General features: G+C 68.0%; 57 protein-coding genes (1 of these 57 cut by a window edge). 26 read left to right on the top strand and 31 right to left on the bottom strand.

Annotated features, from left to right (window positions below):
* From G6N56_RS18285 to G6N56_RS18275, 3 genes are all read left to right on the top strand, one after another.
* On the top strand, nt 1-1,493 hold the 3' portion of the coding sequence (locus G6N56_RS18285; protein ID WP_085254442.1) for a PE family protein. 247 nt of this gene lie to the left of the window's left edge; only the last 1,493 of its 1,740 coding nucleotides appear in the window; its start codon lies beyond the left edge, outside the window; the stop codon is at nt 1,491-1,493.
* 148 nt (nt 1,494-1,641) lie between these two features.
* Nucleotides 1,642-3,366 (top strand): PE family protein, encoded by a 1,725-nt coding sequence (locus tag G6N56_RS18280; RefSeq protein WP_085254356.1) that lies wholly within the window; start codon nt 1,642-1,644, stop codon nt 3,364-3,366.
* A gap of 67 nt (nt 3,367-3,433) precedes the next feature.
* Nucleotides 3,434-5,224, top strand: a complete 1,791-nt coding sequence (locus tag G6N56_RS18275; protein WP_085254355.1) for a PE family protein — start codon at nt 3,434-3,436, stop codon at nt 5,222-5,224.
* Nucleotides 5,225-5,233: 9 nt separating this feature from the next.
* Here G6N56_RS18275 and G6N56_RS18270 read toward each other — a convergent pair whose 3' ends face one another.
* From G6N56_RS18270 to G6N56_RS18235, 8 genes are all read right to left on the bottom strand, one after another.
* Nucleotides 5,234-6,202, bottom strand: a complete 969-nt coding sequence (locus G6N56_RS18270) for an NADPH:quinone oxidoreductase family protein (RefSeq protein ID WP_085254354.1) — start codon at nt 6,200-6,202, stop codon at nt 5,234-5,236.
* Nucleotides 6,203-6,207: 5 nt separating this feature from the next.
* Nucleotides 6,208-7,068: an SDR family oxidoreductase gene (locus G6N56_RS18265; protein ID WP_085254353.1), complete on the bottom strand. Its 861-nt coding sequence runs from the start codon at nt 7,066-7,068 to the stop codon at nt 6,208-6,210.
* 50 nt (nt 7,069-7,118) lie between these two features.
* Nucleotides 7,119-8,552 (bottom strand): aldehyde dehydrogenase family protein, encoded by a 1,434-nt coding sequence (locus G6N56_RS18260; protein ID WP_085254352.1) that lies wholly within the window; start codon nt 8,550-8,552, stop codon nt 7,119-7,121.
* Nucleotides 8,553-8,638: 86 nt separating this feature from the next.
* A complete protein-coding gene (locus G6N56_RS18255; protein ID WP_085254351.1) occupies nt 8,639-9,562 on the bottom strand; it encodes a class I SAM-dependent methyltransferase in 924 nt (307 codons plus the stop codon).
* Nucleotides 9,563-10,495, bottom strand: a complete 933-nt coding sequence (locus G6N56_RS18250) for a class I SAM-dependent methyltransferase (protein WP_142280464.1) — start codon at nt 10,493-10,495, stop codon at nt 9,563-9,565.
* Nucleotides 10,496-10,527: 32 nt separating this feature from the next.
* Nucleotides 10,528-11,469, bottom strand: a complete 942-nt coding sequence (locus G6N56_RS18245; protein ID WP_085254349.1) for a class I SAM-dependent methyltransferase — start codon at nt 11,467-11,469, stop codon at nt 10,528-10,530.
* Nucleotides 11,470-11,538: 69 nt separating this feature from the next.
* Nucleotides 11,539-12,174, bottom strand: a complete 636-nt coding sequence (locus G6N56_RS18240; protein ID WP_085254348.1) for a TetR/AcrR family transcriptional regulator — start codon at nt 12,172-12,174, stop codon at nt 11,539-11,541.
* Nucleotides 12,175-12,176: 2 nt separating this feature from the next.
* The gene (locus G6N56_RS18235) at nt 12,177-13,160 is read right to left on the bottom strand and encodes a pirin family protein (protein ID WP_085254441.1); all 984 of its coding nucleotides are present in this window, start codon (nt 13,158-13,160) and stop codon (nt 12,177-12,179) included.
* A gap of 111 nt (nt 13,161-13,271) precedes the next feature.
* Between G6N56_RS18235 and G6N56_RS18230 the strand changes: the two genes are divergently transcribed.
* Entirely contained in the window at nt 13,272-14,738 is a 1,467-nt protein-coding gene (locus G6N56_RS18230; protein WP_085254347.1) for a chloride channel protein, read from the top strand.
* A 22-nt stretch (nt 14,739-14,760) separates the two neighbouring features.
* On the opposite strand, the gene G6N56_RS18225 is transcribed toward G6N56_RS18230, so the two are convergent.
* Together G6N56_RS18225 and G6N56_RS18220 are read right to left on the bottom strand one after the other, a co-directional pair.
* Nucleotides 14,761-15,312 carry a Dps family protein gene (locus G6N56_RS18225; protein ID WP_085254346.1) on the bottom strand — a complete coding sequence of 184 codons (552 nt, stop codon included), beginning with the start codon at nt 15,310-15,312 and terminating at the stop codon, nt 14,761-14,763.
* 78 nt (nt 15,313-15,390) lie between these two features.
* Nucleotides 15,391-16,305: a DNA-3-methyladenine glycosylase family protein gene (locus G6N56_RS18220; RefSeq protein WP_085254345.1), complete on the bottom strand. Its 915-nt coding sequence runs from the start codon at nt 16,303-16,305 to the stop codon at nt 15,391-15,393.
* 58 nt (nt 16,306-16,363) lie between these two features.
* Between G6N56_RS18220 and G6N56_RS18215 the strand changes: the two genes are divergently transcribed.
* Entirely contained in the window at nt 16,364-16,765 is a 402-nt protein-coding gene (locus G6N56_RS18215; protein ID WP_085254344.1) for a nuclear transport factor 2 family protein, read from the top strand.
* On the opposite strand, the gene G6N56_RS18210 is transcribed toward G6N56_RS18215, so the two are convergent.
* The 3 genes from G6N56_RS18210 to G6N56_RS18200 form a co-directional block, all read right to left on the bottom strand.
* Nucleotides 16,759-17,139, bottom strand: a complete 381-nt coding sequence (locus tag G6N56_RS18210; RefSeq protein WP_085254343.1) for a DUF427 domain-containing protein — start codon at nt 17,137-17,139, stop codon at nt 16,759-16,761. The genes G6N56_RS18215 and G6N56_RS18210 overlap by 7 nt on opposite strands.
* 69 nt (nt 17,140-17,208) lie before the next feature.
* The gene (locus G6N56_RS18205) at nt 17,209-18,261 is read right to left on the bottom strand and encodes an NAD-dependent epimerase/dehydratase family protein (protein WP_085254342.1); all 1,053 of its coding nucleotides are present in this window, start codon (nt 18,259-18,261) and stop codon (nt 17,209-17,211) included.
* Nucleotides 18,258-18,764: a nuclear transport factor 2 family protein gene (locus G6N56_RS18200; protein WP_085254341.1), complete on the bottom strand. Its 507-nt coding sequence runs from the start codon at nt 18,762-18,764 to the stop codon at nt 18,258-18,260. Before G6N56_RS18200 ends, G6N56_RS18205 begins: the two co-directional genes overlap by 4 nt.
* A 91-nt stretch (nt 18,765-18,855) precedes the next feature.
* Between G6N56_RS18200 and msrA the strand changes: the two genes are divergently transcribed.
* A complete protein-coding gene (msrA, locus tag G6N56_RS18195) occupies nt 18,856-19,365 on the top strand; it encodes a peptide-methionine (S)-S-oxide reductase MsrA (protein WP_085254340.1) in 510 nt (169 codons plus the stop codon).
* Nucleotides 19,366-19,383: 18 nt separating this feature from the next.
* Here the strand turns inward: msrA and G6N56_RS18190 are convergent, their stop codons facing one another.
* Nucleotides 19,384-20,706 carry a cytochrome P450 gene (locus G6N56_RS18190; RefSeq protein ID WP_085254440.1) on the bottom strand — a complete coding sequence of 441 codons (1,323 nt, stop codon included), beginning with the start codon at nt 20,704-20,706 and terminating at the stop codon, nt 19,384-19,386.
* A 139-nt stretch (nt 20,707-20,845) separates the two neighbouring features.
* Here G6N56_RS18190 and G6N56_RS18185 point away from each other — a divergent pair, with 139 nt between their 5' ends.
* Genes G6N56_RS18185 through G6N56_RS18175 form a run of 3 tightly spaced genes read left to right on the top strand, consistent with a single transcriptional unit; the run spans nt 20,846 to nt 22,738 of the window.
* A complete protein-coding gene (locus tag G6N56_RS18185) occupies nt 20,846-21,442 on the top strand; it encodes a TetR/AcrR family transcriptional regulator (RefSeq protein WP_085254439.1) in 597 nt (198 codons plus the stop codon).
* Nucleotides 21,443-21,479: 37 nt separating this feature from the next.
* On the top strand, nt 21,480-21,692 hold the full coding sequence (locus G6N56_RS18180; protein ID WP_085254438.1) for a TOBE domain-containing protein: 213 nt from the start codon (nt 21,480-21,482) through the stop codon (nt 21,690-21,692).
* Nucleotides 21,693-21,694: 2 nt separating this feature from the next.
* Nucleotides 21,695-22,738: a zinc-binding dehydrogenase gene (locus G6N56_RS18175; protein ID WP_085254339.1), complete on the top strand. Its 1,044-nt coding sequence runs from the start codon at nt 21,695-21,697 to the stop codon at nt 22,736-22,738.
* Between the two features lie 129 nt (nt 22,739-22,867).
* Here G6N56_RS18175 and G6N56_RS18170 read toward each other — a convergent pair whose 3' ends face one another.
* Together G6N56_RS18170 and G6N56_RS18165 are read right to left on the bottom strand one after the other, a co-directional pair.
* Entirely contained in the window at nt 22,868-23,758 is an 891-nt protein-coding gene (locus G6N56_RS18170; protein WP_085254338.1) for an alpha/beta fold hydrolase, read from the bottom strand.
* 10 nt (nt 23,759-23,768) lie between these two features.
* Nucleotides 23,769-24,935 carry a sulfotransferase family protein gene (locus G6N56_RS18165; protein ID WP_232069358.1) on the bottom strand — a complete coding sequence of 389 codons (1,167 nt, stop codon included), beginning with the start codon at nt 24,933-24,935 and terminating at the stop codon, nt 23,769-23,771.
* A 99-nt stretch (nt 24,936-25,034) separates the two neighbouring features.
* Here G6N56_RS18165 and G6N56_RS18160 point away from each other — a divergent pair, with 99 nt between their 5' ends.
* Nucleotides 25,035-25,610: a TetR/AcrR family transcriptional regulator gene (locus tag G6N56_RS18160; RefSeq protein ID WP_085254437.1), complete on the top strand. Its 576-nt coding sequence runs from the start codon at nt 25,035-25,037 to the stop codon at nt 25,608-25,610.
* Entirely contained in the window at nt 25,607-26,719 is a 1,113-nt protein-coding gene (locus G6N56_RS18155; RefSeq protein WP_085254337.1) for a DUF1214 domain-containing protein, read from the top strand. Before G6N56_RS18160 ends, G6N56_RS18155 begins: the two co-directional genes overlap by 4 nt.
* 38 nt (nt 26,720-26,757) lie before the next feature.
* On the opposite strand, the gene G6N56_RS18150 is transcribed toward G6N56_RS18155, so the two are convergent.
* Genes G6N56_RS18150 through G6N56_RS18140 form a run of 3 tightly spaced genes read right to left on the bottom strand, consistent with a single transcriptional unit; the run spans nt 26,758 to nt 29,514 of the window.
* Nucleotides 26,758-27,273 carry an SRPBCC family protein gene (locus G6N56_RS18150; protein ID WP_085254336.1) on the bottom strand — a complete coding sequence of 172 codons (516 nt, stop codon included), beginning with the start codon at nt 27,271-27,273 and terminating at the stop codon, nt 26,758-26,760.
* A gap of 35 nt (nt 27,274-27,308) precedes the next feature.
* Complete coding sequence (locus G6N56_RS18145) at nt 27,309-28,412, bottom strand: fatty acid desaturase family protein (RefSeq protein WP_085254335.1); 1,104 nt, start codon at nt 28,410-28,412, stop codon at nt 27,309-27,311.
* Nucleotides 28,413-28,443: 31 nt separating this feature from the next.
* A complete protein-coding gene (locus G6N56_RS18140) occupies nt 28,444-29,514 on the bottom strand; it encodes a ferredoxin reductase (protein WP_085254334.1) in 1,071 nt (356 codons plus the stop codon).
* A 70-nt stretch (nt 29,515-29,584) separates the two neighbouring features.
* Here G6N56_RS18140 and G6N56_RS18135 point away from each other — a divergent pair, with 70 nt between their 5' ends.
* Nucleotides 29,585-30,259: a TetR family transcriptional regulator gene (locus tag G6N56_RS18135; protein WP_085254333.1), complete on the top strand. Its 675-nt coding sequence runs from the start codon at nt 29,585-29,587 to the stop codon at nt 30,257-30,259.
* Nucleotides 30,260-30,334: 75 nt separating this feature from the next.
* Here the strand turns inward: G6N56_RS18135 and G6N56_RS18130 are convergent, their stop codons facing one another.
* Nucleotides 30,335-30,700 carry a hypothetical protein gene (locus G6N56_RS18130; protein WP_085254332.1) on the bottom strand — a complete coding sequence of 122 codons (366 nt, stop codon included), beginning with the start codon at nt 30,698-30,700 and terminating at the stop codon, nt 30,335-30,337.
* A 46-nt stretch (nt 30,701-30,746) separates the two neighbouring features.
* Nucleotides 30,747-31,352, bottom strand: a complete 606-nt coding sequence (locus G6N56_RS18125) for a GNAT family N-acetyltransferase (protein WP_085254331.1) — start codon at nt 31,350-31,352, stop codon at nt 30,747-30,749.
* 52 nt (nt 31,353-31,404) lie between these two features.
* On the opposite strand from G6N56_RS18125, the gene G6N56_RS18120 reads away from it, so the two are divergent.
* Together G6N56_RS18120 and G6N56_RS18115 are read left to right on the top strand one after the other, a co-directional pair.
* Nucleotides 31,405-32,496, top strand: coding sequence for a F420-dependent hydroxymycolic acid dehydrogenase (locus G6N56_RS18120; RefSeq protein WP_085254330.1), 1,092 nt, complete (start codon nt 31,405-31,407; stop codon nt 32,494-32,496).
* Between the two features lie 112 nt (nt 32,497-32,608).
* Nucleotides 32,609-33,187, top strand: coding sequence for a hemerythrin domain-containing protein (locus G6N56_RS18115; RefSeq protein WP_085254329.1), 579 nt, complete (start codon nt 32,609-32,611; stop codon nt 33,185-33,187).
* A 49-nt stretch (nt 33,188-33,236) separates the two neighbouring features.
* Here the strand turns inward: G6N56_RS18115 and G6N56_RS18110 are convergent, their stop codons facing one another.
* Nucleotides 33,237-34,133 carry a manganese catalase family protein gene (locus G6N56_RS18110; RefSeq protein WP_085254328.1) on the bottom strand — a complete coding sequence of 299 codons (897 nt, stop codon included), beginning with the start codon at nt 34,131-34,133 and terminating at the stop codon, nt 33,237-33,239.
* Between the two features lie 133 nt (nt 34,134-34,266).
* Between G6N56_RS18110 and G6N56_RS18105 the strand changes: the two genes are divergently transcribed.
* Entirely contained in the window at nt 34,267-34,968 is a 702-nt protein-coding gene (locus G6N56_RS18105) for a GAF and ANTAR domain-containing protein (protein ID WP_085254327.1), read from the top strand.
* Nucleotides 34,969-35,062: 94 nt separating this feature from the next.
* Nucleotides 35,063-36,358, top strand: coding sequence for an acyl-CoA dehydrogenase family protein (locus tag G6N56_RS18100; protein WP_085254435.1), 1,296 nt, complete (start codon nt 35,063-35,065; stop codon nt 36,356-36,358).
* 78 nt (nt 36,359-36,436) lie between these two features.
* Here the strand turns inward: G6N56_RS18100 and G6N56_RS18095 are convergent, their stop codons facing one another.
* Nucleotides 36,437-36,892 (bottom strand): MaoC family dehydratase, encoded by a 456-nt coding sequence (locus tag G6N56_RS18095; RefSeq protein ID WP_085254326.1) that lies wholly within the window; start codon nt 36,890-36,892, stop codon nt 36,437-36,439.
* Nucleotides 36,893-37,013: 121 nt separating this feature from the next.
* Between G6N56_RS18095 and G6N56_RS28460 the strand changes: the two genes are divergently transcribed.
* The 6 genes from G6N56_RS28460 to ag85C all read left to right on the top strand — a co-directional run bounded on the left by G6N56_RS28460 (nt 37,014) and on the right by ag85C (nt 41,049).
* Entirely contained in the window at nt 37,014-37,187 is a 174-nt protein-coding gene (locus G6N56_RS28460) for a hypothetical protein (protein WP_169717514.1), read from the top strand.
* A gap of 39 nt (nt 37,188-37,226) precedes the next feature.
* Nucleotides 37,227-37,724 (top strand): metallophosphoesterase family protein, encoded by a 498-nt coding sequence (locus G6N56_RS18090; RefSeq protein ID WP_085254434.1) that lies wholly within the window; start codon nt 37,227-37,229, stop codon nt 37,722-37,724.
* Between the two features lie 66 nt (nt 37,725-37,790).
* The gene (locus tag G6N56_RS18085) at nt 37,791-38,243 is read left to right on the top strand and encodes a MarR family winged helix-turn-helix transcriptional regulator (RefSeq protein ID WP_180150359.1); all 453 of its coding nucleotides are present in this window, start codon (nt 37,791-37,793) and stop codon (nt 38,241-38,243) included.
* Complete coding sequence (locus G6N56_RS18080; protein WP_085254324.1) at nt 38,240-39,067, top strand: ATP-binding cassette domain-containing protein; 828 nt, start codon at nt 38,240-38,242, stop codon at nt 39,065-39,067. Before G6N56_RS18085 ends, G6N56_RS18080 begins: the two co-directional genes overlap by 4 nt.
* A gap of 70 nt (nt 39,068-39,137) precedes the next feature.
* The gene (locus tag G6N56_RS18075) at nt 39,138-39,884 is read left to right on the top strand and encodes an ABC transporter permease (protein WP_232069357.1); all 747 of its coding nucleotides are present in this window, start codon (nt 39,138-39,140) and stop codon (nt 39,882-39,884) included.
* Nucleotides 39,885-40,047: 163 nt separating this feature from the next.
* Entirely contained in the window at nt 40,048-41,049 is a 1,002-nt protein-coding gene (ag85C, locus tag G6N56_RS18070; protein ID WP_085254432.1) for a diacylglycerol acyltransferase/mycolyltransferase Ag85C, read from the top strand.
* Nucleotides 41,050-41,109: 60 nt separating this feature from the next.
* Here ag85C and G6N56_RS18065 read toward each other — a convergent pair whose 3' ends face one another.
* The 5 genes from G6N56_RS18065 to G6N56_RS18045 all read right to left on the bottom strand — a co-directional run bounded on the left by G6N56_RS18065 (nt 41,110) and on the right by G6N56_RS18045 (nt 46,813).
* Nucleotides 41,110-41,805: a YoaK family protein gene (locus tag G6N56_RS18065; protein WP_085254323.1), complete on the bottom strand. Its 696-nt coding sequence runs from the start codon at nt 41,803-41,805 to the stop codon at nt 41,110-41,112.
* A gap of 74 nt (nt 41,806-41,879) precedes the next feature.
* Complete coding sequence (locus tag G6N56_RS18060) at nt 41,880-43,232, bottom strand: maltokinase N-terminal cap-like domain-containing protein (RefSeq protein ID WP_085254322.1); 1,353 nt, start codon at nt 43,230-43,232, stop codon at nt 41,880-41,882.
* Nucleotides 43,229-45,004: a maltose alpha-D-glucosyltransferase gene (treS, locus tag G6N56_RS18055; RefSeq protein WP_085254431.1), complete on the bottom strand. Its 1,776-nt coding sequence runs from the start codon at nt 45,002-45,004 to the stop codon at nt 43,229-43,231. The genes G6N56_RS18060 and treS overlap by 4 nt, the downstream gene beginning before the upstream one ends.
* A 121-nt stretch (nt 45,005-45,125) precedes the next feature.
* Nucleotides 45,126-46,199: a S1C family serine protease gene (locus G6N56_RS18050; RefSeq protein WP_085254430.1), complete on the bottom strand. Its 1,074-nt coding sequence runs from the start codon at nt 46,197-46,199 to the stop codon at nt 45,126-45,128.
* A 146-nt stretch (nt 46,200-46,345) separates the two neighbouring features.
* Nucleotides 46,346-46,813 (bottom strand): nuclear transport factor 2 family protein, encoded by a 468-nt coding sequence (locus tag G6N56_RS18045; protein WP_085254321.1) that lies wholly within the window; start codon nt 46,811-46,813, stop codon nt 46,346-46,348.
* 145 nt (nt 46,814-46,958) lie between these two features.
* On the opposite strand from G6N56_RS18045, the gene G6N56_RS18040 reads away from it, so the two are divergent.
* Both G6N56_RS18040 and G6N56_RS18035 read left to right on the top strand, forming a co-directional pair.
* Nucleotides 46,959-47,366 carry a TIGR03668 family PPOX class F420-dependent oxidoreductase gene (locus G6N56_RS18040; protein WP_085254320.1) on the top strand — a complete coding sequence of 136 codons (408 nt, stop codon included), beginning with the start codon at nt 46,959-46,961 and terminating at the stop codon, nt 47,364-47,366.
* A 140-nt stretch (nt 47,367-47,506) separates the two neighbouring features.
* Nucleotides 47,507-49,666: an elongation factor G-like protein EF-G2 gene (locus tag G6N56_RS18035; RefSeq protein ID WP_085254319.1), complete on the top strand. Its 2,160-nt coding sequence runs from the start codon at nt 47,507-47,509 to the stop codon at nt 49,664-49,666.
* A 5-nt stretch (nt 49,667-49,671) separates the two neighbouring features.
* On the opposite strand, the gene G6N56_RS18030 is transcribed toward G6N56_RS18035, so the two are convergent.
* Nucleotides 49,672-51,258, bottom strand: coding sequence for a FadD7 family fatty acid--CoA ligase (locus G6N56_RS18030; RefSeq protein ID WP_085254318.1), 1,587 nt, complete (start codon nt 51,256-51,258; stop codon nt 49,672-49,674).
* A 203-nt stretch (nt 51,259-51,461) separates the two neighbouring features.
* Here G6N56_RS18030 and oxc point away from each other — a divergent pair, with 203 nt between their 5' ends.
* Nucleotides 51,462-53,171: an oxalyl-CoA decarboxylase gene (oxc, locus tag G6N56_RS18025; protein WP_085254317.1), complete on the top strand. Its 1,710-nt coding sequence runs from the start codon at nt 51,462-51,464 to the stop codon at nt 53,169-53,171.
* A gap of 11 nt (nt 53,172-53,182) precedes the next feature.
* Here the strand turns inward: oxc and G6N56_RS18020 are convergent, their stop codons facing one another.
* Complete coding sequence (locus G6N56_RS18020; protein WP_085254429.1) at nt 53,183-54,115, bottom strand: LysR family transcriptional regulator; 933 nt, start codon at nt 54,113-54,115, stop codon at nt 53,183-53,185.
* 76 nt (nt 54,116-54,191) lie between these two features.
* Nucleotides 54,192-54,839 carry a cysteine hydrolase family protein gene (locus G6N56_RS18015; RefSeq protein WP_085254316.1) on the bottom strand — a complete coding sequence of 216 codons (648 nt, stop codon included), beginning with the start codon at nt 54,837-54,839 and terminating at the stop codon, nt 54,192-54,194.
* Between the two features lie 166 nt (nt 54,840-55,005).
* Between G6N56_RS18015 and G6N56_RS18010 the strand changes: the two genes are divergently transcribed.
* Nucleotides 55,006-55,788 carry a L,D-transpeptidase gene (locus tag G6N56_RS18010; RefSeq protein ID WP_085254315.1) on the top strand — a complete coding sequence of 261 codons (783 nt, stop codon included), beginning with the start codon at nt 55,006-55,008 and terminating at the stop codon, nt 55,786-55,788.
* Nucleotides 55,789-55,796: the final 8 nt, after the last annotated feature.

Below are 55,796 nucleotides of genomic sequence, written 5' to 3'. Positions count from 1 at the left end.
CCGGGACCGCGTACACCCAGGCCGAGAACGAGATCGCGGCCATGCTCGGGCTCAACTACACCAGCCCCGTTTTCGGGCAGGCGCTTCAGGCGGCCGACCCGGCTGTGGCCGTCAACCTGATCATGACGGGCAGCGGCACCGCCACCCCGTCGACGACGTACCTGAACAACGTCTTCACCCGATACCTGTCCGCCCTCAATCCCTTCGGGCCCTTCCTCAATGGCCCGCTCCAGGCCGTCTCCACGCCGGAGGGGCTGTATCCGTTCACCGGCGTCAAGGACCTGACGCTGGACATCTCGCTGGCCCGCGGGGTCACCGAACTGAACAATGCCATCAACCAGGCACTGGCCACCGCCGCAGGACAACCCGTGTCGGTCCTGGGTTACTCGCAGAGTGCGATCATCGCCTCGCTGGAGATGCCGAACCTCGCCGCCGCGGGCGTCCACGCAAACCAGATGTTCTTCACCCTGCTGGGTGACCCGGCCAACCCCAACGGCGGCCTCCTCGCGCGCTTTCCCGGCCTGAGCTTCCCGAGCCTCGGCGTCACGTTTGGCACCTCGACGCCGAGCAACCTCTTCCCGACCAGCATCTACTCCCTCGAATACGACGGATTCGCCGACTTCCCGCGCTACCCGATCGACATCTTCTCCGACCTCAACGCACTGGCGGGCATCGTGTTCGTGCACGGCACTTACCCGACCCTCGACCCGGCACATATTGCGCAGGCCTTCTTGCTGCCCGGTTCGGAGAACCTGGGCACCCCGAACAGCATGACGAACTACTACATGATCCCCACCGAGAACCTGCCGCTGCTGACGCCGCTGCGCGCGATCCCGTTCCTCGGGAACCCGTTGGCGGACCTGATCCAGCCGGACCTGAAGGCGATCGTCAACTGGGGCTACGGCGACCCGAACTTCGGGTTCTCCACCAGTCCCGCCAACGTGCAGACCCCGTTCGGATTCCTGCCGCCGCTGAGCGCGACCGCACAGCTGGGACCGCTCCTGGCCAGCGGCACCCAGCAGGGGATCACCGCGTTCGCGAACGACATCTCCGCCATGGTCCCGACGTCGCTACCCAGCCTGTCGAGCCTGACGAGCCTCATCCCGGGAGCCGGAGCCACGGGCGGAGCCGTGCTGGCCGCCCCGGCGATCCCGTCGTTCAACGACGTCATCGCCGGCATCCAGTCGGCCAACACCACGGTGGTCAACACCCTGACGGCCGACTTCTCGACTGCCTACGCGACGCTGCTGCCGACCGCGGACATCGGGACCGCCATCGCCGTCACCCTGCCGTCCTACGACTTCAACCTGTTCCTCGACGGCATCTCGGAAGCGGTCGACGGCAACGTGATTGGGGGGCTGATGGACGCCTTCGGCCGACCGATCGCCGCCAACATCGGGCTGACGACGCTGGCGGGCGGATTCGAACTCATCAACTTCGTCAACGCCGGCGAAACGATCTTCACGGGCGTCCCGAACCCCGGCCCGCAGTGAGTGCTTGGCGCTCGCCGATAAGCACTGCACCACACCGCGTTTCGCCCTGCCCCCAGGGCTGAGCGCAAAACTCGGACAAAACGGCCCGGCCCCTCTACGCTGACCACGTGTTTACGTGGTGAATGATCCAGCGGAAGGGCTCGCGTCCATGAGTTTCGTCCTCGCTCAGCCAGCGTTCATGGCGACCGCGGCCGCCGATGTGACGGCGATCGGCTCGACGATCGGCGCGGCCAACGCCGCGGCGGCCGGCGCGACGACCGGTGTGGTAGCCGCGGCGGGCGACGAGGTATCCGCGGCAACCGCGGCCCTGTTCGACGAATACGCGCGGGGCTACCAGGAACTCGTCCGGCAGGCGGGGGCATTCCACGACCAGTTCGCGGCGGCCCTGGCCGCAGCCGGGACCGCCTACGCCGAGGTCGAGACCGAGGCGTCGACCGCCCTCCAGTCACTGATCGCACCGGCACAGACCGGTGCCGCGTCGGCGCTGGCCGCCGCCCCCGCCGCGGCGACACCCGTTGACGTGTCACTGATCCTGGGCGCCAGCGGCGTGCCGATCCCGAGCGCGCAATACATCGCCTCGGCCTACGCCAAGTACATCTCGCCGTTCTTCACCACCAACAACATCCAGGGCCTGTTCACGCCCGAGGGCCTCTACCCGATCACCGGGATCAAGGACCTGACCCTCAACATCTCGGTGGACCGCGGCCTCACGATCCTCAACAACGCGATCATGGGCCAGCTCGCGGCGGGTAACCACAGCGTCAACGTCTTCGGCTACTCGCAGGGTGCCATCCTGGCCGCGCTCGAGCTTCCGATCCTGCAGGCCGCCCATGTGGATCCGACCTCGGTGAGCTTTGTCCTCGTCGGCAACGAGATGACCCCCAACGGCGGTCTGCTAGCCCGCTTCCCGGGCCTGAACATCCCCAGCCTCGGCCTGCCGTTCTACGGCGGGATGAACGCGAACACGGGGTTCACCGTCATCAACAACACGCTCGAATACGACGGGTTCGCCGACTTCCCCCAATACCCGATCAACTTCCTGTCCGACCTCAACGCCCTGATGGGCATCATCTACGTGCACGGCACCTACCTGCAGATCCCGGACGCTCAGCTGGCCACGGCCATCACCCTGCCGACCACCCCCGGCTACGCCGGCGGGACCACCTACAACATGATCCCCAGCCCCCACCTGCCCCTGGTCGAGCCGCTGCGCGCCATTCCCTATATCGGCAACCCGCTCGCCGAGCTGCTCCAGCCGGATCTGCGCTACATCGTCAACTGGGGCTACGGCGACCCGGCCTACGGCTGGTCGACCGGCCCGGCCAATGTGACCACCCCGTTCGGCCTGTTCCCGCCGCTCAGCGCGACCACCTCGCTGCCCGGCTATCTGGTCAGCGGGGCGCACGAAGGAATGGTCAACGCGTTCAACGCATTACAGGCCGAGGGACCGCCGGTGCTGCCACACCTGTCGCTGCCCGACCTCGGCGGGGGCGGACAGTTCTCTTTGCCGTCGCCCGGAACGTTGCTGTCCCCCGCGTCCATCGACGGGTTCATCCACGGCCTTCAGACGGCCAACACAAACCTCGTCGACACGTTCGCCTCGGACGTGTCGACGGCCTACGCGACGCTGCTGCCGACGGCCGACATCGCGACCGCCGTGGCCGTCACGCTGCCGTCGTACGACGCGAACCTGTTCCTCAACGGGATCTCGCAGGCCGTCGCCGGCCAGCCGATCGAGGGGCTCATGCATGCGTTCGGCGACCCGATCGCCGCCGACGTCGGACTCGGCACCGTCGCGGGGGGCGTGAACTTCCTGGTGTTCGCCAGCGCGCTCGGCACGATCTTCAACGGCACGCCGCATCCGACGCCGTAACGGCCTCACGGAAATGGGCAGGTGGCTCTAAGCTGTCTGATGCGGGGGGTCGTGAAGGGAAAACCGTATGGCGGGCTTAGCCATTCAACCGCAATTACTGGCCGCTGCCGCTGCTGACGCCGCGGGAATTAACTCGGCGATCGGCGCTGCCGGGGCCGCGGCCGCGGCACCGACGACGGCCATTACGGCCGCGGCCGCCGACGAGGTCTCGGCGGTCACCGCGGCTATCTTCGGCGCGTACGGCCAGGAATATCAGGCGCTGCTCGGGCGCGCGGTCGCCTTCCACGACCAGTTCGTAGCGGCGCTGTCCGCCGCGGGAAGCGCCTACGAGGGAGCCGAGATTGCGGCGTCAAACGCGTTGCACACTCTCGCGGCCGACGCGCTGGCGCTGCTGAGCGGCAACGCCGGGCCCACCATGTCGACCGTGACGGGGACGATATCGGCGACGCAGAGTTTCGCCGCAGGCGACCCGATTTATACCTTGGTCCTCGGTGCCAGTGGCTACCCCATTCCGTCGCAGGAGTACATCGACGGGATTCCGCCCCTGTTCACCAACCCGTTCTGGGGTGCCGGCACCAACATCGGGATCAGCACGCCCGAGGGTTTGTACCCGCTCACCGGAATCAAGGACCTGACCCTGGACGTGTCATTGGCCCGCGGGCTCACGATCCTCAACGACGCGATCCAGCAGTACGCGATCCTGGGCGGCACCGCGAACACCGTCAACGTCTTCGGCTACTCGCAGAGCGCCATCATCTCTTCCCTGGAAATGCACCTGCTCAACCCCACCAACACGCCGGGGATGAGCCTGCTACCTCCCGGCGTGAACCTGAACTTCACGCTGGTCGGCGATCCCGCCAACCCGAACGGCGGTGTGTTCGCCCGCTTTCCGGGCCTGACCTTGCCGAGCCTCGGCCTGACGTTCGGCACTGCCACGCCGGACAACTCCTTCCCGACCCACATCTACACGATCGAGTACGACGGCTTCGCGGACTTCCCGCAGTACCCCCTCAACTTCCTCTCCGACCTCAACGCCTTCTTGGGCATCATCGAGCTGCACGGCGGCTACCCATTCCTGACACCCGACCAGATCGCGAACGCCATTCACCTGACCAACACGGTGGGCCATCCGCTCACGGACTACTACATCGTTCCCACCAAGGACCTGCCGCTGCTGGCCCCGGTGCGGGCGATACCGGTCATCGGCCACCCGATCGCCGATCTTCTGCAACCGGATCTGCGCGTGATCGTCGACCTGGGTTACGGCAGCACCACGCAGGGTTGGTCGCCCGATCCGCCGAACGTCCCGACGGCCTTCGGCGTGATCCCGCCGGTCAGCCCCGGCGGCGTCCTTTCCGCTCTCGGGACCGGGGCCCAGCAAGGCGTCACCGCCTTCGTGAACGACATTCGAGCGGATCTGGCTACGCCACCGAGCTTTTCGCTGCCCGACCTGACGTCGCTGGGGACCGGCGGGTCCGGCCTGATTCCCGCACTGACGTCGGCGTTGTCCTCGCCGAACAGTTTCATCGCATCGCTCGAGTCGGCGAACACGAACGTCAGCGACGCCATCGCGACCTCCGCCTCGGCGGCGTACTCGACCCTGCTCCCGACTGCCGACGTGGCAACCTCGCTCGTGGCCTCGGTCCCGTCCTACGACGCGAACCTTTTCCTGGACGGGGTGGAACAAATAGCCAGCGGCGATCCGGCGGGAGGGCTGCTCTACGCGTTGGGCGCTCCGCTTGCCGCCGACACGGCCTTGGCCACCCTGTTCGGCGGCTTCGAGGTGCGGGTCTTTCAGCACGCGGCATCCACGATCCTGGATGCCTGGACGGGCACGGTTCCCCCAACGCCCGGTTAGCCGGCGCACTCAGGGCTCGAGCACGACCTTACCGAGCACTCCGCCGTCGGCCAGGCTCTGCAGCGCGGCCTGACCCTCGGACAACGGATAGCGTTGTGGCGGCGGCGGCTTGAGCCCGAGGAACACCAACTGGCTCAGGCCCCAGGCGAACAACGCCGCCGAGCCGGGAACCTTGTTGAGGTATTCGCCCCACGCGACGCCCACGACGCTGACGTTGCGCAGCAGCAGCCGATTGACCTTGACGGTCGGGATGCTCCCCGCGGCGAAGCCGATCACCAGCAGCTTGCCGTCGATCGCGAGCACGCGGACCGCGTCGTCGAACGCCGGACCGCCGATGGGGTCGACGACGATGTCCACGCCGCGGCCCCCGGTGTAGTCGCGCACCCGCTGGGCCCAGTCCTCGGCCAGCGGCACTACCAGATCCGCGCCGACCGACGACACGAAGTCCGCCGCGGCCTCCCGGTGCACCACACCGATCACCTTGCGCGCGCCCATCGCCTTCGCGACCTGTATCGCCGCGGTGCCCACCCCGCCGGCGGCCCCGAGCACCAGCACCGTGTCGCCCGTCCGCATGGCGGCGCGACGCGCCAGGGCGAAATACATGGTGTTGTAGTTCACCAACAGCGACACCGCTTCGGCGTCGTCGAGTTCGGCGGGACTGCGGATCACGTTGGGTACCGGAACGGCCACCTGCTCGGCGTAGGCGCCCAAAATCCCGAACGCCGAAACCCGCTCGCCCTCTTTGAATCCCGAGCCCGCGGGCGCCGAAAGTACCACCCCGGCCGCCTCCATTCCCGGGACGAACGGCGGGGGGAGCTTGAGCTGATACTCGCCCTTGCTCAGCAGCAGGTCCGGGAAGCAGACCCCCGCGGCCCGTACGTCGATGACGACGTTGTTTCCGTCGCCGCTGACGTCCTCGATGTCGGTGTACACCATGCCGTCCGGGCCGGACAGCCGCTGTACGACGCAGGCTTTCATGGCCCCTACAGCTTGAACGCGGCCCGCTGTGCGTGGGAGAGGTCGGTGATCTCGCCCCAGTGCTCGCCGATGTCCTGCACCGACGGCGGGTTGTCGAAGGTCGTCCCGTCGTTCTGGAACAGGGCGACCCGCTGGACCTTGCCGCCGCCGACCACGAAAACCGATGCGGTGTCTGGGCATTCCTCGGTGCACAGGTAGGCCACCACCGGCGCGACGTACTCGGGCGTCAGCTTCTCGAACACCTCCTTGGGGAGGATGTCCTCGGTCATCCGGGTGGCCGCGATCGGCGCGACGGCGTTGGCGTGGATGTTGTACTTCGCGCCTTCCTGCGCCAGCGTGTTGATCATGCCGACCAGGCCGAGCTTGGCCGCGCCGTAGTTGGTCTGCCCGAAGTTGCCGAAGAGGCCGCTGGTGGAGGTGGCGACGACGACCCGCCCGTAGCTCTGCTCGCGGAAATGCGGCCAGGCGGCGCGCAGCACGTTGTAGCCGCCGTACAGGTGCACCTTGAGCACGGCGTCCCAGTTCTCGAACGTCATCTTGTGGAAGGTGCCGTCGCGCAGGATCCCGGCGTTGCTCACCACGCCGTGCACGGCGCCGAACTCGTCGACCGCCGTCTTGATGATGTTGGCCGCGCCCTCCGGCTCGGCGACGCTGTCGTAGTTGGCGACGGCTCGGCCACCCGCGTCCTTGATCTCGGCGACGACGTGGTCGGCCATGTTGTGGCCGGCTCCGGTGCCGTCGCGGGCGCCGCCCAGGTCGTTCACGACGACGCTGGCGCCCTCGCGGGCGAGGGTCAGGGCGTATTCACGCCCCAGGCCGCCGCCGGCTCCGGTGACGACGATGACGCGATCCTGCACTCCTGGCATCAGGTTCCTCTCTAAGGTGAAAAACGTGTCCCGGCAAGCATTTCGGGCAATCAGAACATCCTGCGCGCCATCTTGAACGCGCGCTGGGTGTAGGGCGGGTAGATGAAGCTCGACAGGTCGGGCCGTGTCGGTTTGGTCAGCACCGACTTGCGGTGGCTGAACTCCTCGAATCCGTACTTTCCGTGGTAGGCGCCCATGCCCGACGCGCCGACGCCGCCGAACGGCAGCTTGGCCGTCGACACCTGAAAGGCGATGTGGTTGACGAGCATGCCCCCCGCCGGCACCTCTTTGATCACCCGTTCGCGCGTCTCACGCGCTTTGGTGAACAGGTACGCCGCCAACGGCTTTGCGCGCGAATTGACGAAACGTATTGCCTCGTCCAGGGATCGGACGGTGATGACCGGCAGGACCGGGCCGAATATCTCGTTCTGCATCAAGGGGCCGTCGGGATCGGGGTCGACCACCACCGCCGGTTGGATGCGCAGGCTGGCACGATCGCAACTACCGCCGACGGCGACCCTGCCGTCCCCACCGGACAGGTAACCGCTGATCCGGTCGAACTGGCGCTGGTTGACGATCCGCACACCGTTGGGCCTGTCGGACGTGAACTTGTTGATGGCGGCGGCAATCTTGTCCACGAGCTCGTCGCGGATCTGTGCGTCCGCAATCACGTAATCCGGTGCCACACAGGTCTGTCCGTTGTTGAGCAGTTTCATCCAGGCGATCCGCTTGGCGGCGACGTCGATGTCGGCGTCGGCCGCCACGATCACCGGGCTCTTACCGCCCAACTCCAGCGTGCACGGGGTGAGGTGCGGCGCGGCGCCCTCGTAGACCTTGCGGCCGATCTCGGTGCCGCCGGTGAACATCACGCGGTCCAGGCCCTGCGCGATCAGCTCCTGGCTGACCGATCCGTCCCCCTCGACCACCGCGATCGCATCACTGTCGAGGTAGCGCGGCACCAGCTCGGCCATGAGGCGTGACGACGCGGGGGCGATCTCCGAGGGCTTGAGAATGACCGCGTTCCCCGCGGCGATCGCGCCCACCGCCGGGCCCAGCGTCAGGTAGAAGGGGTAGTTCCAGGCGCCGATGATCAGCACGGTGCCGTACGGCTCGTATTCCACCCAACCCCGCCCGGGCAGCTGCGGGATTTCCAGCAGTTTGTAGCGGCGGCGCGTCCACCTGCGCACGCGCTTGGCCGCATACTTCGCTTCCCCGGCGGTCGTGGCGACATCGGCGATGTAGGCCTCGAACGGGTGCCGGTCCAGATCCTCGACGAGCGCGGCGCCGATCGCGTCCTCGTTCTCCTCCATCAGCTTCTGCAACTGCAGAAGCTGCCTCCTGCGCCATTCGATGTCGCGGGTGCGTCCGGTGGCGAACGTCTTGCGAAGCCGGGCGACCGTGGCGGGGATGTCGACCGGCGGGGGTGTCGGCGCTCCGTTGGCGGATCCGGATGTCTTGGGTGCAACCGATTCGGTGGTCATCATTGTCCTTCCGTGCTCGGGTCATCCCGGAGGGTGATAACCGCGATCCTAACCATCCGGTTGGGAGAGCAGTAGAAAGGATCCGCCCGTCAGGGCTTGGTTGCCGTCACGAAGCTGTTGGCGAACGGCCGGTCCTCGGACCGCGGCGGGCGTCCCAGCCGCAGCGCCTCCTCGCGCGCGCCGACCGTGCGGGTGGCCCAGCCGTGCGCGCCGAACCACTCGGCCGAGTCGGGGCGACCTTCGTCGTCGAACCAGAGATCGAACGGGTTGAACGAGGTGTCCTGGCCGCGCGCTTCGCGCTTGGCCTTCAACTCGGCCCACCTCTCCTCGGCTTCGCGACGCTTCTCGGGGTCGATCCCGAAGATCTCGACCGCCACCCGGCTGCCCGGCCCGCTCAGCTCGTCGATCGAGGCGAACATGGCCTCCTGCGCCGCCGCCGGCAGAAAGGGAAGTAGCCCCTCGGCCAGCCAGGCGGTGGCGCGACCGGCGTCGAATCCCGCGTCGCGCAACGCCTGCGGCCAGTCGTGGCGCAGATCGACGGGCACGGGCCGCCGGTCGGCGGCGGGAGTAGCGCCGTGGTCGGCGAGGACGGTCGCCTTGTACTCGAGCACCTTGGGCAGGTCGATCTCGTAGACGACGGTGCCGGCGGGCCACGCCAACCGGTACGCGCGCGAATCCAGGCCGGCGGCGAGGATCACGACCTGCCGGATTCCGGCGTCGACGGCGTTCCCGAAGTACTCGTCGAAGAAGTGGGTGCGTACCGCCTGGTAGTCGATCATGGCCTGGGCGTCGACGGCGGACTCCGGGTCGTCATCGTCAGACCCGGCCCACCAGGCGGCCACCTGCTCGCGCACCCCCTCGAGCTCGGGCGTGGAGACCAGCGGTTCGGCGAACTGGTCGCGTATCAGCGGGTCGGCGGCGGCCGTCTCGCGGGCACGGGCCAGCGCGACCATCACCGCGGTCGCCCCAACGCTGGTGGCGATGTCCCAGGAATCGTCCAGGGTGCGCGCCATCTACAGACGCTCCGCGATCACGAAGTCGGAGAACGCGTCTTTGTCGTCGGCCATCGGGACGCTCTCGATCCAGCGGCCGAGCCGGCGCATCTCGTCCGTCGAGGCCTGCGCGCGGGCGCGCCAGCCGTTCTTGTTCAGCCAGTCCGTGACGTCCGCCCGGTGCTCGTCGCGGTACATCAGCTCCCCGACGTCGACGGTGTCCTCGAGGCCGAGCTCGTCGGCCACCTTGCGGAACCGCTCGCGCATCTGTTGGCGCCGTTCGTCGGCGTGGGTGGGCGCGGTCTCCGCCGACACCCGACTCCCGGGCGGGCTCAGCTCGCCGATCAGGGTGAACAACCGGTCCTGGGCCTCGGCCGGCAGGTACATCAGCAGGCCCTCGGCCAGCCACGCCGTCCGGGCCGCCGGGTCGAAGCCCGCTGCGCGCAACGCCGCCGGCCAATCCTGACGCAGGTCGATGGCCACCTCGCGACGATCGGCCGACGGCGTCACCCCGTGCTCGGCCAGCGTGGCGGATTTGTACTCCAGCACCTGCGGCTGGTCGATCTCGTAGACCGTGGTGCCGGCGGGCCAGTCCAGGCGGTACGCGCGGGAGTCCAGCCCCGAGGCCAGGATCACGATCTGCCGGATCCCGTCGGCGACGGCGTCCTTGAAGTAGGTGTCGAAGAAGTTGGTCCGCACGGCCTGGTAGCCGCGCATGTGCTCGAGCTGGGCCGCAGACTCCTCGTCGAGGGCCTCCACCTTGGCGGCGACCTCCGGGTCGAGCATCGCCTCCCACAGCACGCCCGCGCCGGCGTTGGTGACCAGGAGTTTGGCGTACGGGTCCCGGATGAGGGGGTCCGGCCGCTCGGTCTCGACGGCGCGCGCGGCGGCCACCATGACGGCGGTGCTGCCGACGCTGGTCTTGATGTCCCAGGTGTCGTCGTGGCTGCGCAGTGAGCTCATCGCGTTGACTCCTTACCAGTCGGTCAGGCGAATGGGGCGTCGAGGCGCCCGCGCAGCAACGTGCTGCGGACCGCCTCGTCGGACAGGTCGTCGGGCACCGGGCGACCGAGGCGGGCCATCTCCTCGCGGTTGTTCACGGCGCGCACCTGCCAGCCGTGCTCGGCCAGCCACTCGGCGGCATCGGAGCGGTCGGGCTCGTGGAACGTCAGCGCGTGGACGTTGACGTCCAGTCCCAGTCGCTCGCGCATCCGCTGCCAGCGCTGAGAGTTGCTGCGCGTGTTCAGGCCGAAAGCCTCGATGGCGACCTGACTGCCCGGGGCGCTCAGCGCGGTGAACATCTCGAACAGCCGGTCCTGCGCGTCGCTCGGCAGGTACGGCAGCAGGCCTTCGGCAAGCCACGCCGTCGGCTGGGTGCGATCGAACCCGGCGGCCGTCAGGGCGGCCGGCCAGTCGTCGCGCAGGTCCACCGCGACCGGACGCCGGCTGGCGGCGGGAACCGCGCCGTGCCGTTCCAGCGTCCCGGTCTTGTATTCCAGGACCTTGGGCTGGTCGATCTCGTAGACGACGGTGCCGGCGGGCCACGCCAACCGGTACGCGCGCGAATCCAGGCCGGCGGCGAGGATCACCACCTGGCGGATTCCGGCGTCGACCGCGTTCCCGAAGTACTCGTCGAAGAAATGGGTGCGCACGGCCTGGTAATCGATGCCCAGGCGGTGCGCGCGCCGGCCCTGCTCGTCGCCGTCGAGCCAAGCCAGCTCCGGGTCGGCGAGCCGCGCCCACGGGGCACCGGCCGAAGACACCAGGATCCGGGCGAATTCGTCGCGGATCAGGGGGGCGGGTCCGGCGGTCTCCGCCGCGCGCGCGGCGGCGACGCCCAGCGCGGTGGCGCCGACGAGTTCGGTGATGGCCCAGCTGTCCCCGGCGGTCCGCAGTGAAGGAGGTAAGGAAGCGTCCACATCAGTCATGACCGCATCATCGTACCGGAGTAAGTTAGGCAAACTATGCGCTCTGTGCGCCACGTCACTGCGCGCGGATCACTCCCCCGGTCCCCAGAGCGCACCTTCCAGCAGCTGCCGCAGGATCTCGGTGACCGCCAGCATCTCTTCGTGGCTGCGGACGTAGCCGGAATAGAAGCCCACGCCGCACAGCACGACCAGCAGCGTCTCGACCAGTGCGGAGGCGTCGATATCGGCCGCCACCTCGCGGTGCTCGATCGCATCCTTGACCGCCCACGTCAGAAACTCGCGGCTGATTCGCACTGAATCGTTTTCGATTCCGCTTAATTCTGGGTGCCGTTGCGATTCCAGCACGGCGGTTACCAAAAACGCCGATACCGCGGGATTCTCGGAATTGGCGCGTACGGCGACAGAGATGAAAGCCGTCAGCCGCCCGACCAGTGTGGTCTGCCCCTTGGCCTGTCGAATGCCGGAACCGATGATCAATTCGTTGGTCTGGGCCAATACTTCCCGATATAGCAGTCGCTTACTGGGGAAGTAGTGATTGATCGCGGGCCTCGTCAGATCGGCGCGGCCCGCGATGCCCTGAAAGGTGGCGCCGTCATAGCCACGCTCACTGAACACCACGCGAGCCGCCTGCACGATGCGCTGACGCGTCTCGTCCGCTTTTGCGGCGGGAGGGCGTCCCGGCCTGCGGCTCGCCGTCGGAGACATTGCTAAAGTGTGCCACCGCCACGGTGCGGCATTAAAGCGTTTGGCGGGATACTGCCGAACTTTCCGTCTTGATAGTCCTGCACCGCCTGGATCAATTCGCTGCGCGAGTTCATCACGAATGGCCCGTAGTGAAATACGGGCTCGCGGATCGGTTGACCGCCCAACAACAACACATCCATTGCGGTGGCCGAAGAGGAGTCCTGCGCCGAATGCGCCCCGACGGTGATCCGGTCCCCGGCGCCGAGTACCGCCAACTGACCGTGGCGAATGGGATGGGCGTCCGGACCGACATATCCGCTGCCGGACAACACGTAAACCAGCGCATTGAAATCGCGGCGCCACGGCATGCCGAGCCGCGCTCCGTTGTGGATCGTCGCGTGCGCCAGGGTGATCGGCGTGTGCGTGCTGCCAGGCCCGCGACGGCCGTCGACCTCGCCGGCGATGATGCGCACCAGCGCTCCGCCGTCGTCGGACGCCAGCAGGCCCACGTCAGCCCCTTCAATGGCCTGGTAGCGGGGCGCGGCGAACTTGTCCTTCTTCGGAAGGTTCACCCACAGCTGGACGCCGTGAAATAAGCCGCCACTGTCCACCAATTCGGCGGGCGGGGTCTCGATGTGCAGAATGCCGGAACCGGCCGTCATCCATTGCGTCGCACCGTCGGTGATCAGGCCGCCCCCGCCGTGGGAATCCTGGTGCGCGAATTTCCCGTCGATCATGTAGGTGACCGTTTCGAATCCGCGGTGCGGGTGCCAGTCGGTGCCGCGCGGCTCCCCCGGTTGATAGTTGACCTCACCCATCTGGTCCATGTGGACGAACGGGTCGAGTGCCGCCGCGCTGACCCCGGCGAAGGCCCGGACGACCGGGAACCCCTCGCCCTCGTGACCGCGCGGGCCGGTGCTGATCGAGCGCACGGCGCGCTCGGCGTCCGCGGGGCGGGCCGCGCTCAGGCGCGGCAACGCCAGGGTGTCCGCCGTGACAGCAGGCATCTTGACCTCCATGTTTTCGTAGCTTTACCCCTATAACCGGACCAGAGTCCGGTTATTCCGTGGTGTGCCCACCACCCGGCCGACCAGCGTCCTTCTGCATAGGATGACGTGATGGATGGGGGATCCGGCGAGTCGGCGGAGGGCGAGCCGCTGCCCCACGAGGCGTCCGTCCGCGGGGCGGGAGGCCGGTTCGGGGCGTCGATCCGCGGGTCCGGCTACCTGCAGAAGTGGCTGCTGCTCGTGGTGATCATCGGCGTCATCGCCGGGCTGGGCGCCGTCGTGTTCTACCTCTTGCTGAAGTACACGAGCGATTTCCTGCTCGGTTACCTGGCGGGCTACGACCTGCCCAAGCCGGTCGGGGAGGGCGGCGGGCGCGGGTCCACCGGCTTCCGGCGGGCCTGGGCGATTCCGTTGATCACGACGGCCGGCGCGCTGCTGTCGGCGCTGCTGGTGGCCGCGCTCGCCCCCGAAGCCACCGGCCATGGCACCGACGCGGCCATCGAGGCGGTGCACACCGATCCGCGGGCGATCCGCTTCCGGGCGGTGCTGGTGAAGATGGTGGCCAGCGCGTTGACGATCGGTTCGGGCGGTTCGGCCGGCCGCGAGGGGCCGACCGCCCAGATCTCGGCCGGGTTCTGTTCGTTGCTGACGCGCCGGCTCAACCTGTCCGACGAGGACGGCCGGATCGCCGTGGCGCTGGGCATCGGCGCGGGGATCGGCGCGATCTTCGCCGCGCCGCTGGGCGGGGCCGTGCTGGCCGCGTCGATCACCTACCGCGACGACTTCGACTACCGCTGCCTGCTGCCGGGGTTCATCACCTCAGGGACCGCGTACGCGGTGCTGGGCGCGTTTCTCGGCTTCGATCCGCTGTTCGGGTTCATCGACGCCGAGTACCGCTTCGAAAAGGCGGGGCCGCTGTTGTGGTTCGTCGTCATCGGCCTGGCCGCGGCCGCCGTCGGCTACCTGTACGCCCGGGTCTTTCACGCGTCGGTCCGCATCACCCGCCGGCTCCCCGGCGGCCCGGTGCTCAAGCCGGCCATCGGCGGGCTGCTGGTGGGCCTGCTCGGACTGGCGATCCCGCAGATCCTCAGCAGCGGCTACGGCTGGGCGCAGCTATCGGCCGACCGCGGCTCCCTGATGCACATCCCGCTCTGGGTGGTCGTGGTCCTCCCGTTCGCCAAGATCGTCGCCACGTCGCTGTCGATCGGCAGCGGCGGGTCCGGCGGGCTGTTCGGGCCGGGCATCGTGATCGGCGCGTTCGTCGGGGCCGCCGTCTGGCGGCTGGGCGAACTCCTCGCCTTGCCCGGGGTGCCCCACGAGCCCGGCGTGTTCGTCGTCGTCGGGATGATGACGTGCTTCGGCAGCGTCGCGCGCGCACCCCTGGCCATCATGATCATGGTCGCGGAGATGACCGGATCGTTCTCGGTGGTGCCGGGTGCGATCCTGTCCGTCGGCATCGCGGCACTGCTCATGTCGCGCACCAACGTCACCATCTACGAGGCCCAGCGGCTCAACCGCGAGACCGCCGCGGCCGAGCGCGAGCGTGGGGAGGCCCCGACGGCCGGAACGGCCGGCTAGGACCGCCCAGGCGGCCGGCCGACTACGCCGACGTGTTGCGCGCGCTGCTCGCCGCGTCCCTTTCGGTCGACGAGCCCTCGTGGGTCAACTGGCCCCCGGCGCTCTCCAGGTGGGCCCGGACGAACCATTGGAACTTCTCCAGGCTCCCCGCCTGGTCGATCAGCAGGTCCTGGGTGACCGGATCGAGTTCCTCGGTCTCCTCGATGCTCTTGCGGATGTCCTCGATGACGCCGGTGTAGACCAGGTCGAGCGCCGCCAGATGCGACTGCACGCAGTCGCGGCCCACCGAATAGTCGTCCCAGGTGCGGTCTTTGATGATCGCGCCGGGCGTCCCCTGCGGGGAGGCACCCAGGGCCGCGATGCGCTCGGCGACATCGTCGGCGAAACCGCGGACCGCATCGACCTGCGGGTCGATCATCTCGTGCACACCAATGAAGTTGGGCCCCACCACATTCCAATGAATGTGCTTGAGGGTGAGGTGAAGGTCGTTGTAGGTGCTCAATTGCTTCTGCAGCAGTTCGGCGAGGCGCGCCCCCTGCTTATCGGTCAAACCCGGGATAGTGAACTGCGTCATCAATCACTCCTGCGTCAAGTCATAACCCTTCCCGCCGCGAATACCCGGGGTCGCGGGAGAGTAATCGTCGGCTCGCGCTCAAATCGAGTGGATGTGCTGCACCGGTAATCTGGCGCCGCGCCGCGGTTCGTAGGCCAGGCCGCTGACTTCGAGCAGCCGGACCACCCGATGGCGATGGGGTCGCATCGGTTCGAGCAGTTCGAGCATGCCGGCGTCGTCCACCGGCCTGCCCAGCAGCGTCCAGCCGATCATCTTCGGCACGTGGTAGTCGCCGACCGACACGGCGTCGGCGTCGCCGAACGCGCGCTGCGCCGTCTCGGCCGCGGTCCAGATCCCAACACCCGGAAGCGACGTCAACGCCTCGCGGGCCTGCGCAGCCGGACGCGACGTCAGCCGTTCCAGCGACGCGGCCCGTTGCGCGCAGGTCACCACCGTCAGCGCGCGCCGCGGATCCACGTTCGCGCGGTGGAATTCCCACGACGGGATGCTCCGCCATGCCTCGGCCGTGGGCGGCACGCGCATCGCGGGTGGAGCCGGTCCGGGTGCGGGCGTCCCGTACTTGGAAACCAGCACCCGCCACGAGCGGAACGCGTCCGCGCCGGGAACGCGTTGCTCGATGATCGCCGGAATCAAGGCTTCGAGGACGAGGCCCGTGCGCCCCAGCCGGAAGTGGGGGACGCGGCGGTGCGCCGCCGCGACGGTCGAGTCGCGCGGCACGAAGTCCGACGCGTCGTCCCCCACACCCAGCAGCGCGGGCAGCCTCTCGAGGAACTCGGGCGCCCCGCTGCCCCACGCCACGCAGTGCGCCGCGTCGGCGGCGGCGCGGCTGATCCGGGCGGTGACGGGACCGCTGGGCAGCAGGCTGACCCGCCAGATCCCGCCGTCACGGGACGCCTGGAAACAGGGATCCCGCGGTCCCCGGCGCAGCGGCGCCAGCGTGGGCCCGAAGCTGACGGCTCCGGGGAATGTGAGAGTGCGCGCGTGCTCAGTCAATCGCCGTCCGCACCGCCCCTCATTGACCGTCAACGATGTCCCAAGACAATATTGCGATGTGGCGACACCCTTCGATGACCCGCAGGGAGAACTGGCGTGGATGTTCCTGGAGAGCATCAGCGAGGGCGGGGACCTGGACGAGGGCTTCGCGCTGCTCAGTGACGACTTCACCTACTGGACGCTGTACACCCGCACGTCGTGCGACAAGGAGACGCTGCGGCGGGCCATCGAGGAACGCAAGCGTGCCCTCGAGGTCACCATCGACCTGCAGGGGTGCGTCAACGAGGGAGACACCGTGGTCGTCGAGGCCCACGCCACCGGCACCACCGCCGACGGCGTGAGCTACGACAGCCCGTTCGCGTGCGTCTTCGAAACCCGCGACGGGCTTATCGTCGCGATGCGGGTCTACAGCGACACCCGCGCCCAGGAGACGGCGCTCCCCGGGTGGCGCCCTTACTGACCGGAGACGCTGATCTCGGCCTTGTTCGGGTAGAAGGCGACGTGACCCGCGATCGCAGCGACGGCCGGGAAGGGCTGCTCGTAGGTCCAGATCACGTCGTCGACGGTGTCGCCGGCCGACGTGGTGACGCTGTAGTAGCTGGCGTCGCCCTTGAACGGGCAGTAGGTGCTGGTGTCCGTCCGCGTCAGCCGCTCCCGGACCACGTCGTTGAACGGAATGTATTGCACCACAGGCAAAGTCGCCTCGCGCAATTCCAGCGCCGCGGTGGTGTCCGCGATCAGCTCGCCGTTGACGCGGACCTGCACCCGCCCCTTGGTCGGCTCGATGGTGATCGGATGCCCGGCGCTGGGTTCCAGAACCTGTCGGTGTGCCATGGTGCTACCTCCTCGAAACGCGGATAAAGCTGTAACGCGCGCCGGCCCGATACGCTTCCCGCCCGACAACTAATCGGCCTGCGCCGCGGCGCCGGTCTGCGCACCCTTCGCGCCCTTCCGGGGGGATTTCATCGCGGCCCAGAATCGGGCCGCCTCCCGGATGGATTCCTCGACCGGGCGCGGGTGCCAGCCCAGCTCGCGGACCGCCTTGCTGTGGTCGACCGGGGCCTCGGCGCGCATCATCCGCACCGATTCCAGGCTGAGCTCGGCGTCTTTGCCGGTGAGCCGCGCCCTCAGGCTGCCCAGCGCGCCCAGGACGTAAAGCACCGGCACCGAGATCGAGCGCCGGGGCGGCGGTACGCCCGCCTCGTCGGCCGCGATCCGCACCACCTCTTTCAGCGGGATCATCCTTTCGCTGATGAGGTAGCGCTCGCCGACCCGCCCGCGCTCGGCGGCCAGGAGCATGGCCCGGGCGGCGTCGTCGACGCCGACGACTTCGAGCTGGATGCCGTTCATCTGGAAGGGCAGCTTGCCGAACACCGCCCCTGCGATGAACGCGCCGTGCGGGGTGCGGCCCCAGTCGCCGCCGCCGTACGTGGTCGACACACACATCGCCACGGCGGGCAGGTTTTGTTCGGTCACGTACCGCATCACCAGGTTCTCGGCCTGCACACGCGACTGCACGTAGGCGCTCAGGCCATGGGAGTCGATGACGTCGTCCTCGGTCGCGACATGGCCGTGCCGCCGGCCCACCGTCGCGTAGGTGCTGGTGAAGACAAACCGGTGCAGGTCGGACTGGACGGCGACGTCGAGCACATTGCGCAGGCCTTCGACATTGGTGCGAAACAGCGGCGAGGGGTCCCGCAGCCAGGCGCGCGTGTCGACCACGCAGTAGTACACGTCGTCCACACCGTCCATCGCCGCACGCACGGCGGCCGCGTCGAACACGTCGCCATGAAACCGGGTCAGCGTGAGGTCGTCGATGGCGCGGGTGTTCGCGGTCGGGCGCACCATCGCCCGCACCTCGAATCCCTCCGACGCGCCCTGGGCGGCGAGCAGCCGGGTCACGTGCGAACCCAGGAAGCCGTTGGCGCCGATGACCAGCTTGGGTTTCGGGGTCACTGCGCTCCTCCGTATTCCTGCATCCAGCGGGCGGCGTCCTCGTCCAGCGTGCCGAGCTCGTGGGCCCTGCGACACCACTTCACGCCGGCCCGCAGGAATCGAAGCGGGTTGTAGATGTCTTCCTGACGGCGCCACTGGCCGTCGCCGGCGTAGGTGACGATGGAGATGTTGGTGGCGCTGATGACGGTGCCGTCGCCCGGGTCCTTCATCGGATTGTCCAGCTCGCAGATGATCCGCCCGGTCGAGTCGTCGATGACCGACCACAACGACGGGAACGCCACCATGTGGCTGCCCGGGAAGGTGGTCATGGTGCGCTGGATCCACTCGCGCACCTCGTCGCGGCCGTGCATGGTGCCCGCCGCGTGCTCGATGTACTCGACGTCCGGCGTGTACTGGGCGACCCACGCCGCCCAGTCCCGGGTTTCGGCGGCCCGGGCCACCGTCTCCTCGAACTTCGCGAAGGCGTCGGCCAGTTCGCGGCGGGAGAATTGTTGAGCCGTCACGCGCGCTCCTTTGCGCCGCTACACGTCATTCGCCGGAGTGTAGCCTGGGCAACGTCGCCGGTTCCTATGGAGGACTTCCGAGGAGGACAGCATGGCAAGCACCCGAAAGGCGATTCTCGCGGGCGGCTGTTTCTGGGGGATGCAGGACCTGATCCGCAAGCAGCCCGGGGTCGTGTCGACCCGTGTCGGGTACACCGGTGGTGACGTGCCGAACGCGACGTACCGCAACCACGGCACGCACGCCGAGGCCATCGAGATCGTCTACGACCCGGCCGTCACCGATTACCGCACGCTGCTGGAGTTCTTCTTCCAAATCCACGACCCCACAACGAAGAATCGCCAGGGCAATGACCGCGGCACCAGCTATCGGTCGGCGATCTTCTATCTCGACGACGAGCAGAAGCGCATCGCCCTGGACACCATCGCCGACGTCGAGGCGTCGGGCCTGTGGCCGGGCAAGGTGGTCACCGAGGTCAGCCCCGCCGGTGACTTCTGGGAGGCCGAGCCCGAGCACCAGGACTACCTGGAGCGCTACCCCACCGGGTACACCTGCCACTTCGTGCGGCCGGGATGGAAGCTGCCGCGGCGGGCCACCGCCTGACGGGCGATCGGGCGCCGCTCAGCGGCGGCGCACCACGATCCGCCCGCCGTCCTTGGGGACGAACGCGACGCCCCGGCCGTGCCAGCGTTCGCCGGGCGCGTCGGTGGTCTCGATGGTGAAGTGCCGCAATACCGTTCGCAGCACGACGTCCATCTCCATGTTGGCGAACGCCGCGCCCACACAGCGGCGGGTCCCGCCGCCGAACGGGATCCAGGACGGCGACGGCTTGTTTCCCAGGTAACGCTGCGGGTCGAACCGCTCGGGATCCGCGAACACGTCGGGGTTGGCGTGTATCTGCCCGATGCCGACGATAATCGAGTGCCCGCGGGGGATCACCCACTCGCCGAGCCGGACAGATTCGGGATAGACGTGGCGTCCGGCCATGTCGATGACGGTCCTGGCCCGCTGGACCTCCAGGATCGTCGCCTGACGCAGTTCGCCGCCACCGGCGTCGGCCTCCTCGACGAGCGCGGCCAGCAGGTCCGGATGCCGGCTGATCCGCTCGAACGCCCACCCCAGTGTGGCGGCGGTGGTTTCGTGCCCGGCCGCCAGCAGCGCCAGCAGCTCGTCGCCGATGTCCTTGCGCGACATGGCCGAACCGTCGTCGTAGGTGGTCCGCAGCAGCATCGCCAGCACGTCGGTGCGGTCGGCGAAATCGGGGTCGGCCCGCTCGGCGTCGATCAGCCTGCCGATGACGGCGTCATATTGGCGCCGCCATTCGGCGAGGCGCCCCCAGGGAGTGAACCGGCCGTAGGTGCGTTTCGGCTTGGGCAGCGACGCCAGGCGCGAGCCCAGGGTCACCCACGGCGGGATCAACCGGCGGAGCTCGTCGAGCTCCGCGCCGTCGGCCCCGAAGACCGCGCGCAGGATCGCGTTGAGGGTGATCCGCATCATGGGCGGCACCGTCGGGAACGCTTCGCCCTCGGGCCAGTCGGCGACCTCGCGCAGCGTCTCTTCCTCGATGATGCTCTCGTACTTCTTCATGCTTTTGCCGTGGAACGGCGGCGCCAGCAACCGTCGCCGGCGGCGGTGGTCGTCGAACTCGAGCGCGAACACCGACCCGGGGCCGAAGAACCTGCTGAGGTTGGGCTGGATGTTGCCGAGCTCGTCGGGACTGGTGGTGAACACCTGCTTGGCCACCTGCGGATCGCCGATCACCACGGCCGGGCCGTAGACCGGCAGGTTGAGCGTGAAGGAGTCGCCGTAGCGGCTGGACAGCCGCTGCATCATCTTGCGTCGCGATGCCGCAAACGCCAGGCCCTGGACCAACTTCGGGAGTCGGACCGAAGGCGGCAGCCGGACGACGGAGGGCGCCTGCGGGGCTGTGGCCAATTCGCTCATCGGTTTGATGCTCCCCATATCTACCCCGATCGAGGGTGGTACCGCGGTGTACCAAGACTTTTGCGTTACGGTACTCTGTGGTACCAAGCCTGGCAAGGTGCCGCACTGACCGAAAGGAGCGCCCGCCGTGACATCCGCGCTGACAGCAGCAGCCGGCGAGACGGTGCTCGGCGATCCCTTCCGGCTCCGGCTGCTCGACGGCCTCGCGAGTTCGATCATCGAGCGGGGGTACCGGGCCAGCACGGTGGCCGACATCGTCCGCGGCGCGCGCACGTCCAAGCGCACGTTCTACGACCAGTTCGCCAGCAAGGAAGAGTGTTTCCTCGAGCTGCTGCGCGCCGACGTCGAGAGGCTCGGGGAGCGCATCGCCTCGTCCGTCGACCCCGAGGCCGACTGGCAGCGGCAGATTCGCCAGGCGGTCGAGGCCTACGTCGGCCATATCGAATTGCGGCCGGCGATCATGCTGAGCTGGATTCGCGAACTTCCCTCGCTGGGCCCCAAGGCGCGGCCGGTCCAGCGCCGGGGCCTGCAGCTGCTGTCCGACCTGTTGATCGCGCTGAGCGCCAGCCCCGGATTCCGTCGGGCCGACCTGCCGCCGCTGACCGCGCCGCTGGCCGTCATCCTGCTGGGCGGCCTGCGCGAACTGACCGCCATGACCGTCGAAGACGGGCGGGCCGTCCGCGAGATCGTCGAGCCCGCGGTGGACGCGTCGATCGCCCTGCTGGGACCCCGATAGGCTCTATCGCAAACCCCTCGACGAATTGGAGACCGCGATGCGGCTGTCGACCCGAAACCAGCTCAAAGGGACCATCACCGAAGTCAGCCTCGGCAGCGTGATGGCGATCGTGAAGGTCCGGCTCGACGGCGGTGACCAGATCGTCACGTCGTCGGTCACCAAGGACGCCGCGCTCGACCTCGGCCTCAAGGAGGGGCAGCCGGCGACGGTGTTCATCAAGTCCACCGAAGTCACGATCGGCGTCGACTAACCGTGCCGTCGACCATGCGCGCCGAGCGCTTCTATGCCGACACCAAAAAGTTTGCGCTGGAAGACGTTCCGATTCCCGAGCCCGGGCCGGGCGAAGTCCTGGTCAAGGTCGCGTTCTGCGGCATCTGCCATTCGGACCTCAGCCTGATCAACGGGACTTTTCCGGCCCAGCAGCCGGTGGTCACCCAGGGCCACGAAGCGTCGGGCACCATCGCGAAGCTGGGTCCGGGCGTGACCGGCTGGGCCGAGGGCGACCGGGTGGTGGTCGCCGCCGGCCGGCCGTGCCAGAAGTGCCCGAATTGCCGCCGTGGCGATGTGGTGAACTGCCTGCGGATTCAGCTGATGGCCTTCGCCTACGACGGCGCCTGGGCGGAATACACCGTGGCGCAGGCGGCGGGGCTGACGCGCGTTCCGGACAACGTGCCGCTGGAGCAGGCGGCGATCCTGGCCGACGCGGTCTCGACGCCGTACGGGGCGGTGGTCCGCACCGGCAAGGTGTCGGTGGGGGAATCCGTCGGCGTGTGGGGCGTGGGCGGGGTGGGGACGCACATCGTCCAGCTCGCCCGGCTGGTCGGCGCGGTCCCGATCGTCGCCGTGGACATCGAACCGGCCGTTCTGGACCGGGCGCTGGAGCTCGGCGCGGATTACGCCTTCAGCTCCCGCGACGACGCTTTGCACGACAAGATCGCCGAGGTCACCGGCGGACGCGGCCTGGACGTCGCGTTCGACGCGGTGGGCCTGAAGGTGACGTTCGAGCAGGCACTCGACTGCCTGGCCGTCGGCGGCCGTCTGGTGGGGGTCGGGATGAGCGCGGAGTCCCCGACCGTCGGCCCGACGGCGTTGTTCGGGTTGACGCACAAGCAGGTGCTCGGCCACCTTGGCTATCAGAACGTCGACATCGAGACGCTGGCGAAGTTGGTTTCGCTTGGCCGCCTTGATCTCTCGCGGTCGATCAGTGAGATCGTCTCTCTGGAGGACCTGCCGCTGGGTATCGAGAAGCTGGAGCGCCGGGACGGCAACCCCATCCGCATCCTGGTCAAGCCCTGAGCGGCGACCCGCCGCGTCTGTACACCCGCCCCGCACCCCACTCCCGCGACACATAAACCACGCACGCGACACGCCGGTGCGAAGCGCGGTGGTTTATGTCTCGTCGCGCAGGACGACCCAGTGGAAGCGTTACGGCGCGTACCGCAGGAAGGCGCGGAGCCGGTCGAGGACCAGGTCGGGCGCCTGCTCGACGATCCAGTGGCCGACCCCGTCGACCAGTTCGACGTCGAAATCCTTGATGCGGTCGGCATATCCGCTCAGCAGGTCGGGAACGAGGACGGGGTCGTCGGTCCCGCTCAGCCACCGCACCGGGACGTTGACGCGGCAGTCGTTGTACTCCCCGCGTAGCCAACGCGCCAGCTCGCGGATCTGGAAGGTTCGGTACCAACGCGAGCCGGCCACGGCATGCCCGGGCTCGCGCATGCACTCGATGTAGAAGCGCACGTCCTCCTCGGGCACCAGGAAGCCGCCGCCGACCCAGGCCGCCAGCGACCGGTAGAACCGGGCCTTCGGGTCGGCGATCAGCCGCGGGCCGATCACCGGCAACAGGATCGGCACCTGGTACCAGAAGCGCCAAAGGTTGCGCAGTAGGGACAGATCGGGCTTCACCCACGGCGCCACGGTGTTCATCCCGAAGTAGCCAGTCACCTTTTCCGGATGGCGCAGCATCATGATGAACGCGATGGGCCCGCCCCAGTCGTGGCCGACCAGCTTCACCGTCGACACGCCGAGGCGATCCAGGACGGCCGCCAGGTCGTCGGCCATGTCGTTCTTGCGATAACTGGACCGGGGAGCCGAGCTCCAACCGGCGCCGCGCAGGTCGGGGCACAGCACCCGGTAGCCGTCGGCGGCCAGCGGACCGATCAATTCGTGCCACTCCCACCAGTTCTGCGGAAAGCCGTGCACCAGCATGACGGCGGAGCCACCCGGCGGACCCGCATCCGCGACATGGATGGTGACACCATCCCCGACATCCACGTATCTATGTTCGACGCCGTCCAGGGCGGGCATAGTCACCATGGTTGAGAACCTAGCGCCCGGTCAGAAACCGTTCGACATAGGGCGCGAAGCGGCCGCGCAGATCGTCCTCGGTCAAGCCGAACATCTCGCACGACGTTTCGACGTTGCCGTGCCGCCCGCGGCGGTGCCCCGCCAGATACTCGTCGATCGCCCTGCGGGCTTCGTTGGTGAGCGCTTCCCCGGCCAGGGCGTAGACCCGCTCGGCCACACCGACTTCGTCGGCCATGAAGTCGTCGAATCGGATGTCGATCGAGCGCTCGGGCCCTATCGTGTCGCGGTCGCGCACGAGCGCGGCGAGCATGTCCGCGAGGCGGTCGGCCCAGGAGGCCGCGATCTGCTCGACGGGCACGGGTGAGCGGTGCATCCGGGCGGAGTAGGTGATCATCGCGATCATCGACAACGCCACCGGGACGGGATCACGGTGGGTGAACACGACAATGCTGCCCGGAAAGACCCGATCCAGCACGGGCACCTGCTCGAGGTGCTGGGGCGACTTGAGCAGCCAGCGGCGGCCCCCACGCAGGAACTGCATCGCCCGGAGTTGTCTGGCGAGGTACTCGTAGTGCGGCGTCTGGTCGTGGGCCTGGTAGTACTCGCGCCAGCGCGGCACGTCGCCGAGCGTCTCGAAGAACATCGTCGAGATGTCGTTGGCGAGCAGTTGGATCTCCTCGTGGACGTGGTCGGTGGTCATCTCGTGCATGAGCGCGAAATGGGGCATCACGGTGTTGATCACCGCCACCGCGACGTCCATCCGCGACCGCCGCGGGTCCGGCTCGACTCCGGCCTCGGCCGGCAAGGGGAACGGCTCGACGCTCTCCCAGTACGGCATGGTGCGGAACGTGGACGGCCCCGCCAGCAGGTTGTGCAGGTGGGTGGTGCCGGTGCGCGGCAGCCCGGCGATCACCACGGGGGGTTGCAGCGCAATGTCGTCGATCTCGGGATGCCGGGTCAACAGGTCGGCCAGCAGCAGCCGATTCTTGAGCAGCTGCAGCAGCTGCCCGTAAAAGTTGACCACGCCCGCCGCGTGCAACCCGTCGATCTCCCGGAGCGCGGCGAGGTAGACGTCGAGCCGCTGCCGGTAATCGTCCGGCCCGAAATCATCCAGGCCGGTGTCGGCGCGGGCCCGCGCGTGTAGCGCGTCGGCGTCCAGCGGGCAGTCCGGCGCCATCGTGGCCATCACATCGAGGATCTGCTGGGCCTCGGGGCTGAACCGCGGCGCGGCCAGGTCGTCGAGCCGGACTCGTTTCACAGGACTTATGTTACTCTGAGTTTCGTAATGGCAGTGGATTTTGGCCGACCCCGCGACCCCCGCATCGAGGGTGCGGTGCTGCGCGCGACGGTGGAGCTGCTCGGCGAAAGCGGCTATTCCGGGCTGTCGGTCGCGGCCATCGCCGAACGCGCCGGGACCAGCAAGCCGGCGATTTATCGGCGGTGGCCGAGCAAGGCCCACCTGGTGCACGAGGCGGTGTTCCCAACCGGCGCCGCCACCGCCATTCCCGACACGGGATCACCCGCCGGCGACCTGCGCGAGATGGTGCGCCGCACGATGGCCCTGCTGACGTCCCCCGCCGCCCGGGCCGCGCTGCCCGGGCTGGTCGGCGAGCTGGCGGCAGATCCCACCCTGCACTCCGCGCTGTTGGAACGGTTCGCCGACGTCATCGCCGGGGGCCTCGCCGACTGGCTCACGAACGCCGCCGCCGCCCGCCAGGTTCGCACCGATCTGACCGGCGCCGAACTGGCCGAGGCAATCGCCGGCATCACCCTGCTGGGCCTGCTGACCCGCCCCACCGGTCTCGACGAGGCGTGGGTCGACCGCACCACCGAACTGCTCCTGAAAGGCATTCGCGCATGACCCACGAGTCGACGGCCGCGTGGCGCAACCTGCTGGAAACACTTGGTGCGCTTGATCACTCGTTCCTCGAGGGCGACCGCGCCGTCACCGACGACCGGCACATCGCCGACGGTTACCGCATGCTGGCCACCACGCTGGGCGTCGCCTTCGACACGTATCTGTTCACCGAGCCCGGCCGGCCCCAGTTCGTGGCGGTCAACACCCCGTTCCGCCGCGACCGCCGGTGGGGCGGTGACAACACCGACGCCTACTACTTCATCTGCCCGGTCGATCCGACGGGGCGCTACCGCATCAACGGCAATCGCGGCGACAGCGTCTACTTCTCGGTCACGGCCTACAACGAACCGACACCGGGCGCGTGGTCGGACCGGGTGATCGCGATCCTCCGCGACACCGACCTCGACATCGACGCCGACGGCAACTTCTCCTTCGAGATCGGGCCCACGCCCGGCGCCGCGGTGCTGATGACGCGGGACTACCAGGCCGATCCGCTGACCGGACGCCCGGTGTCGTGGCGCATCGAGGCGCTCGACGCACCCGGCCCCATCCGGCACGGCGACGCGGAGACCGCCGCACGGCTGCGGGCCGCCGAAACCTGGTTGCGCACCATGTTCGCCATCGTGCCCCTGGCGGTCGGGACGCGGATCGAGGACGAGCGCGCGCTGGGCCACGAGACCGTGCATGCGGCAAACCAATTCGCCGATCCCTATCAGGTACCTGACGCCAACTTCGGCTGGTCGGCGCGCGACGCCTGCTACGCCTACGGCAGTTTCGTGCTCGGCGACGACGAGGCCCTGGTCATCACGCACAGGCCCCCGCGGTGCCGGTTCTGGAACCTGGTGGTGTGGAACCAGTTCATGGCGACCTACGGCGCCTCGGAGGGTCCCGACATTCGCTGCTCGATCAATGGCCACGGCGCGGTGCCCAATGGCGACGGCTCAGTGACGACCGTGCTGTCCCGCGGGATGACGGTCCACCCGAATTCGCTTACCACGCTGGGCTATCCGGGCGGCAACCTGGCGTTCCGGTGGTTTCTGCCCGAGGGGCTGCCGGCGCGCCCGGAGGTGAAGCTTGTGAAGGCGGCCGAGGCTCCGACTACCACCACCTAGCCCGCCGAACGAGGGCCCTACGGTGGTCGCGGTCCGCATCAGCGCACCCCGCGCTCGGCCAGCCTCTTGATCGCCGCGAGGGTCTTGCCGATCGCGCCCTCGAATTCGCGCAGCCGCACGAACACGATCTTCTGCTCCTTGTCGGGCATCGCATCGATCGCCAGCGACAGTCCCGACCGCCCCGGACCCATCTGCATCCAATAGCTCAACGCCGTGCCACCGTCCCTGGGGGCAAGCCGGAACCGCCAGATCGCCGCGGGATTGTCCGCATCGCCGACCGCCCAGGTGAATTCGCGTGGCTTGTCACACACGACGATTCGCGACGTGGTGGTCCATCGCCCGAATGCCTGGTGTTCGTTCTGCCCGATGAAGCGAGCGCCGACGCGGGGGGCGCCGGCGGCGTCCGCCCACTCCACCGCCTGCAGCTCATTGCTCAGGGTGGGCATGAGCTTGATGTCGGAGACCAGGCTCCATACCTTGGCCGGCTCGGCGTCGATCCATGTCGAGGCTTCCACCGTCGGTTTGTCCGCATAGCGCGCGCCGGTCCATTCCACGCCACCATTGTCCCCCGCCGGGGGGCCGCCCGGGCTCAGGCCGCGACGGGCACCTTCTCGGCGGGCGCGTCGGCCGCCTTGCGCACCATCGAGTCGGGAAGGGTGAGCCTGACGATCTTGCGGACCACGGTGCCGAACTGCCGCAGCAGCGGGCCGCGGTTGTAGGGGATCCCGTAGCGTTCGCAGATCTCCTGCACCTCGGGCGCGATGTCGGCATAGCGGCGGGCCGGCATGTCCGGGAACAGGTGGTGCTCGATCTGGTGCGACAGGTTGCCCGAGAGCAGGTGGAAGGTCTTGCCGCCGGTGAGGTTCGCCGAGCCCAGCACCTGGCGGAAGTACCACTGGCCGCGGGACTCGTCCTTGGTCTCTTCGATGGTGAATTCCTGGGTGCCCTCGGGGAAGTGGCCGCAGAAGATGATCATGTAGGCCCACACGTTGCGCACGAGGTTGGCCGACATGTTGCCCGCAAAGACGAACGGCGCGAACGGTCCGGCGAGCAGCGGGAAGGCAACATAGTCCTTCAGGGTCTGCCGACAAGTCTTCTTCCAGATCGCCTTCAGCGTCTGGCGCTTGTCGGCGAGCCTGATCTCGCCGGAGCGGATGCGCTCGGTCTCCAGCTCGTGCAGCGCGACGCCGTACTGGAACAGCACCATGAGCAGGAACGCGTAGACCGGGTTACCCAGGAAGTACGGGCTCCAGCGCTGGTCTTCGCTCATCCGCAGGATGCCGTAGCCGATGTCGCGGTCCATTCCCACGATGTTGGTGTGGGTGTGGTGCATGTAGTTGTGCGAGTGGCGCCATTGGTCGGCCGGGCAAGCGGTGTCCCACTCGAAGTCGCGCCCGGAGATGCCGGGGTCGCGCATCCAGTCGTACTGGCCGTGCATGATGTTGTGACCGATCTCCATGTTGTCCAGGATCTTCGACACGGCCAGCATCGCGGTGCCGGCAAGCCAGGCGGGGGGCAGGAAAAGCAGGGCGCGTCCGCCGGCCTCCAGCGCGCGTTGGGTCTTGATGACGCGGCGGATGTAGTCCGCGTCCTCCTTGCCGAGGTCTGCCATCACGCGTTCCCTGATGGCGTCCAGCTCGCGGCCGAACGCCTCGGCCTGCTCGGGGGTGAGGGTTATCTTGTTCTGAGACATGGGGCTTCTCCTATGCGGATTCGGCTGTCGCTTAGAGGGATAGATCGACGTCGCCGACGGGGACGGACACGCAGATCTGCACGTCCTCGTCGGGGCAGGTGGAGACGGCGCCGGTGGTCAGGTTGCGGACCGTGCCGGCGATCTTGCGTCGGGTGCAGGTGTGGCAGATGCCCATCCGGCATCCGTTTTCGGGAGTGAGGCCGGCCGCTTCGGCTTGCTCCAGCACCGGTCGTCCGTCGTCGATGACGTCGATCCCGCTGTCGGCGAACGTGATTCGTCCTCCGGAGGGGCTCGCCGGAGTCCCGAACGAGGGTGGCACAAAGCTTTCGGTGTGGACGTTGTCGCAGTGTTCCCGGACCGCCTCGACCAAAGGAGTTGGCCCGCAGACGAAGACGATGTCGGGCGCGGGCATGGCGGCGGCCAGGTGTTCGGGCCCGAAGCGGCCGGCGAGGTCGCCCTCGTCCGATCGGGTGTAGCCGTGCAGCACCCGAACGCCGCGCATCGCGTCCAACTCGTCGCGGTAACACGCCTCGGCGGCGGTGCGGGCGTAGTGGACGAACGCGATGTCACCCGGGTGACGCTCGGCGACCAGGGTGCGCAGCATCGACATGACCGGGGTAATGCCACTGCCGCCGGAGACGAAAAGGATTCGGCGCGGCCGCACCGGGGGCAGCGTGAAGTCGCCGCCCGCACCGGTCAGGCCGAGCACCATGCCGCGACGGGCGTGCTCGTAGAGGTGGGTCGAGACGAGCCCTCCGTCGTGCCGACCGATGGTGAGCTCGACGCAGGCGCTTCCCTCGGCGTTGGCCGGCGAGTAACACCGGGTGTACCGGCGACCGTCGATTTCGACCGAGACGTTGACGTACTGGCCGGCCTTGAGGGCGTAACGGGTGGTGAAGCTCTCGTTGGGAGCGAGCGTCAGGGTGACGCTGCGCGGAGTGGTCCGCCGCACGTCGATCACCTTGGCCCGGCCTTCGCCCAGCGTCCACGTGGGCGCGACCAGCTCGGTGTAGCGGTCCACGCCGTGCGGCCCGGTGAGGAGATCGACCAGGTCCGATCCCAGGACTCGCTTCCGGAGAGCGCGCGTAGTTTGAGTGAACATGTGTATACCGTGCTGGGTGATGCCGCCGGTCGTCAAGGGTTTTAGGGGGCTTTGTGGTAGGCTTCACACAGTGAACAGCCGTACTCCTAGCTCACGTTCACGCGCATCTGTTCGCGAGCGCACCCGCGAAAGCCCCTCCCGCGAGGAACGCAAAGAGGCCACGCGCCGTGCGATCATCGCCGCGGCGCTCAAGCTGCTGCAGGACCGCAGCTTCAGCAGCCTGAGCCTGCGCGAGGTGACTCGCGAAGTGGGGATCGTGCCAGCCGCCTTTTACCGGCACTTCGAGTCGATGGAGGCCCTGGGACTGGTCCTGATCGACGAGTCGTTTCGCTCCTTGCGCGACACGCTGCGCGAGGCGCGCGCCGGCAGGCTCGATCCGAACCGGGTGATCGAGTCCTCGGTCGAAATCCTGGTCGCCAGCGTCGCGGACCGCCGCGAGCACTGGCGGCTGATCGCCCGCGAGCGCAACAGCGGCCTGTCGGTGCTGCGCTACGCCATCCGCACCGAGATCCGGCTGATCACCTCCGAGCTCGCCACCGACCTGGCGCGTTTCCCGGGTCTGCACGAGTGGAGCACCGAGGACCTCAACGTCCTGGCGAGCCTCTTCGTCAACGCGATGATCGTGACCGCCGAGGCCACCGAGGACGCGCAGAGCGCCGAGGCCCTGGAAGACATCCGCCGGGTCGCCGTCAAGCAGTTGCGGATGATCGCCATCGGCATCGCCGGATGGCGCAGCAGCCCTTAGACGTGGCCGTCGGCGGCCCTGACAGCGCGCCGCCCATCCGTCATCGCAGTGAACAGTCGAACACTGGCGGCCGCGTCACTCCGTAATTTGCGTGAAGTCGGGCGCGGCGTTCTCATCGACAACCTCGTAGAGCGACTCGCCGTCCTCGGGTGCGCCGTCGATCTGGCCCCGGTGCGCGCGGCCGGGCTGATTGTCCGCGAGCGAGTCGACGGTCTCGTCGGTGTCCGGGGAAACGTCGGGCACTTCTTCGGCCAGCCGAGCGTCCAGGGACTCGCCCTCGCGCTCTTCGCGCGCCGTCACGCCGAATCGGTTGGCTTCGCTCCAGCCCTCGGGCGGGTCGACGACGACGTCGCCGTCGTCGTTGCGAAGTTCGTCGGAGTCGGTGCCTTCGCTCGGGTTCAGGGTGTCGCCCGGTCCGCCCTCTTCGGGGTTTTCGCTCATGGGAAGCGGTTGCCCGCCGGGTCGGTGGCCTAAACGCTTCGGCGGGTCACCGCGGCGTTCGCCACATCGCCCACAGCGTGGGGCCACCGCGGGGCAGCGCGATCTCCTGGGTGACCGTGAAACCGAACCGCTCGTAATACGGCACGTTCTCGGGCTTGCTCGATTCGAGGTAGGCCGGGCAGTACTCGGCATCGCAGCGGTCCAGCCGTGACCGCATCAGGGCCTGCCCGAAACCCTTGCCACGCACCGCCGGATCACTGCCGATGGCGGCCAGATACCAATGCGGCTCCTCCGGATGTTCCCGCTTCATGAGCTCCTGGATGTCCCGCACCTTGCCCGAGCGCAGGCCGAACACGCGCAGGAATTGCGGCATCATCGCCAGCTGCTCGCGGCCCGAATGCCGCCACCGATTTGGCGGATCCCACAGCGCCGCGGCACCGATGCCCGGGCCGTCGCACGCCACCTCCGCGCCCCCGCTGGCCAGGTGGTGGTGGCGGGTCATGGCCGCGAACATCCGTTTCAGATGCGCCGAGCGGGATTTCGCGTCGGGAAGCACCCATGCCATGACCGGGTCATCGTAGAAGGCCCGGCTCATCGTCGAAGACAGCTCACGGATGTCGGACTTGCGCGCCGGGCGCGCCTGCGGGTTCACCTTCGTCAGGCTAGCGGGGTGTGGTGGCTTGCACTGTGGGTACGTTGATGCGATGACCGGCATCTCACGGCGAGCATTCGGGCGCGTGGCCGCCGGCGCAGGCGTGCTCGGAACCGCGGGAGTCGCCGCAAGCTGCGGAAAGCCGGGCGGTGCCACGCCGGCCGCCCCACCACCGCCGGCGGGCAAAGGCATCGGGGTGGTGCTCTCCCACGAACAGTTCCGCACCGAACAGCTCGTCGCGCAGGCCCAGGCCGCCGAGCAGGCCGGCTTCCAATACGCGTGGGCCAGCGACCACATCCAGCCGTGGCAGGACAACGAGGGCCATTCGATGTTCCCCTGGCTGACGCTCGCACTGGTCGGCCACAGCACGAGCCGCATCACCTTCGGCACCGGGGTGACCTGCCCCACCTACCGGTATCACCCGGCCACCGTGGCGCAGGCATTCGCGTCGTTGGCGATCCTCTCGCCCGGCCGCGTATTCCTCGGGGTCGGCACCGGTGAACGCCTCAATGAGCAGGCCACCACCAACTTGTTCGGCAAGTACACCGAACGCCACGACCGGCTGGTCGAGGCCATCACGCTGATTCGCCAATTATGGAGTGGATCGCGAATATCGTTTGATGGCAAATATTTCCAGACGAACGCGCTCAAACTCTACGACACTCCGGCCACAGCTCCGCCGATCTTCGTGGCGGCCAGCGGCCCGAAGAGCGCGACGATGGCAGGTCAATACGGGGACGGTTGGATCACCCAGTCGCGGGACCTGACCGACGCAAAGCTCCTCGCCGCGTTCACCGCCGGCGCACAGGCCGCCGGCCGCGACCCCGCGACCCTGGGCAAGCGCGCCGAACTGTTCGCGGTCGTGGGTGACAACAACGAGGCCGCCCGCGCCGCCGCGCTGTGGCGCTTCACCGCGGGCGCCGTCGACCAACCGAACCCCGTGGAGATCCAGCGCGCCGCCGAGGCGAATCCCGTCGACAAGGTGCTCGGCAACTGGACGGTCGGCACCGATCCCGGCCCCCACATCAGTTCCGTGCAAAGGGTTCTCGGCAACGGCGCCGTCCCGTTCCTGCACTTTCCCCAGGGTGATCCCGTCGCCGCCATCAACTTCTACGGCGCCCACGTCATACCGAAGCTGCACTAGTCCGGCCGGGGAGCGCGGCGCTGCGTCCCCCCGTTTCGCCTCCCGTTTCAAAGACCCGGCTCCGGGTATCCGCAGGCGACTTCGAGTGACAAGCCCAACTGGAAGGCACGGCATGGACGCAATCACATTTCTTCGCCAGGATCACAAGAGTGTGCTCGGTCTGCTCGAGACGCTGGACGGGGCACCGTCGGGAACCGGCGCCGAGGCCAGCGGCCTCGAGACCGTGGTGAACAACCTCGTCATCTCCGAATCGCAGCACGAAGCGATCGAGGAACAGTTCTTCTGGCCCGCGGTGCGCGACGCGATCGGCGACGGAGTCGTCGACGCGGCCCTCGAGCAGGAACAGGCCGGTAAGCAGGTGCTGCAACGGCTCGAAGACGGCAAGCCCGGCGAGCCGGACTACCACCACGCGCTGCAGGAGTTCGTCAAGCTGGGGCGCGAACACATCTCGTACGAGCAGGACGTCGTGTGGCCGCAGGTCGAGGCGGCGATGAGCCGTGCGGAGCTGGAAAAGATCGGCGAAAAGCTGGAAGCGGCAAAGAAAGTCGCGCCGACCCGGCCGCACCCGAACACCCCGCCCAACCCGGCCGTGCTGAAGACGATGGGCATGGGCGCCGCGATCATGGACCACGTGCGTGACGCCTTCACCGGCCGCGCGGACGACAACCCGCCCGATCCCCAGGTCAAGTGAGGACCGAAAGGCCGGGCGTCGGATGACGCCCGGCCTTTTCTGTCTCCAATCAGCTTGTCGGCGTGTGCTGCTCGTGGGTGAAGGGCTTCTCCCCGTGCACGGCCGGCGAGCCGTCCGGGACCCGGTCGGCGCCCTTGTTCTTGCGGGCGTCGCTGCCCAGCCACTCCTTGTCCGGCTTCTCGACGTACCGCCATTCCACGCCCTCGGGCCACGGGCCCTGGCCCTGGTTCCACGGGCCGCGGATCGACTCGCCCCCGCCGTCGGACATGTTGAACGCCACGTTCTGGAAGCGGTCGTCGCCGGGCAGTTGCCCCGGCGGGAAGTTCACCGGAAGCTCGTTGAGCGCGGCGGTGAACTGTTGGTAGTGGGCCACCTCCCGCGTCATCAGGAACGTCAGCGTGTCCTGCACGCCGGGGTCGTCGGTGAACTGCTTGAGGTACTCGTAGACGATCTTCGCCCGGGACTCCGCCGCGATGTTGTTGCGCAGATCCACGGTCGGGTCGCCGTTGGCGTCGATGAAGGCACCCGTCCAGTTGTTGCCCGCGGAATCCTTGACGTCCGGCCCACCGCCGCTGAGGACGAGGAACAACGGGTTGACCGCCACCGAATGCATCAGTTGGTCCCGCCCATCCCCGTTGGACACCAACGGCATCCAGTCACAGCGCTGATTGGCGATGTGCAAGTTGTCGTTGAGCCCGTCGAGCAGCATGGTGATCATCGACCCCACCATTTCGAGGTGGCTGAGCTCCTCGGTGGCAATGTCCATGAACAGGTCGTACATCTTGGGATTCTTCTGGCGTAGCACGAAGGCCTGGGTGAAGTACTGCAACGCGGCGGTCAGCTCGCCGTTGGCGCCGCCGAATTGCTCCATGAGCAGCGACGCGAACCGCGGATCCGGTCGCTCGACCCGGACCTCGAACTGTAGGTCTTTGTTGTGGACGAACATTGGCGCCTTCCTGAGGATCGGGATTGGTCGGGTCGATGGCGGGTACCCGCGGCCTATGCGGGCAAACGTTGCTCGGGGCGCCTACGAGTAGCCGCGTCACCAACCGAAAGCACATGGTGGAGAATCCGATCTCATGGACATTGCGGACCCCAATGCCAAGCACGAACTTGCCCTGCGCATGGCCGAGCTGGTGCGCGAGATCGCTTCGCCCCGACCGCTCGATCAGCTGCTGGCCGACGTCACCGCCGCCGCGGTCGAGGTGATACCGCGCACCGACGTCGCCGGGGTGCTCTTGGTGAAAAAGGGTGGAGAGTTCGAGTCTGTGGCCGACACCGACAGCCTGGCGGCGAAACTGGACAAGCTGCAACACGACTTCGGCGAAGGGCCGTGCGCCGAAGCCGCCCTCCAGGAGACCGTTGTGCGCACCGACGACCTGCGCCGTGAATCGCGCTGGCCGCGCTACGCACCGGCGGCCGTCGAGCATGGCGTGCTGGGCAGCTTGTCGTTCAAGCTGTACACCGCGGACCGTACCGCCGGCGCGCTGAACCTCTTCAGTTTCGAAGCCGGGGCGTGGGACGCCGAAGCCGAGGTCATCGGCTCCGTCTTCGCCGCGCACGCCGCGGCGGCGATTCTGTCCGCGCGCCAGGAGGAGCAGCTGCAGTCGGCGGTTTCGACCCGGGACCGGATCGGTCAAGCCAAGGGCATCATCATGGAACGCTTCGGAGTCGACGACGTCCGCGCGTTCGAGCTGCTTCGCATGCTCTCCCAGGAGAGCCAGGTGAAGCTGGTCGACATCGCCAAGAGCGTTATCGACACCCGGGGCGACGACACCTAGCTCCCTGCGCTTTCGCGGCCGCGCCGCAATCTACGATGGTGTGGCTTTAATCGACGATCCGGTGCGGCGTTGCGCTGGGGAACGGTTGACCACGGTGTGGGACTTCGAAACAGACCCCGAGTACCAGGCGAAGCTGGACTGGGTCGAAAAATTCATGGTCGAGGAGCTGGAACCGCTCGATTTGGTCTCCCTCGATCCCTACGACAAGAAGAACGCCGAGATGATGACCATCCTGCGGCCGTTGCAGCAGCAGGTAAAGGACCAGGGCCTGTGGGCGGCGCATCTGCGGCCCGAGCTCGGCGGCCAGGGGTTTGGACAGGTCAAGCTGGCGCTGCTCAACGAGATACTCGGCCGCTCGCGCTGGGCTCCGTCGGTGTTCGGCTGCCAGGCGCCCGACTCGGGCAACGCCGAAATTCTCGCGTTGTTCGGTACCGAAGAGCAGAAGGCCCGCTACCTGCAGCCGCTGCTCGACGGCGAGATCACCTCGTGCTACTCAATGACCGAGCCACAGGGCGGCTCCGACCCGGGACAGTTCGTCACCACGGCGACGCGCGACGGTGACGACTGGATCATCAACGGCGAGAAGTGGTTTTCCACCAACGCCAAGCACGCGTCGTTCTTCATCGTCATGGCCGTCACCAAGCCCGACGCCCGTACCTACGACAAGATGTCGCTGTTCATCGTTCCGGCCGAGACTCCCGGCATCGAGATCGTCCGCAACGTCGGGGTGGGCGCCGAGTCCTCGAAGCGAGCCAGCCATGGCTATGTGCGCTACAACGACGTCCGAGTGCCGGCCGATCACGTGCTCGGCGGTGAGGGCCAGGCGTTCATGATCGCCCAGACCCGGCTCGGCGGTGGGCGGATCCACCACGCAATGCGCACGATCGCATTGGCCCGCAGCGCGTTTGACATGATGTGTGAGCGCGCGGTGTCGCGCAAGACGAGGCACGGGCGGCTCGCCGACTTCCAGATGACGCAGGAAAAGATCGCCGACAGCTGGATTCAGATCGAGCAGTTCCGGCTCCTGGTGCTGCGCACCGCCTGGCTGATCGACAAGCACCACGACTACCAGAAGGTGCGCCGCGACATCGCGGCCGTGAAAGTGGCCATGCCCCAGGTGCTGCACGACGTCGCCCAGCGCGCCCTGCACCTGCACGGTGCGCTCGGCGTCTCCGACGAGATGCCGTTCGTCAAGATGATGGTCGCCGCCGAGTCGCTGGGTATCGCCGACGGCGCCACCGAGCTGCACAAGATGACGGTGGCCCGGCGCACACTACGTGAATACCAGCCGGTGACAACACCTTTCCCGTCCGCGCACATTCCGACCCGCCGCGCGCAAGCGCAGGCCCGATTGGCCGAGCGGCTGGAACACGCCATCGCCGAGTTCTGACGGGCGCCTGCTGGCCGAACGTCGAGTTCGTGCGCCAATAGCGCCTCTGGCCCGCAACAAGTCGACGGTCGGCCGGCGTCAGGAGACGTAACGGACAATGCTTTCGGCCACGCACGCCGGCTTGGGCGAGCCCTCGATCTCGACGGTGGTCGACATCGTCGCCTGGACGGCGCCGTTGCCGAGGTCTTCGACACCGACCAGCGCGGTCTGTGCGCGCACCCGGGAGCCCACCGGCACCGGCGCGGGGAAGCGAACCTTGTTGAGCCCGTAGTTGATCGCGAGCTTGATCCCGTTGACGGTGTAGATCTGATGCTGCAGCCGCGGCAACAGCGCCAGGGTCATGAACCCGTGCGCGATGGTCGTGCCGAACGGGCCCTTGGCCGCCCGCTCCGGGTCCACGTGGATCCACTGGTGGTCGCCGGTCGCGTCGGCGAACATGTTGACGTCGTCCTGGGTGATGGTCACCCAATCGCTCGCACCGATGGTCTCGCCGGCCACGGCGGCCAGGTCGGCTACTGAGTCGAAGGTGCGCATGGGATGTCCTCTATCGAAGGTGGCGGTGCAGCCTGCACCCTATCGAAGCCCGGCGGGCGGGCGGGTTTCGCGGTCCCCTCAACGGGAATCCTTATCCAACGCTGACGCGGGAGGAAGAAACGTGGGAGAGAACAAGGGCTTCAAGAGCGAGGAAGACGTCGAGCCCGAGGCGCACCAGACGCGGTCGCGCGCGGCCGAGGGCGAGAATGACGGCAGCTACGTGGGCGCTGCCGGCTCGGACGATACTTTCGACGCGGGTGAATCGGGCGCCGAGGCGCGCAGCGAACGAGGCTGACTCCGCCAACGCAGAATGACGCCGGCGCAGAATGGTGCTGTGAGGCTGTTGTTGATCGCCGACACCCACGTCCCCAAGCGCGCCCGCAACCTGCCACAGCAGGTGTGGGACGAAGTCACGGCCGCGGACGTGGTGATCCACGCCGGGGACTGGGTGGCGCCCGAATTGCTCGACGAGCTCGAGGCGAGGGCATCCCGATTGGTGGCCTGCTGGGGAAACAACGACGGCCCGGCGCTGCGGACGCGGCTTCCGGAGCGGGCGGACGTCACGCTGGGCGGCGTGCGCCTCACGGTGGTGCACGAGACCGGCGCCGCGGGCGGCCGCGAAGCGCGAATGTCGCGGCTGTATGCCGACTGTGACGTCCTGGTGTTCGGGCACAGTCACATCCCCTGGGACACCACGACCGGCACCGGATTGCGGCTGTTGAACCCGGGATCGCCGACGGATCGCCGCCGGCAGCCCTTCTGCACGTACATGACCGCGAACGTCGCCGGCGGGGCGCTGGGCGACGTGGTTCTGCACCGCCTCGACAAGTAGCTGCTACCTAAGCTGCGCACAGCTTCTACCCATAAATAGCTCGCCTACAGAGGTATTCTTGGTGGGGTGAAGCCACGCACCGACCTGGTCACCGACGTGTTCCGTGTGGTGGGCAGATTCCGTCGTCAGCTCCGCAGGTCGGCCGGCCGCGCGTTCGACTCGTCGCGGCTGACCGAGGCACAGGCGGAGTTGCTGTGGCTGGTGGGCAGGCAGCCGGGCATCTCGGTGAGCGCCGCGGCCGCCGAACTCGGGCTGAAGCCCAACACCGCCTCGACGCTGGTGTCGAAGCTGTCCTCCGGCGGGCTGCTGCTCCGGACGGTTGCGGACACGGACCGCAGGGTCGGCCAGCTGCGCCTCGCCGAGCCCGCCCAGCAGGTCGCCGACGCGTCTCGGGCCGCGCGGCGCGCCCTGCTGGCCGAGGTGCTCTCCGAGCTCGACGGTGAGCAGATCGAATCGTTGACAAAAGGATTGGAGGTCATCGACACAATGACCCGCAAACTGCAGGAGCGACAGTCATGAGCGGTTCGCTGCCGCTGGCGGTCGACGCCAGGAACCTCACCCACCGCTACAACCAATTCACCGCCGTCGACGACGTGACGTTGCAGGTTCGGCCCGGCGAGACCATGGGCCTGCTCGGGCCTAACGGCGCCGGGAAGACGACGATGGTGCGGATGCTCACCACGCTCACCCCGGTGCAGCACGGCGAATTGCGCATCTTCGGCATGGACGCCCGGCGCGAGACCACGGACATTCGAAGCAACATCGGCTATGTGCCGCAACAGCTATCGATCGAGCCGGCGCTGACGGGCCGCCAGAACGTGGAGTGGTTCGCCCGGTTGTACGGAGTCCCCCGAGCCCACCGCGCCGACCGCGTCGACGAGGCCCTGGCCGCCCTGGAATTGCTCGAGGTGGCCGACCGGATGGCCGCCACCTACTCGGGCGGTATGGTCCGCCGGCTGGAAGTGGCTCAGGCGCTGGTCAATCGCCCGTCGTTGCTGGTCCTGGACGAACCGACGGTCGGCCTGGACCCGATCGCGCGCGACGGTGTCTGGACGCAGGTGCAGAAGATGCAGTCGCAGTACGGCATGACCGTCCTGCTGACCACGCATTACATGGAAGAGGCGGACACGCTGTGCGATCGGGTCGCGCTGATGCACCGCGGCCGGCTGCGCGCCGTGGGAACGCCCGACAAGTTGAAGTTGACCGTCTCGGCGCGCGCCACGCTCGAGGATGTCTTCCGCCACTACGCGGCGTCCGGCCTGCACGACGACCCGTCACCGGAATCCGCCGGCGGGATCCGCGAAATCCGTTCCGCCAGAAAGGTTGCCCGCCGTGTCGGTTGATGCCAGCCTCCCCGTCCTGCCGGGCACCCTGGTCCGCTCGCCGCGCGGGTGGCGGCGCGTCGGCGCCACCATGAGCCGGGTCGCGGCGTTCGCCATCGTCGAACTGCAAAAGCTGCAGCACGATCGAACCGAACTCGTCACCCGCATGGTGCAGCCGGCGTTGTGGTTGTTGATCTTCGGCACCACGTTCAGCCACCTGCACGTCATCGACACCGGCTCCGTGTCGTACCTGGCGTTCCTGGCCCCGGGCATCATCGCGCAGTCGGCGCTGTTCATCTCGATCTTCTACGGCATCCAGATCATCTGGGATCGCGACGCCGGCGTGCTCGCCAAGTTGATGGTCACACCGGCGCCAGCATCCGCCCTGATCACCGGCAAGGCGTTCGCGGCCGGCGTGCGGTCGGTCGCGCAGGTCGTCGGCGTCCTGGTCCTGGCCTACGTCATGGGCGTCGGACTCACCGTCAACCCGTTGCGGGTGTTGGCCGCCATGGGCATCGTCATGCTCAGCGCCGCGTTCTTCGCGTGCCTGTCGATGACGCTGGCCGGGCTGGTGCGCAGCCGCGACCGGCTGATGGGAATCGGGCAGGCGATCACGATGCCGCTGTTCTTCGCCTCCAATGCCCTCTACCCAGTCAACGCGATGCCCGCCTGGCTGCGCGTGTTGAGCACTGTCAACCCGCTCAGCTACGAGGTCAACGCCCTGCGCGGCCTGCTGATCGGCGCTCCCTTCAACCCGCTGGACATCGTGGTACTCGTGGTGGCCGCCGTGCTCGGAATCGGCACGGCGTCAACGCTGTTGCGCCGCCTCGTGTCGTAGGGACGCTCGGCGCCGACCGACCCCGGGCCGAGGCCCAATCGTTAGGCAACCGCGACATCGCACTCCGGCCGCGACAGTCGAGGCGCGCGCCGCCACTGTGTTTCACTGCCTCCGAAGAGATTCGACCGCACCATGCGGCAGATGATGGATGGGTAGGGAAGCGATGTCGTTCTTCAAAGAGTTGCGAAAGCTGCACGGCGGGGCGGCAACCATGCCGCGCCGGCTGGCCATCGCGGCGACGGGGGTCGCCCTGTTGTCCGGTCTCGTCGGCATCGTCGGCGGCTCGGCTACCGCGGGGGCATTCTCGAAGCCGGGGCTGCCGGTCGAATACCTGGAGGTGCCGTCACCGTCGATGGGCCGCAACATCAAAGTCGAGTTCCAGGGTGGGGGGCAGCACGGGGTCTACCTGCTCGACGGCCTCCGGGCGCAGGACGACTACAACGGCTGGGACATCAACACCCCGGCGTTCGAGGAGTTCTACCAGTCCGGGCTGTCGGTGATCATGCCGGTGGGCGGCCAGTCCAGCTTCTACAGCAACTGGTACCAGCCGTCGTCGGGGAACGGGCAGAACTACACCTACAAGTGGGAAACCTTTCTGACCCAGGAAATGCCCGCGTACCTACAGGCGAACAAGAACATCTCGGCCGCCGGCAACGCCGCGGTGGGCCTGTCGATGTCGGGCGGCTCGGCGCTGATCCTGGCGGCGTACTACCCCCAGCAGTTCCCCTACGCCGCCTCGCTGTCGGGCTTCCTCAACCCGTCCGACGGCTGGTGGCCGACCCTGATCGGCCTGGCGATGAACGACTCCGGCGGCTACAACGCCAACGCCATGTGGGGCCCGTCGTCCGACCCGGCGTGGAAGCGGAACGACCCCATGGTGCAGATACCCCGCCTGGTGCAGAACAACACGCGCGTCTGGGTCTACTGCGGAAACGGGACACCCAGCGACCTCGGCGGCGACAACATGCCGGCGAAGTTCCTGGAGGGGATGACGCTGCGGACCAACGAGCAGTTCCAGAACACCTATGCGGCCGCCGGTGGACGCAACGGCGTGTTCAATTTCCCGCCCAACGGGACGCACTCGTGGCCCTACTGGAACCAGCAGCTGGTGGCGATGAAACCCGACATCCAGCAGGTGCTCCTCGGCAGCAACAACGCCGCCTAGGCGCGAGCACGCACAAGCCGGCATCGGCAGCAGCGCACCGGTCAGCGCTGCTGCCGATGCCTATTTTTCGGCCTGGCCGCGCAGCAGCGCGCGGCGATCCTGGTGGAAGTACGTGTAGCCGGTTGTCAACGCGCACAGCACCGTAGCGGCCACCAGCATCCCGGTCCCGTTGATCACCAGGCTGATGCAACCGCCGAGCGTCGCCCCCGCAACGAAACTCGCGAACAACAGGAAGTACCCGAGCCAGTCCGCCGCCCGCCCCCCGGCGATGTGGCGTTCGATGCCCTGGCCCATCTTGACCAGCGTGCCGGTCACATAACTCAGCGGCACCGACACCTCGCCGTCCTTGACGAATGACGTGTTGAGGGCGCCAATAGCGAAGGCCACCAACAAGATCGGCGCGAAGTCGACGAAGTTCTCCTCCCAGCCCTCGTCGATGACGTCCACCACGGTGGCGGCCAGCAGGCTGAAGGTGGTAAGCACGGTGGGCCCGTGCGGATGTGCCACCCAGAAGTGCCGTCGGCACACCGACGCGACCACCACGCCGGCCACGAAGCACACGATCAACAGGGCCGCCGTGATGGACAGCACCCTGTCACCCCGAAAGAAGCCCAGCGCGGCCCGCTGGGCGTTTCCGGTCATGAACGTGACGAAGTACCCCGCGGAGTGGGTGAATGCAGTGGCACCCAGCACACCGGCCAGCCCCGCCAACACCCACGACAACCGCGACTCGCTGTTGAAAACCTCTCCCGCCACACGACCATGGTTTCAGACGCCCATCCAGATCGCAGGCCGCGCGTAGGAAATTCCTATGTCGTCCCCAGGAGCCCTCAGACGCCGGTGATCCGGGCGATGGACCGCAGCGGTATCGGCAACCATGCCGGCCGGTGACGAGACTCGTAGCCCGCCTCGTAGACAGCCTTGTCGAGCTCGTAGGCGGCCAGCACCTGCGCCGAGTCCCGCGGGTCGATCCCCGACACGGCGGCATATCCGTCGCAGAACGCGGCGCAATTCCGTTCGACCCACTCCCGGGCCCGGGCGGCCAGTTGCTTGTCGGTGGGCTGCTCGACCAGCGGCCCGTAGGCCGCGTATTCGAACGACCGCAACACGCCGGCGACGTCGCGCAACGGGGAATCCGGCGCCCGCCGCTCGTCGAGCGGCTGCCCCGGCTCGCCCTCGAAGTCGATGAGCAACCAGCTCTCGGGGGTGCGCAGCACCTGGCCGAGGTGCAGATCACCGTGCACCCGTTGCACGGTGATCGTCTCGCCCGCGAGCTTGCCGAACCGCTCCTCGATCGTGGCCGCGTACTCCTCCAGTTCCGGGACGGATGCCACGGCCGATGACAGCCTCGCGAGCACCGTGTCCACCGGGAAGGGCGCCTGCGCCGTGCCGAGTTCCTCGGCCAGCGTGGCATGGACGGATGCGACCGCCTCGCCGAGCCGGTTGGACTCGGCGGCGAAGTCACCGCCGACCTCGTAGGCATAGAGATCACCCTCGGCGAACAGGTCGCGCACGCTGGCCGTCGCCATCGCCCAGCCTTCGGCGGCGTTGGACGCGAACTCGGTCACCATTCCCAACGGCCAGGCCTCACCGTCGGATGGCGCCATCTCGTAGGTGCCCAGCAGCCGGGCCACGTGCGGGTTGCCCGCGCGGGCGAGCACCCGGTTCAGCTCGATGTCCGGATTGACGCCGCTGCTGACCCGGCGGAACACCTTGAAGATCGCGCGCCGGTCGAAGATCACGCTGGTGTTGCTCTGCTCGGCATCGGAGACGTGCGGCATCGCCTCCAGCGGCAGCCCGACGCCGGGCTCCTTGGTAAACGTGAGCCGGGTACCCGACGAGTCGCGCTCCGCCGACGAATCGATCAGCGACAGCAGGAATTGCGGCGCGTCCGCGTCGTACAAGGCGTCGAAACCGGTCCGATCGTCGGCTGCGCCGATCGTCGCCACCGTGCTGTACTCGGAGACCGGCGCCGAATCCCACCCGACGATCACCTGGTACCGCTCAGACGGGCCCCTGCTGTACTCGGCTTCGACCAGGACCAGATCGAGGTCCTCCCGCAGCGGGACGACGACACCGGCCTCGGCGGCCGTCAGCTCGCGGTTGCGCCCGGCGTACCAGCGTTGCTGTGGCAGCCACTCAGACCAGGGGAGCTTGGCCGGGCTCCCGGCAGGTGCAGTCATGCGTTCTCCTCACAGGCGGGGGACAGCTGGAACCAGTAGAAGCCGTGTCCCGGCAGCGTCAGTAGATAGGGCAGGTGGCCGATCCGCGGAAACTCGACGTGCCCGGTGAGCTCCACCGGGGTGCACCCGCTCCAGTGCTGCAGGTTCAGCTCAATGGGCTGCGGAAAGCGCGACAGGTTGTTGACGCACAACACGACGTCGCCGTCTTCGCGGGCCTGCCGGACGAAGGCCAGCACCGACGGGTTGGAGCCACCCAGTTCCTCGAACGTCCCGATGGCGAAGGCCTTGTGGCGGCGGCGCACCGAGAGCATCATCCGGGTGAAGTTCAGCAGCGACGTGGAGGTGTCGCGCTGGGCCTCCACGTTGACCGCCTGGTAGCCGTACACCGAGTCCTGGCTGGGCGGCAGGTAGAGGCGGCCGGGGTTGGCCTTGGAGAAGCCCGCGTTGCGGTCCGGGGTCCACTGCATCGGGGTGCGCACCCCGTCGCGGTCGCCGAGCCAGATCACGTCGCCCATGCCGATCTCGTCGCCGTAGTACAGCACCGGTGACCCGGGCAGCGACAACAGCAGCCCGGTGAACAGCTCGATCTGGTTGCGGTCGTTGTCCAGGAGCGGCGCCAGGCGGCGCCGTATCCCGACGTTCGCCTTCATCCGCGGGTCCTTGGCGTACTCGGAGTACATGTAGTCGCGTTCGTCATCGGTGACCATTTCCAGCGTCAACTCGTCGTGGTTGCGCAGGAAGATCCCCCACTGGGCCATGTCGGGGATCTCGGGCGTCTGAGCCATGATCTCCGAGATCGGGAATCGCGACTCCCGGCGGACCGCCATGAAGATGCGCGGCATCAGCGGGAAGTGGAACGCCATGTGACACTCGTCGCCGCCGGTGGTGGGGTCACCGAAGTACTCCACGACGTCGGCCGGCCACTGGTTGGCCTCGGCCAGCAGCACCCGGCCGGGAAACTCGTCGTCGATCACCTTGCGGACGCGCTTGAGGAACGCGTGCGTCTCGGGCAGGTTCTCGCAGTTGGTGCCCTCCCGCTCGAACAGGTAGGGCACGGCGTCCAGCCGGAACCCATCGATCCCCAGCCCGAGCCAGAAGCGCAGTACGTCGATCATCGCCTCTTGCACGGCCGGGTTGTCGTAGTTCAGGTCCGGCTGGTGGGAGAAGAACCGGTGCCAGTAGAACTGCCGGCGCACCGAGTCGAACGTCCAGTTGGACTCCTCGGTGTCCACGAAGATGATGCGAGCGTCGGTGTACTTCTGGCTGGTGTCGCTCCACACGTAGAAGTCGCCGTACGGCCCGTCGGGGTCGTGGCGCGACTCCTGGAACCAGGGATGCGATTCGGATGTGTGGTTCATCACCAAATCGGTGATCACCCGGATGCCACGCTCGTGAGCCGCGTCGAGCAGCGCGACGAAATCATCGACCGTGCCGAACTCGGGCAGCACCTTGTAGAAATCCCTGATGTCGTAGCCACCGTCGCGCAGCGGCGAATCGTAGAACGGCGGGAGCCAGATGCAATCGATCCCCAGCCACTGCAGGTAATCGAGGCGTCCCAAAAGCCCGCGCAGGTCACCCGATCCGTCCGCATTGGCGTCGAAGAACGCGCGAACCAGCACCTCGTAGAAAACGGCGTGCTTGAACCAGGTTGGGTCCGCGGGCAGGGAGGCGGCGTTGGTGAAGTCCTCGGCGTTGGGGTGCTCGACCACGCCCCCCTCCACGTGACTGCCCGCGGTCCGATGGTGCTCGACAGCGTCTTTTGCGTCGTTCATCAGTTCCACGATGCCACGGATACCCGAGGTGCGGCGTTAAGAATCACACACGCAGATAACCAACGAATTACGCCTGGCGGCAAAGGAATTCGCCGCCAGGCGCGCATCGTAGAAATTGGGATCAGGCCGGCGGCCCGTCCGCCAGCGTCACGTTTTGGGTGCGATTCTCACCCGACGCGGTGCGGAAGCTCACAGCGATGGTGTCGCCCGGGTGATGCGGGACCAGCACGTCGGTCATCCCGGTGGCGCCGTTGATCGGCACGCCGTCGACCGAGGTGATGACGTCACCGGGCGATATCCCCGCCTCAGCGGCCGGGCCGCTGGTGACCACCCGCTGGACCCGTGCGCCGCTACCACCGTTGTCGACCACGCCCAGGCCGAGGAAGGCCGTCGGGCCGATGTGCACGGTGCGCGAGGCCGCCCCCGAGCGGATCTGGCCGGCCACCCCCATCGCCCTGCCGATCGGGATGGCGAAGCCCTGACCGCCGGACATCTTGTAGCTGTCGGTGGCCGCGGTGTTCATCCCGATCACCTGTCCGGCGTTGTTCACCATGGGACCGCCCGAGTCGCCGGGCTTGATCGGGGCGTCGGCCTGGATCAGGCCGCCCAGGTTCTCCTCGGCGCCGGTCAGGGTGTCGGTCGCCGACACGCTCTGGTTGAGGGCGAGGACCCTGCCGGCCACCGCGCTGGGCGTTCCGCCCTGCCCACCGGCATTGCCGAGGGCGACCACCGGGTCGCCGACGTTCACTCCGTCGCCGATCGCGGCGGTCGGAAGCCCGGCCGCGCCGCGCAGCTGCAGCACCGCGACGTCCTGGGTCCGGTCGTAGCCGACCACGTCGACGGCGTACGTCTGCCCGTTGCCGACGTCGAACGCGCTGATATCGGTGGCGCCGGAGATCACGTGGTTGTTGGTGAGCACGACACCGTTGGGATCGATGACGATCCCGGTCCCGGCGCCGACCGCATTGTTGTAGCCGAACTTGGTGTTGATGTTGACCACCTGCGGGCCCACCTGGCCGACCAGCGCGGACGGGTCGAGCGGCGCCTGCGGACGATCGCTGAACCGGTCGAGCGCCGGGGTGGACGGCGCCGCGGACGCCGGTATGGAACCCAGGCCCAGACCCAGGCCCAGTCCGACCACGGCCAGCACGCTGACCGACCATGACCGCCAGACTGGGCGGTGCGATTTGCTCATCCCGTCACCTTCCTGCATCGCGATAAACATCAGAACTGTCTCGGCCTCCGGCTCTGGGTGGCAGGACTCCTATGGCTATAACCGTAATGCAGGTAGCCAAGCAGAGCAGAGCCGCACTCTTGTCGACTGCCCATCTTGCTCTGCCGCTACGACTCCACGGCCACGATGCGCTGGGTCAGGTGGTGGCTGACGTCGCCGACCATGTCGATGAGCGTGAGGTCGCGGTAGCAGAACCGCCACTTCCCGTCGGCGCCGCCGACGCACTCGAAACGGTCGTGGTAGCGGCCGGTCACGATGACCTGCAGCGGGAGGTCCGGCGTCTGTTGCAGCACGGTGTAGTAGCTTCGGCACGTCGCGGTGCCGGCGTCCTCGTCGACCTCGATGATCGGGTTGGTGGTCACGTGCTTGGTTCGCGGCGTCCCGTCGTGGAGCACGATCAACGACATCCAGATCGCCAGCAGGCCGGCCGCGTCGATGGTGTCCCCGGGGGTGTCCCCTGGGCCGACCCTGATGCGGGCGTGCTCGAACAGCGCGGCCGCGCCCGCAAGGTCACCGGTGTCGATGCATTCGGCGTAGCGATAGAGGAGGTTGGCGATCTGGGTCTCGGCCCGCATGGGGTTAACCTAGCGCGGCGACGATGCCGACCGGAACGGTCGGAGGAGGAGCCGCGCAATCCTGCCTAGCGCGGCGACGATGCCGACCGGAACGGTCGGAGGAGGAGCCGCGCAATCCTGCCTAGCGCGGCTCTAGGCTCGGGGGGTGGGCGAATTCGACCCGAGGGCCAGTTTTGCGCGATCCCCCGTCGCCCGGTTGGCCACGTCATCGCCCGACGGGATTCCGCACCTGGTGCCGGTGGTGTTCGCCGTCGACGGCGACGTCGTGTACACGGCCGTCGACGCCAAACCCAAGACGACCCGGCGGCTTCGCCGCCTGACCAACATCGCCGACAACCCGCGAGTCTGCCTGCTCGTCGACCACTATGCCGACGACTGGGCGCGGCTGTGGTGGGTGCGGGCCGACGGGGTCGCGGCCATCCACCGAGACCACGACGCGATGACGGCCGGACTCCGGTTGCTGCGCGCGAAATACCCTCAATACCAATTTGTTTCACTGGAAGGCCCGGTGATCTCGGTGACCGTGCACCGCTGGTCGAACTGGCACGCCTGAGCGGAACGGGCCTGGGGGCCCGCGTCTGGCGCCACCCGCCCGATCGATCCCCAGCACGCTCTTGTGGTCGGCGATGGTTGGGGGGAAGGTGGCTGGTAGGTCAACGCAACGACGCGCCCTGGGCAACACGGAGGAAAGTCATGGCGGACAGGACGAATACTTCCCCGGGCCCGGGGGCCGCTCCCACCGCCGACGGTCCGGGTGACATCCGCAACGTGGCCCTGGTGGGGCCCTCGGGGGGCGGTAAGACGACGCTCGTTGAGTCCCTCCTGGTGGCGGCCGGCGTGCTGTCGAGGCCCGGCTCGGTCACCGAGGGCAGCACCGTCTCCGACTACGACGAGGCCGAGATCCGCCAACAGCGATCGGTGGGCGTGGCCGTGGCGTCGCTGGCCCACAGCGGCATCAAGGTCAACCTGATCGATACACCCGGATACGCCGACTTCGTCGGGGAACTGCGGGCCGGGTTGCGGGCCGCGGACTGCGCGTTGTTCGTGATCGCGGCGAACGAGGGCGTCGACGAGCCGACCAAGTCGCTGTGGCGGGAATGCAGCCATGTCGGCATGCCACGCGCCGTGGTGATCACCAAGCTCGACCATGCCCGCGCCAACTATTACGAGGCACTGACCGCCGCACAGAATGCGTTCGGCGACAAGGTTTTACCGCTATACCTGCCGACCGGCCTGCCCGCGTGCGAAGGCCTGATCGGATTGCTCTCGCAGACGCGCTACTCCTACGCCGGCGGCAAGCGGACCGCGCAGCCGCCGGACCCGTCGGACGCGGACCGGATCGAAGAGGCGCGCGGCACGCTGATCGAGGGAATCATCGAGGAATCCGAGGACGAATCGCTGATGGAGCGGTACCTTGGCGGGGAGTCCATCGACGAGTCGGTACTCGTCCAGGACCTCGAGCGGGCCGTTGCCCGGGGATCCTTCTTCCCGGTGATTCCCGTGTGCAGCGGCACCGGCGTCGGCACCCTGGAGTTGCTGGAGGTGGCCACCCGCGGTTTCCCGTCGCCCATGGAACACCCGCTGCCCGAGGTCTTTACGCCGCAGGGCGCGTCGCACACGACCCTGGCCTGTGACCCGGCCGGGCCGCTGCTCGCGGAGGTGGTGAAGACGACGTCCGACCCCTACGTTGGCAGGGTCAGCCTGGTCCGGGTGTTCTCCGGAACGATCAGGCCCGACACGGGCGTCCATGTGTCGGGCCATTTTGCGTCGTTCTTCGGCTCGGCCAACGGGAACGGGAGCTCCCACCCCGACCACGACGAGGACGAGCGCGTCGGCGTCCTGTCCTTTCCGCTCGGCAAGCAACAGCGGCCCGCCCAGGCGGTGGTGGCGGGCGACATCTGCGCGATCGGCAAGCTGAGCCGCGCGGAAACGGGTGACACACTGTCGGACAAGTCCGAGCCGCGCGTGCTGAAACCGTGGACGTTGCCCGAGCCGCTGCTGCCGGTTGCCATCGCGGCACACGCCAAGACCGACGAAGACAAGTTGTCGGTCGGCCTGGGGCGATTGGCCGCCGAAGACCCGACCCTGCGGATCGAGCAGAACTCCGAGACCCATCAGATCGTGCTCTGGTGCATGGGTGAAGCCCACGCGGGTGTCGTGCTCGACGCGCTGGCCAACCGGTACGGCGTCACTGTCGACACCGTGGAACTCCGGGTGCCGCTGCGGGAAACGTTCGGCGGCAAGGCGAAAGGCCACGGCCGCCACGTCAAACAGTCCGGCGGGCACGGCCAGTATGCGGTGTGCGACATCGAGGTCGAACCGCTGCCGGAGGGCGCCGGATTCGAGTTCATCGACAAGGTGGTCGGCGGGGCGGTGCCGCGGCAATTCATACCGAGCGTGGAGAAAGGTGTGCGCGCCCAGATGGAAAAGGGTGTGCACGCCGGCTACCCGATGGTGGACATCCGCGTCACCCTCCTCGACGGCAAAGCCCACAGCGTCGACTCGTCCGACTTCGCGTTCCAGATGGCCGGCGGTTTGGCCCTGCGGGAGGCGGCGGCCGCGACGAAGGTGGCGCTGATGGAGCCGATCGACGAGGTCTCGGTGCTGGTGCCCGACGACTTCGTCGGGGCGGTGCTGGGCGACCTGTCGGCGCGGCGCGGCCGGGTGCTCGGCACGGACACCGTGGCCAACGACCGTACCTTCGTGAGGGCCGAAGTGCCGCAGGCCGAGCTGACGCGCTACGCGATCGACCTGCGCTCACTGGCCCACGGCGCCGCCTCGTTCACCCGTTCGTTCGCCCGCTACGAACCCATGCCCGAGTCCGCCGCCGCGCGGGTGAAGGCGACCGTCTGAGCCGCTCAGGCCTTGCGGCCGAATCGATCTGCCACCGCGCGACGGTCCAGCGATCCTTTCGCGGTGTGCGGCAGTTCGCGCGCCGTCTCGAAGCTGGCCGGCACCTCGAAGGGGGCCAGCCGGCCCCGGCAAAACTCCACAAGCTCGTCGGGCGTGGGCGACGCCCCTTCGCGCGGAACGATCACGGCCGCCACGGCTTCCCCGTAAAGCTTGTCCGGCACGGCGAAGACGGCCGCCTCGAGGACGTCGGGGTGGCTGGCCAGGACGCCCTCGACGTGCTCGGGGGAGATTTTTTCGCCACCCCGGTTGATCAGTTCCTTGATCCGGCCGCGGATCGTCAGGTCACCGGAGGCCGAAACCGACCCGAGGTCGCCGGTCCGCAGCCACCCGTCGGTGAAATTGGCCGCGGTGATCGCGGGGTCGCCGAGGTAGCCGCGGACCACGGTGGGGCCGTGCAGCCAGATCTCCCCGACGGTGCCCGTGGGCACCGGCTGGCCGCCGGAACCGACGATGCGGATCTTCGGGCCGGTCGAGCGACCCACGAGACCGGGTGTCGCGGCGGGGTTCTCGCCGGCCCCGATCCGGGTGGTGGCCACCTGGTGGCTGGCCTCGGTCATGCCGTAGGCGCACACCACCGGCGCCGAGAACGTGTCCTGCAATGCCTGCGCCGTCTCCGCGGTGAGCGGTGCGCTGCAACTGCGGATGAACCGCAGTGCCGCCCGCTCGGTTTGGTGTTCGGCCGTGGCGCGCTCCAGCAGGATCTGATGGATCGTCGGAACCGCGGTGTACCAGGTCGCCCGGACGGCGTCGATGTCGTCCCAGAAGGTGTGCGCCGAGAACCGTCCGCGCGCCGGCAGCACCACGGTGCCGGCGGATGCGAGGGTCGCCAACAGCGCCGCGAGCAGGCCGTGGCCGTGGTACAGCGGCATCACCGCAACGGTGGCGTCGGTCTCCCCGAGCTCGTAGCCGGCGACGATGGCCCGCACCGAGGTGGCGAGGTTGGCGCGCGTCCACGGCACCATCTTCGGCACACCGGTGGTTCCCCCGGTGAACATGATCATGGCGTCGTCGGCGCGTAATCCCTCCGGCGTCGCCACGTCGTCCCTCGGTGCCGTGGCGGCGTCGAGGTGGACCGCGGGCCCGGAGCCGTTGCCGCCGGTCGTCACCGCGATCGGCCACCACCGCAGGGCGGCCTGGTCCTTGTCGCCGGGGCCTTCGCCGTCGACCAGGACGGCCCGCGCCCCGGCCGCCTCACTGCGCTGGTGTTGCTCGCCGACCGGCAGGGCGGGATCCAGCGGCACCGCCACCAGGTCCGCCCGCGACGTCGCCAGCAGGCCGACGACGAACTCGGCATTGCTCCCCGCGCGCAGCGCGACCCGGTCACCGGGCCGCAGGCCGGCCCGCGTCAGCTGTCCGGCCAGGTCGTCGACGAGTCCCACCAGGTCGCCATAGCTCACCGGGATGCGGCCGGCGGTTACCACCAGCGCCGATTTGTCCGGTGAGCGGCGTGCCGCCGCCTTGACCAGGTCCGCGATACGGTCCTGCCCCAGGCCCGGTGCCTCCGTGGCTTGCGTGGTTGAGTCGATCGTCATCGCCGCACCCCTTCCGGTTCGGTGAAAGCCTCTGCTGGCACCATGCCCAGCTACCCGCTCGCTCGTCCAATACTCATCCGATCACGAGCGATAATCCGTTTCTATCGTCAATCGCTGGGTAGCGGGTACGTCTTGGACACCCGACCCGCGCGCGGACCACGGTGATAGGTGATCAGCAGCACCGACCCAGAGGAGTCGTCACCATGACCACTGTTTCGGCATCTTCGGGTGAAGCGCGACGTCTGACCGACGGCTTTCACCTGGTGGTGGCAGCCCTCAAGGCCAACGATGTCGACACGATTTACGGGCTCGTCGGCATCCCGATCACCGACCTCGCCCGGGTCGCGCAGGCGTCCGGTGTTCGCTACCTCGGCTTCCGGCAGGAAACCTCGGCGGGCAACGCCGCGGCCGCCGCCGGGTTCCTCACCGGCCGCCCGGGTGTGTGCCTCACCACGTCCGGGCCCGGTTTCCTCAACGGCCTGCCCGCACTCGCCAACGCGACGACGAACTGCTTCCCGATGATCCAGATCTCGGGTTCGAGCAACCGCGCCATGGTGGATTTGCAGCGCGGTGAGTACCAGGACCTCGACCAGCTCAACGCCGCGAGGCCGTTCGCGAAGGCGGCCTACCGGATCGGCCGGATCGAGGACATCGGCCGCGGCGTCGCCCGCGCCATTCGGACCGCGGTTTCCGGGCGTCCCGGCGGGGTCTACCTCGACATCCCCGCCGAGGTCTTGGGCCAGGCCATGGACGCCTCCGCCGCGGCCGCCACCATCTGGCGGGTCACCGATCCGGCGCCACGTCAGCTTCCGGCGCCGGAGGCGGTCGAGCGCGCGCTGGACGTGCTCAGGCAGGCGCAGCGCCCGCTGATCGTGCTGGGCAAGGGCGCCGCATACGCCAAGGCCGACAGGGAGATCGGGGCGTTCGTCGAGGCGACTGGATTTCCCTTCCTACCGATGTCGATGGCCAAGGGGCTGCTGCCGGACTCCCACCCGCAGTCCGCCGCGGCCGCCCGATCGTTAGCGATCGCGCGCGCCGACGCCGTTCTGCTGGTCGGCGCGCGACTGAATTGGCTGCTGGGCCATGGGCAGTCACCGCAATGGTCCTCCGAGGCCAAGTTCGTGCAAGTCGACATCGCGGCGTCGGAGCTCGACAGCAATCAGCCGATCGCGGCGCCACTCGTCGGCGACATCGGGTCGGTACTGACCGCGCTGTGCGATGCGGTGGCGGCCCGTCCGGTCACTGCGCCCGCGGAGTGGACCAGCGAACTGGCCGACCGAAAAGAACGCAATGACGAGAAGATGCGTCAGCGCCTGGCCGAAAACCCGCATCCCATGCGGTTTTACAACGCGCTCGGCGCCATCCGCGACGTGCTGCACGAAAATCGGGGCGTGTATGTGGTGAACGAGGGGGCCAACGCCCTGGACCTGGCGCGCAACGTGATCGACATGGAGCTGCCGCGCCACCGGCTCGACACCGGAACCTGGGGCGTGATGGGTATCGGCATGGGCTATGCCGTCGCGGCGGCGGTGGAGACCGGCAAGCCGGTGGTGGCGATCGAGGGGGACAGCGCCTTCGGCTTCAGCGGGATGGAAATCGAGACGATCTGCCGCTACCGGCTGCCGGTGACGGTGGTCATCCTCAACAACGGCGGTGTCTACCGCGGTGACGAGGCGCCGGCCGGCAGCGATCCGGCCCCCACCGTGCTGAATGCGCGTGCGCATCACGAACGGATCGCCGAGGCGTTCGGCGGCAAGGGATATCACGTCACCACGCCCTGCGAGCTGCGGTCGGCGCTGACCGAAGCGATCGCCTCGCGGGGACCGTCGATCATCGACTGCGAACTCGACCCGGCTGCCGGGGTGGAAAGCGGGCACCTGGCCGGTCTCAACCCGAAGCGGGCGGCCACCTGATCCGCGGCGGGTCAGCGCCGCCGCGTGATCGTCGTCAGCTGCGCACCGAAGAACTCGTCGAGCCGCAGCCGTCCGGCGGATGCGCTGAGCGCCCGGGCAATCGGCGACCCGGGGCCGGCGGAGCTGGTGGCGAGCGCAACGCCGGACTTGAGGGTCGGGTCGACCAACTCCACCGCCCGGATCTCGGCATTCAACGTCGACGTCCACAGCCAGGTGTGCGGAACGATGCACGCCCAGTCGCCCGTGGCGGCCTGAGCGAACAGCGAAGCGACGGAGTCCGTTTCGACTTGCGGCGTCACGGTGATGTCGTGATCGGCGAAGGCTTTGTCAACGATCTGACGGTCTCGCATGTCGGGTGTCAACAGCGCAAGGGGCAGCTGTGCGGCCTCGGGCCAGCTCAGCGTCGACGCGCCGGCGGGCAACATGTCCGCCGACGAGAGCAACACGTACCGCTCCTCATAGAGGGGCACCAGGTTGACGTCGTGAACCTCGCCGGGCTCGGCGTGGACGATCGCGGCGTCCAACTCGAAGTCGCGCAGGCGCCGGTACAATTCGGTGGCAGCCAGGCGAGAAAGTATGTGCACCTTGACCAGTGGATGCGCCGAGCAGAACGCGGAAAGCAGGAGCGAGGCCGTCGTCGAGGCGGTCGGTACCGTGCCCAGCCGGAGCGTTCCGGTGATGCCCGACCGCACCGCGTGCACCTCGGCCTTGAACGCATCGTGCTCGGCGAGAATGCGCTTGGCCCAGACCACCAACCGCTCACCCTCGGGGGTGAGACCCTCGAAGCTGTGCCCACGGTTGATCAGTGTGACGTCCAGCTCGCGTTCCAGCTTGGCGATCGCCGCCGACAGCGCGGGCTGGGAGACATAGCATTTCTCGGCCGCCCGCGCGAAGTGGCGCTCCTGCGCTACCGCAACGAAGTACTCCAATTGCCGGAAGAGCATCCACACCTCCTCCGCCTAGAGCGCCGTCGGTCGTCAATGCCCGTCGGTTGTCAATGCCGCTGAGGCTAACGCGTCGCTAGGCCGCCAGCCAGTCCAGCGTCTCCGGCAGGTTCCGCACGTGCACGCCGATGGCCCGGCATTCGTCGGCCCCGCGGCCGTACAGGCCCGAAACCGCGTCGGAAACCAGGACGATGCGAAACTCGCGTTCAGACGCCTCGTAGATCGAGGTTCGCGGGCAGTTGGGAAAATTGCAACCCGCGAAAACCAGTGTGTCACTGCCGGTTTGGCGTAGATGCCCGTCAAGGCCGGTGTCATAGAAGGCGCCCCACCTCGATTTGTACATCACGTGCTCGGCGGGTCCGACCTGCTGGAACCCACCGGCCAACAACAACTCGTGGTCCAAATCAACGGCGTGGGGCAGCAATTCCGGGGCGATCTGCGACCCGGGGCTGCCCGGTTCGGCATACCGCGCGCCCTGCTCTATGGATCGGCGGCGGGCCAGATCGGCGTTCGACCCGTCCGCTTGGTAGAGCCGCACGACATGGACGATAGGGAGCCCGCGCCCGCGGAAGGCTCGTGCCAGCTTGGCCATCGCCGGAATCGCCGCGCTCGTACCATCGATCCGCATCGGGGCGTCATCTGCATAGAAATCTCTCTGCACGTCGATGAGCACCAGCGCGGCGGTATCCGCTGACGGGCGCGTATAAGGGTCGTCCAAGCCCATGCCCGCTCCCTCCCAAATTCACCCCGTTGAAATCGAACTCAACCGGTTGACCGCATCGTGATCATGGTGACGGGGCTCAGCAACCGTTGTTTGCTGAAAACTGTAATAGGCAGACGGACAGTAGAATAGCGTTGTGTTCATTGCACCACTCCGAAGGGTCAAGGCGATGCGTCGAGCGGTTCGTTATCTATCCGTTATGGTGGCGATCACGACGCTGGGCCTGTTCGGCCACGTCGCCCTCGGGCGGGCCTCCGTCCCCCTCCCCGAACCCGTGCCGGCCGTCGCCGCGGTTTTGCCCGCCAACGGCGCGGTGGTGGGCGTGGCCCATCCGGTTGTGGTGACGTTCGCGGCACCGGTCGCCGATCGTGGGGCGGCCGAGCGGTCCATCCGGGTCTCGTCGCCGAGCGCCATGCCCGGGCACTTCGAGTGGGTGGGCAACAACGTCGTCCAATGGGTCCCGGCGCAGTACTGGCCCGCCCACTCCCACGTCTCGGTGGCCGTGGCCCACTCCAACGACTCGTTGGGCGTGCAGGCGCTGAACACGGGCTTTGACACCGGTGACCAGTTGCTCGGCGTGGCCAGCCTGTCGGACCACACGTTCACGGTCAGCCGGAACGGCGAAGTGCTGCGCACCATGCCGGCCTCGATGGGCAAGCCCAGCCGGCCCACGCCGCTCGGCAGCTTCACCGCCCTGGAGAAGCAGCGCAGCGTGGTGATGGACTCGCGGACGATCGGCATCCCGCTGAGCTCACCCGAGGGTTACAAGATCACCGCTCAGTACGCCGTGCGCGTGACCTGGGGCGGCGTCTACGTGCACTCGGCCCCGTGGTCGGTGGACTCCCAGGGCCACGCCAACGTCAGCCACGGCTGCATCAACCTCAGCCCCGACAACGCCGCCTGGTACTTCAACCAGGTCAACGTCGGCGACCCCATCCAGGTCGTCGCCTGACCCCATCC

Source organism: Mycobacterium saskatchewanense (assembly GCF_010729105.1).
Classification (GTDB): domain Bacteria; phylum Actinomycetota; class Actinomycetes; order Mycobacteriales; family Mycobacteriaceae; genus Mycobacterium; species Mycobacterium saskatchewanense.
This window is presented reverse-complemented; position numbering and strand designations above follow the sequence as displayed.

Bases quoted from the DNA above. Each gene is read 5' to 3' on its own strand.
- G6N56_RS18280 (WP_085254356.1), top strand. From the start codon at position 1,642: ATGAGTTTCGTCCTCGCTCAGCCAGCGTTCATGGCGACCGCGGCCGCC.
- G6N56_RS18275 (WP_085254355.1), top strand. From the start codon at position 3,434: ATGGCGGGCTTAGCCATTCAACCGCAATTACTGGCCGCTGCCGCTGCT.
- G6N56_RS18270 (WP_085254354.1), bottom strand. From the start codon at position 6,202: ATGAAAGCCTGCGTCGTACAGCGGCTGTCCGGCCCGGACGGCATGGTG.
- G6N56_RS18265 (WP_085254353.1), bottom strand. From the start codon at position 7,068: ATGCCAGGAGTGCAGGATCGCGTCATCGTCGTCACCGGAGCCGGCGGC.
- G6N56_RS18260 (WP_085254352.1), bottom strand. From the start codon at position 8,552: ATGATGACCACCGAATCGGTTGCACCCAAGACATCCGGATCCGCCAAC.
- G6N56_RS18255 (WP_085254351.1), bottom strand. From the start codon at position 9,562: ATGGCGCGCACCCTGGACGATTCCTGGGACATCGCCACCAGCGTTGGG.
- G6N56_RS18245 (WP_085254349.1), bottom strand. From the start codon at position 11,469: ATGACTGATGTGGACGCTTCCTTACCTCCTTCACTGCGGACCGCCGGG.
- G6N56_RS18240 (WP_085254348.1), bottom strand. From the start codon at position 12,174: ATGTCTCCGACGGCGAGCCGCAGGCCGGGACGCCCTCCCGCCGCAAAA.
- G6N56_RS18235 (WP_085254441.1), bottom strand. From the start codon at position 13,160: ATGCCTGCTGTCACGGCGGACACCCTGGCGTTGCCGCGCCTGAGCGCG.
- G6N56_RS18230 (WP_085254347.1), top strand. From the start codon at position 13,272: ATGGATGGGGGATCCGGCGAGTCGGCGGAGGGCGAGCCGCTGCCCCAC.
- G6N56_RS18225 (WP_085254346.1), bottom strand. From the start codon at position 15,312: ATGACGCAGTTCACTATCCCGGGTTTGACCGATAAGCAGGGGGCGCGC.
- G6N56_RS18210 (WP_085254343.1), bottom strand. From the start codon at position 17,139: ATGGCACACCGACAGGTTCTGGAACCCAGCGCCGGGCATCCGATCACC.
- msrA (WP_085254340.1), top strand. From the start codon at position 18,856: ATGGCAAGCACCCGAAAGGCGATTCTCGCGGGCGGCTGTTTCTGGGGG.
- G6N56_RS18190 (WP_085254440.1), bottom strand. From the start codon at position 20,706: ATGAGCGAATTGGCCACAGCCCCGCAGGCGCCCTCCGTCGTCCGGCTG.
- G6N56_RS18180 (WP_085254438.1), top strand. From the start codon at position 21,480: ATGCGGCTGTCGACCCGAAACCAGCTCAAAGGGACCATCACCGAAGTC.
- G6N56_RS18170 (WP_085254338.1), bottom strand. From the start codon at position 23,758: ATGGTGACTATGCCCGCCCTGGACGGCGTCGAACATAGATACGTGGAT.
- G6N56_RS18165 (WP_232069358.1), bottom strand. From the start codon at position 24,935: ATGGCCACGATGGCGCCGGACTGCCCGCTGGACGCCGACGCGCTACAC.
- G6N56_RS18160 (WP_085254437.1), top strand. From the start codon at position 25,035: ATGGCAGTGGATTTTGGCCGACCCCGCGACCCCCGCATCGAGGGTGCG.
- G6N56_RS18155 (WP_085254337.1), top strand. From the start codon at position 25,607: ATGACCCACGAGTCGACGGCCGCGTGGCGCAACCTGCTGGAAACACTT.
- G6N56_RS18145 (WP_085254335.1), bottom strand. From the start codon at position 28,412: ATGTCTCAGAACAAGATAACCCTCACCCCCGAGCAGGCCGAGGCGTTC.
- G6N56_RS18140 (WP_085254334.1), bottom strand. From the start codon at position 29,514: ATGTTCACTCAAACTACGCGCGCTCTCCGGAAGCGAGTCCTGGGATCG.
- G6N56_RS18130 (WP_085254332.1), bottom strand. From the start codon at position 30,700: ATGAGCGAAAACCCCGAAGAGGGCGGACCGGGCGACACCCTGAACCCG.
- G6N56_RS18120 (WP_085254330.1), top strand. From the start codon at position 31,405: ATGACCGGCATCTCACGGCGAGCATTCGGGCGCGTGGCCGCCGGCGCA.
- G6N56_RS18115 (WP_085254329.1), top strand. From the start codon at position 32,609: ATGGACGCAATCACATTTCTTCGCCAGGATCACAAGAGTGTGCTCGGT.
- G6N56_RS18110 (WP_085254328.1), bottom strand. From the start codon at position 34,133: ATGTTCGTCCACAACAAAGACCTACAGTTCGAGGTCCGGGTCGAGCGA.
- G6N56_RS18105 (WP_085254327.1), top strand. From the start codon at position 34,267: ATGGACATTGCGGACCCCAATGCCAAGCACGAACTTGCCCTGCGCATG.
- G6N56_RS18095 (WP_085254326.1), bottom strand. From the start codon at position 36,892: ATGCGCACCTTCGACTCAGTAGCCGACCTGGCCGCCGTGGCCGGCGAG.
- G6N56_RS18080 (WP_085254324.1), top strand. From the start codon at position 38,240: ATGAGCGGTTCGCTGCCGCTGGCGGTCGACGCCAGGAACCTCACCCAC.
- G6N56_RS18075 (WP_232069357.1), top strand. From the start codon at position 39,138: ATGAGCCGGGTCGCGGCGTTCGCCATCGTCGAACTGCAAAAGCTGCAG.
- ag85C (WP_085254432.1), top strand. From the start codon at position 40,048: ATGTCGTTCTTCAAAGAGTTGCGAAAGCTGCACGGCGGGGCGGCAACC.
- G6N56_RS18060 (WP_085254322.1), bottom strand. From the start codon at position 43,232: ATGACTGCACCTGCCGGGAGCCCGGCCAAGCTCCCCTGGTCTGAGTGG.
- treS (WP_085254431.1), bottom strand. From the start codon at position 45,004: ATGAACGACGCAAAAGACGCTGTCGAGCACCATCGGACCGCGGGCAGT.
- G6N56_RS18050 (WP_085254430.1), bottom strand. From the start codon at position 46,199: ATGAGCAAATCGCACCGCCCAGTCTGGCGGTCATGGTCGGTCAGCGTG.
- G6N56_RS18045 (WP_085254321.1), bottom strand. From the start codon at position 46,813: ATGCGGGCCGAGACCCAGATCGCCAACCTCCTCTATCGCTACGCCGAA.
- G6N56_RS18035 (WP_085254319.1), top strand. From the start codon at position 47,507: ATGGCGGACAGGACGAATACTTCCCCGGGCCCGGGGGCCGCTCCCACC.
- G6N56_RS18030 (WP_085254318.1), bottom strand. From the start codon at position 51,258: ATGACGATCGACTCAACCACGCAAGCCACGGAGGCACCGGGCCTGGGG.
- oxc (WP_085254317.1), top strand. From the start codon at position 51,462: ATGACCACTGTTTCGGCATCTTCGGGTGAAGCGCGACGTCTGACCGAC.
- G6N56_RS18020 (WP_085254429.1), bottom strand. From the start codon at position 54,115: ATGCTCTTCCGGCAATTGGAGTACTTCGTTGCGGTAGCGCAGGAGCGC.
- G6N56_RS18015 (WP_085254316.1), bottom strand. From the start codon at position 54,839: ATGGGCTTGGACGACCCTTATACGCGCCCGTCAGCGGATACCGCCGCG.
- G6N56_RS18010 (WP_085254315.1), top strand. From the start codon at position 55,006: ATGCGTCGAGCGGTTCGTTATCTATCCGTTATGGTGGCGATCACGACG.